This window comes from Pseudomonas deceptionensis (genome assembly GCF_900106095.1).
In the GTDB taxonomy this organism is placed as follows: Bacteria; Pseudomonadota; Gammaproteobacteria; order Pseudomonadales; family Pseudomonadaceae; genus Aquipseudomonas; species Aquipseudomonas deceptionensis.
In genome coordinates this window covers 4,436,348-4,492,850 of sequence record NZ_FNUD01000002.1, presented here as the reverse complement: position 1 = coordinate 4,492,850, position 56,503 = coordinate 4,436,348, and the positions used below count along the sequence as shown (strand labels likewise).

The following is a 56,503-nucleotide window of genomic DNA, read 5'->3' as shown; positions in this document are numbered from 1 at the left end:
CCCATCCGGTGAATGCGCAAACCTTCACCGACAATCTCGCTGACGCTCATGCGTGGGCTGAGACTGCCATACGGGTCCTGGAACACCACCTGCATTTGCCGTCGCAGCGGTCTGACTTCTTGTCGCGACAGACAGTCTAGTCGTTTGTCTTCAAAACGGATTAAACCCCGGCTGGCAATCAGACGCAAAATTGCCAGGCCCAGTGTCGACTTACCCGATCCGCTTTCTCCCACAATGCCCAGGGTTTGTCCCTGTGGCAGGCTGAAGTTGATTCCGTCAACCGCCTTCACGTAGTCGACCGTCTTGCGCAACAGCCCTTTTTTGATCGGGAACCAGACTTTCAGGTCCTCGACTTCCAGCAATGGCGGCCCTGCAACGGTGCTGGCCGGGCCTCCGCTGGGCTCTGCGCTGAGCAGTTCCCGGGTGTAAGGATGCTGCGGCGAACGGAACAGCTGCTCGCACGATGCTTGTTCGACGATGCAACCGCGCTGCATGACACATACTCGGTGAGCAATTCTTCGAACCAGGTTCAAATCGTGACTGATCAGTAACAGCGACATGCCCAGGCGGGCTTGCAGATCCTTGAGCAAATCAAGAATCTTCAACTGCACCGTGACGTCCAGGGCGGTGGTGGGTTCGTCGGCAATCAGCAGCTCAGGTTCGTTCGCCAGGGCCATGGCGATCATGACGCGCTGCCTCTGGCCGCCTGAGAGCTCGTGTGGCAGCGCCTTGAGGCGTTTGTAAGGCTCAGGGATGCCTACCAGCTCAAGAAGCTCCAGTGTGCGCTGTGTGGCGGCCTTGCCCGTGATCCCTTTGTGAATGCCCAGCACTTCATTGATTTGTTTTTCAATGTTGTGCAGCGGGTTAAGCGAGGTCATGGGCTCCTGAAAAATCATCGCAATGCGGTTGCCACGTATATGCCGCAGTTTTTTCTCGTCCAGGCTCAGCAAGTCTTGCCCTGAATACGCGATGCTGCCGCTTGGATGGCGCGCGGTCGGGTAGGGCAGCAGCCGCAGGATCGAGTGTGCAGTGACCGACTTGCCCGAGCCGCTTTCGCCGACCAGTGCCAGCGTTTCACCGCGCCGTATATCAAAACTGATGCCTTGCACCACACGCTGCGGCTGTTCACCGGCGACGAACTCGACGGAGAGATCGCGCACTTCGATCAGATTGTCCTGCGTCATCTCATTTCCTCGGGTCGAAGGCATCGCGAGCGGACTCACCGATAAACACCAGCAGGCTGAGCATGATTGCCAGCACCGCGAATGCACTGATACCCAGCCACGGGGCCTGGAGGTTGGACTTGCCCTGGGCGACCAGTTCACCCAGTGATGGCGCACCCGGTGGCAGGCCGAACCCCAAAAAATCCAGCGCGGTGAGGGTGCCAATGGCGCCAGTCAGGATAAACGGCATAAACGTCATGGTGGAGACCATGGCGTTGGGAAGAATGTGGCGGTACATGATGGCCATGTCCTGCATGCCCAGGGCGCGGGCAGCACGCACATACTCCAGGTTTCGTCCTCGCAGGAACTCTGCGCGCACCACATCCACCAGGCTCATCCACGAGAACAGCAGCATGATCCCCAGCAGCCACCAGAAGTTGGGCTGCACAAAGCTGGCGAGAATGATCAGCAGGTACAACACGGGCAAACCGGACCAGATTTCCAGAAACCGCTGACCGGCCAGGTCGACCCAGCCGCCATAAAAGCCCTGAAGTGCCCCGGCGATAACGCCAATGATTGAACTCAAGATGGTCAGCGTGAGTGCAAATAGCACCGATATCCGAAAGCCGTATATCACCCGCGACAGGACATCACGCCCCTGGTCATCCGTGCCCAGCCAGTTCTCGGCGGAAGGCGGTGCGGGTGCGGGGACTTTCAGGTCGTAGTTGATGCTCTGATAGCTGTAAGGGATGGGTGGCCACACGACCCAGGCATCTTTCTTGGCCAGCAGTTCGCGGATGTACGGGCTCTTGTAGTTGGCTTCGAGCGGGAATTCGCCGCCAAAGTCGGTCTCCGGGTAGCGTTTGAGTGCCGGGAAATACCATTGGCCGTCGTAATTGATCACCAGCGGCTTGTCGTTGGCGATCAATTCGGCGTTCAGGCTTAGCCCAAACAGCACCAGAAAAATCCACAGTGACCACCAGCCACGCTTGTTGGCTTTGAAGCGTTCGTAACGTCGTCGATTGAGGGGCGATAATTTCATCTCAATGCTCCCTGCTTTCAAAGTCGATACGCGGATCAACCAGGGTGTATGAGAGGTCTCCGATCAGTTTCACCACCAGCCCGACCAGCGTAAAAATGAACAGGGTGCCGAACACTACGGGATAGTCGCGGTTGATTGCGGCCTCGAAGCTCATCAGGCCCAGACCGTCCAGGGAGAAGATCACTTCAACCAGCAATGAGCCGGTGAAGAAGATCCCGATAAAGGCTGAGGGGAAGCCGGCAATCACCAGCAGCATTGCATTGCGAAAAACATGGCCGTAGAGCACGCGGTGGTTGGTCAGCCCCTTGGCCTTGGCGGTCACTACATACTGCTTGTTGATCTCATCCAGAAAGCTGTTTTTGGTCAGCAAGGTCATGGTCGCGAAGTTGCCGATCACCAGCGCGGTGACCGGTAACGCCAGGTGCCAGAAGTAATCGAGGATCTTGCCGCCCACACTCAGTTCATTGAAGTTGTTGGAGGTCAGGCCGCGTAACGGGAACCAGTCAAAATAGCTGCCCCCGGCAAACAGTACGATCAACAGGATGGCAAACAGGAAGGCCGGGATCGCGTAGCCCACGATGATCAACGAGCTGGTCCAGACGTCAAAGTGGCTGCCGTGCCGCGTGGCCTTGGCGATCCCCAGCGGGATTGACACCAGGTACATGATCAGGGTGCTCCACAATCCCAGAGAGATGGAGACCGGCATCTTCTCCTTGATCAGGTCTATGACTTTGGCGTCACGAAAGAAGCTCTCGCCGAAATCTAGCCGGGCGTAGTTCTTGATCATGATCCACAAGCGTTCCGGCGCCGATTTGTCGAAGCCGTACATCTTTTCGATTTCCTTGATCAGCTCCGGGTCCAACCCCTGTGCGCCGCGATAGTTGGAGCCCGCCACCGAGACCTCGGAACCCCCGCCCGCGATACGGCTGGTGGCGCCATCAAAGCCTTCGAGCTTGGCGATCATCTGTTCCACCGGGCCACCGGGGGCGGCCTGGATGATGATGAAGTTGATCAGCAAAATCCCGAATAGCGTCGGAATAATCAGCAGCAGTCGCCTGAATATATAAGCCAGCATTTAAGGCTCCAGGCTCGCGCTTGTAGGTTTAGTCGGGGTGGCAGGTTTGGCGTCAGGCTTTGCCCACCATGTAGCGGTACCAATGTCGTACTTTGGGGTCACTTCGGGATGGCCGATATGACTCGAGTAGGCCACGCGCCAGGTTTTGATGTGCCAGTTGGGGATCACGTAGAAGCCCCACTGCAATACACGGTCCAGCGCCCTGGCATGGTTGATCAGGCTTTGCCTTGACTCGGCGTTGATCAGGCCTTCAGTCAACTGGTCGATAGCCGGGTCCTTGAGGCCGATAAAGTTGCGGCTGCCGGGCTTGTCGATGCTCTGCGATTCCCAGTACTCGCGCTGTTCACTGCCGGGTGAACTCGATTGCGGGAAGCTGCCGACGATCATGTCGTAATCCCGTGAGCGCAGACGGTTCAGGTACTGGGAGGTGTCGACCCGGCGAATCTGCAAGTCGATGCCCAGGTCGCTGAGGTTGCGTTTGTAGGGCAGCAGGATTCGCTCAAAGTCGGTTTGTGCCAGCAGAAACTCGATTGTTACCGGCTTGCCCTGTGCGTCGACCATTTTGTCGTCGACGATGCGCCAGCCGGCGTCTTGCAGCAATTGGTAGGCGCGGCGCTGTTGGTCGCGAATCATGCCGCTGGCGTCGGTGACATTCGGTTTGAAGACTTCTGTGAATACCTGATCGGGGATCTGGCCGCGCAAGGGCTCCAAAATGGCCAGTTCTTCTTCGGTCGGCGGCGCTTTGGCGGCCATTTCCGAGTTTTCGAAATAGCTGCCGGTACGGGCGTAGGCGCCGCTGAACAGCTGCTTGTTGGCCCATTCAAAGTCGAACAGCAGGCTTAGAGCCTCGCGCACACGCACGTCCTGGAACATGGGTTTGCGCAGGTTGAAGACGAAACCTTGCATGCCTGTCGGGTTGTGGTTGCGGATTTCTTCTTTTATCAAACGGCCCTGGGTGAATGCCGGGGCGTTGTAGGCGCCGGCCCAGTTCTTGGCGCTGATTTCCAGCCAGTAATCAAACTGCCCGGCCTTGAGGGCTTCGAACGCGACGCTGTTGTCGCGAAAGTAATCGACGGTAACCGCGTCAAAGTTGTACAGCCCCTTGTTGATCGGCAGGTCCTTGCCCCAGTAGTCCTTGTTGCGCTCGTAACGGATTGAACGTCCGGGCTTGATCTCTTTGATGGTGTAAGGCCCGCTGCCTGGCGGTACTTCAAGATTGCCTTTGCCGAACTCCCGTGTTTCCCACCAGTGCTTTGGCAGAACCGGGAGCTGGCCAAGAATCATCGGTAATTCGCGATTCTTGTTGTGCTTGAAGGTGAATTTCACCTGCAACGGGTTTTCCGCGATGGCCTGGTCGACATCGCTGTAGTAGCCCTTGTACAGCGGTGAGCCGTTTTTCATCAGGGTATCGAAGCTGAACACGACGTCTTCGGCACGAATCGGATGACCGTCACTGAACTTTGCCTGGGGGCGCAGGTAAAAACGCACCCAGCTGTTATCGGGGGCCTTTTCGATTTTTTCGGCGATCAGGCCGTAGGACGTGAAAGGTTCATCGAGGGTCTGCCGGGCCAGGGTGTCGTAGGTCAGATCAATGTCGTCGGCCGGTACGCCTTTGTTGATAAAGGGGTTGAGGCTGTCAAAGCTGCCCAGCGCGGATTTGCGAAACGTCCCGCCCTTGGGGGCGTCCGGGTTCACGTAATCGACATGCTTGAAGTCGGCCGGGTATTTCGGCGGCTCGTCATAGAGGGTCAAGGCATGTTGAGGGGCGGCCAGCGCCGCGCTGGCAAAACCGGCCAACAGCAAGCCGGCAAGGGGCTTGAGCAACGTACGCAAAGGCATCATTGTTTTTTCTCCGTAGGCTTAAGCCACCACGCGCTAAGGCCCAGGGTGTAGGGCGGCGTAGTCACAAAGGCGAACCGGTTGCGGTACGCCAGGCGGTGATAATTCAGATACCAGTTAGGAATGATGTAGTACTGCCACAACAGCACGCGGTCCAGGGCTCGTCCGGCCGACAATTGTTCGTCACGGGTCTGGGCTGCCAGCAATCGCTCCAACAAGTGGTCGACAACCGGGTTGGACACGCCTGCATAGTTTTTGCTGCCCTTGACCCCGGCCTGGCTGGAGTGGAAGTACTGCCACTGCTCAAGACCGGGGCTCAGGGTCTGGTCGAGGGTCATCAGGATCATGTCGAAATCGAATTGATCCAGTCGCTGCTTGTATTGGGCGCGGTCTACGGTACGCAAGCGGGCGTCGATGCCGATACTCGCCAGGTTTTCCACATAGGGTTGCAGGATGCGCTCAAGGTTCGGGTTTACCAGCAATATTTCGAAACGAAGCGGTTTACCGTCGCTGTTTAGCAGGCGTTGCCCCGACAGCGTCCATCCGCCCTCAGCCAAAAGGCCCAGCGCCTGACGCAGGGTTTGCCGAGGAATTCCCTCGCCCTTGGTTTGCGACAGGGCGAAGGGCTGGCTGAACATCTCGGGCGGCAGCTGGTTGCGGTAAGGCGACAGCATCAGCCATTCATGCCCCTGGGGAATGCCTGTGGCCGAGAACTCACTATTGGGGTAATAGCTTGCAGCGCGCTGGTAGGCGCTGTTGAACAGGGCGCGATTGGTCCATTCAAAGTCGAACATCAAACCCAGAGCCTCGCGGACTTTGGTTTGCTCAAAGGTCGGGCGGCGGCTGTTCATGAACAGCCCTTGGGTTTGAGTCGGGATCTGGTGGGTGATTTCGGCTTTGATCACGTCACCACGGCGTACTGCGGGGAAGTTATAGCCATTGGCCCAGTTCTTGGCCTGGTGTTCGATATAGATATCGAACTCGCCGGCTTTAAAGGCTTCGAACGCGACATCGCTGTCGCGGTAGAACTCCACTTCCACGCGGTCGAAGTTGTATTTGCCACGGTTGACCGGCAGGTTGGCGCCCCACCAGTTTTTGACATGCTCAAAAATCACTTGTCGACCGGGGGTGACCTTGGTGATGCGGTACGGGCCGCTGCCCAGTGGGGGTTCAAAGGTGGTGGCCTTAAAGTCGCGTTTTGCCCAGTAGTGCTGGGGCAGCACGGGCAATTCGCCCAGGCGCAGAATCAGCAAGGGGTTGCCCGCGCGCTTGAATACAAAACGGATGCGCTTGGGCCCCAGAACATCTACCCGCAGGACCTCCTGGAGGTTGGTCCTGTATTGCGGATGACCTTCTTTGAGCAGCAGGTTGTATGAGAACGCTACGTCGTAGGCCGTAATCGGGGCGCCGTCGTGAAATCGGGCTTCGGGGCGCAGGTTAAAGACCACCCAGCTACGGTCTTCGTTGTACTCCACCGACTGTGCGATCAACCCATAGCTGGAGGTGGGCTCGTCGCCGGAGGGGGCGTATTGGCCAGTCCCGGCCATCAGCGTTTCGTTTAGCTCATTGACCCCGTATTGCAGGAAGTTGGGGGTCGATACCGGGCTGGTGCCTTTGAAGGTGTAAGGGTTGAGCGTGTCGAAGGTGCCGAACGCCATGACCTTCAAGGTCCCGCCTTTGGGCGCGTCCGGGTTGACCCAGTCGAAATGGGTGAACGTGGCCGGGTATTTGAGTGTGCCGAACTGCGCATAACCGTGGCTTTCGCTCAGGGTTGCGCCTGCAGGGGAGCTCAAGGCCAGGCTGATAAATAGCGTAAGGAGGGGACGCATCAAGTCAGAGATCCGATCCAGGCATTGGGCTTAGGGTTTCCGTACAGTAACAGCTTGTATCTGTAGGAAAAAGGCCACTCTGGAAAGCACTGCGGGCAAGTTGTTTCCTACTCAGACGTAGGAAACAACTTGCCCGCAAATGTATCGGTGTTGTGTTTAGCGTGGACTGGAGACAGTCAGCATCTGCCCGGGTTTAAGGGCTTTGGCGCTGCTCGGGTTCCAGCGCTTGAGATGTTGCATCTCAACGTTGAACCGCTTGGCCACGATGTACAGCGAATCGCCTTTCTTGACCTTGTACTGCGTCGGCTTTTTGGCTGTTGGCTTGCGCGTGTCCTGCATGACCAGGATTTGACCTGCCTTGAGGTTGTTGCCGCTGAGCTTGTTCCAGTGCTGCAGGTCTTTGACATCGACCTTGTTCGCCTTGGCGATCAGGGTCAGGTTGTCGCCACTTTTAACCCGGTACTTGCGGTTGAGGCGGGCAGGCTGAGTGCTTGCGATGTTGTCAAACACCGGCTTTTTAGGGCGCAGGCTAACCAGCTCTTCCGGCTTCAGGTTGGACAGGCTGGCGGTCAGCAGTTGCGCTTTGGAGGTGGGCACCAGCAAGTGCTGCGGGCCATCAATGGTGGCGCGCTGTTTGTAGGCGGGGTTGAGCTGGAACATCTCGTCTTCGTCGATCTCGGCCAGCGCTGCCACGCGAGACAAGTCCATGGACTGCTTGATCTCGACCATTTCGAAGTAGGGTTCGTTGGCGATCGGGTTCAGGTTGATGCCGTAGGCCTCAGGGGCCAGAACCACTTGTGACAGGGCCAGGAGTTTCGGAACGTAGTCTTTGGTTTCCTGCGGCAGTGGCAGGTTCCAGTAGTCGGTCGGCAGGCCGAGCTTTTCATTGCGCTCGATGGCCCGGCTTACGGTGCCTTCGCCAGCGTTGTAAGCGGCCAGGGCCAGCAGCCAGTCACCGTTGAACATGTCGTGCAGACGGTTCAGGTAATTGAGGGCTGCAAGGGTTGAGGCCGTAATGTCACGACGACCGTCGTAGGCCCGGGTTTGACGCAAATTGAAGTAGCGACCCGTCGAAGGGATGAACTGCCAGAGCCCGACCGCATTGGCGTGGGAATACGCCATTGGGTTGTAGGCGCTTTCGATGGCTGGCAGCAGGGCCAGTTCCAGCGGCATGTTGCGCTCTTCGAGGCGTTCCACAATGTAGTGGATGTAAAGGCTGCCGCGCTCGCCGGCGTTTTCGAGAAACGACGGGTTGCTGGCAAACCACAGGCGCTGTTGTTCAATGCGGGGGTTTACGTTCTGACCGTCTTGCAGCTTGAAACCCTGGCGCATCCGTTCCCACACATCTTGCGGGGCGACGGGGCTAGGCTTTTCACTGAGCCACAAAGGCTGCTGCGGAGTACGTTTGGCTACTTTAAGGCTGGGTCTTTCGGCGGTTTGTGCCGAATGATCCATGGATTGGCAGCCCGCGAGAGTGGCGGACACAGCCACCGCGATGGCTTTAACCAAGCGCGTCAATGCGTCTGAGTTGATGGAGTTACCTTTAAATGACGACATTGTCTGGAGGGTATGTTCAGGCAAAAATGTCGGGGGATTCTAGAAAGCAGGTGGGGCGCGGTCAACTGTTCAGAATTTTTGTGCCAACCGCAACCCGGTTTAGAACTTATCTTTCCAGCTGCGCAAGCTGGCAAAGACAGCACTGGGCGAGGCATTGTCGAGGCTGTTCCACTCGTCAGCTTTTTCTTTAACAGATGTTTCATTGACCCGTAGAAAGGGATTTGTGCGTAATTCGAGGGCAATGGTCGAGGGCAAACTGATGCGACCTTCGGCGCGCCATTGCGTCACCTGATCGACCCGCGCTGCAATATCCGGGTTGTTGGGCTCTACCGCCCGGGCAAAGCGCAAGTTGCTCAAGGTGTATTCGTGGGTGCAATACACGCCGGTGTGGGCGGGCAGGGCAGCGAGCCGGCTCAGCGAGTGGTGCATCTGTTCGGGAGTGCCCTCGAACAACCGGCCACACCCTGCGGCGAACAGGGTATCGCCACAAAACAGCAAAGGGGCCGCTGGATCGTCGTGATAGTAGGCAATGTGCCCCAGGGTGTGGCCCGGGACGAGAATGACCTTGAACTCAAGGCCCATAACTTCGATCCGGTCGCCGTCGTTGAGTGCCACTTGTCGGGCCGGGATGGTCTCCAGCGCCGGGCCCCAGACCTTCGCGCTAGTGTGTTCGTGGAGCTGTGCAACACCGCCCACATGGTCGAAGTGGTGATGGGTGATCAGAATGTCACTCAGTGCCCAGTCCGGGTGCAGGGCCAGCCAGGCCAGCACAGGTGCGGCGTCCCCCGGGTCGACCACGGCGCAGCGCTTGTGGGTCGTGTCCTGTAACAACCAGATGTAGTTGTCATTAAAGGCGGGCAGGGCGTCGATCTGTAACATGGTGCAATTCCCAAGTGCGAAACAATGGCGCATCTTAGGGCTTGTGATAGGTAGATGGCGAGTTGGAGGAGCAATGACCGATAAAGCATTGGCTCAGGCGGACCCTGAGTGGCTGGCACTGATCAGTTCGGCGCGGGAATGGCTGTCCGGCCCACATGGGCAGTTGCTGCTTGAAGAGGAGCAGCGGGTGCTCGAGGACGAGTTGGGGCGCTTTTTCGGCGGCTACCTGGTGCATTACGGGCCGGGTGCCGAGCCTCCTCCGAAGGCGCCTCAAGTGCGGCGCAATGTGCGCCTTGGCGCACCTCTGCCGGGTGTCGAGATCATTTGTGAAGAGCAGGCCTGGCCGCTGTGCGAGCACGCAGCCGATGTGGTGGTGTTGCAGCATGGCCTGGATTTTTGCCTGTCACCCCATGGCTTGCTGCGCGAAGCGGCCAGCAGCGTGCGCCCCGGCGGGCACTTGCTGATTGTAGGGATCAACCCGTGGAGCAGCTGGGGGTTGCGCCATGTGTTCACCAATGATGCCCTGCGCAAGGCCCGTTGCATTTCACCTTCACGGGTGGCCGACTGGCTGAACCTGCTGGGCTTTGCGCTGGAGAAACGCCGCTTCGGGTGCTATCGTCCGCCGCTTGCATCCAAGGCGTGGCAAAGCCGTTTGGCAGGCTGGGAGCGCAAGGCAGGCAACTGGCAATTGGCCGGTGGCGGCTTCTATGTGTTGGTCGCGCGCAAAATGGTGGTGGGCTTGCGGCCCGTCAATCCGTTACGCCGGGAACCGATGGGCAAGCTGATCCCCTTGCAGATGGCCAAGGTCAATCGGCGTCACACTGAATCTTAATTCCATGTTGGGCCGGGGTGACCCGGCTCAGGCGCTGTCCATTCTTGTTGGGCAGGCCATAAGCAGCCTTTTCTGGATAGTTTGTAATGAGCGATAGCGTTGAAATGTTCACCGATGGTGCCTGCAAGGGCAATCCTGGCCCAGGTGGCTGGGGTGCTTTGCTGGTTTGCCAGGGCGTTGAAAAGGAACTTTGGGGTGGCGAGCCCAATACCACCAACAACCGCATGGAGCTGATGGCAGCCATTCGCGGGCTTGAAGAGCTCAAGCGTCCTTGTGAGGTGTTGCTGGTGACTGACTCCCAGTACGTGATGAAAGGCATCACCGAGTGGATGGTCAACTGGAAAAAACGCGGCTGGAAAACGGCTGCCAAAGAGCCGGTGAAAAATGCCGACCTGTGGAAGCTGCTCGATGAGCAGGTCAGTCGTCACACCGTGAAATGGCAGTGGGTACGCGGGCACATTGGTCACTACGGTAACGAGCGTGCGGACCAGCTGGCTAACCGCGGCGTGGATGAAATGAGGGGCATCAAGCATGCGTAGTGTTGTACTCGATACTGAAACCACCGGTATGCCGGTCACCGATGGCCACCGGGTGATCGAGATCGGTTGCGTCGAGTTGATGGGCCGTCGTTTGACGGGCCGGCATTTTCACGTGTACCTGCAACCCGACCGTGAAAGTGACGAAGGCGCCATTGGCGTCCACGGCATTACCAACGAATTTCTGGTGGGCAAGCCCCGCTTTGCTGAAGTGGCCGATGAGTTCTTTGACTTCATCAAGGGCGCTCAGCTGATCATTCATAACGCCGCGTTCGACGTGGGCTTCCTGAATAACGAATTTGCCCTGATCGGGCAGATGGACCGGGCTGACCTCACTGCGCACTGCACCATCCTCGATACCCTGGCGATGGCGCGCGCGCGTCACCCGGGGCAGCGCAACAGCCTCGATGCCTTGTGCAAACGTTATGGCGTCGACAACTCGGGCCGTGAACTTCACGGCGCATTGCTTGACTCCGAGATCCTGGCAGACGTTTACCTGACCATGACGGGCGGGCAGACCAGCCTGTCGTTGGCCGGTAATGCTTCTGACGGTAATGGGTCAGGCGAAGGTTCGGGCAATCAGGCCAGCGAAATTCGCCGCCTGTCGGCCGACCGCCAGCCGGGTCGGATTATTCGTGCAAGTGAAAGCGACTTGGCTGAGCATGCCGCACGGCTTGAAGCTATTGCCAAATCGGCGGGTGGTCCGTCGCTCTGGGCTCAGCTTCTCGATGCGAAGGGGCAGGCCTTGTAGTCGTTGCGAGGTCTGCGATGGGCTGTGCAGCAGCCCGTTGCCCGCATTGACGAAAGGAAAGAAGGATTTTTCATGCACCTGGTTATGAACCCCAAAGACCCTCAAGTCTCGGTACGTCTGGCTGACGAAGGTTTTGCCCCGTATGTGTGGTGCAACGATTTCAGCTTTGAAGTGCGCGCCTATGCCCGTGCCGATCGTCATAAAAAGGTTGAGCACTGGCCGCTGGATCTGATCACGCCTTACCGCAAATGCTACGGCATCGACCCGGATGAATTTGCCAGCTATCGCGGTGGCAAGGACAGTGACATTTTCATGGCCTATCTGGACAACCAGCCGGTCGGGCATGTGGTGGTGAGCACCAACTGGAATGGGTTTGCCCATGTTGACGAGCTGGCGGTGGTGGCCAGTGCCCGTCGCCATGGTGTCGCAAGGTCGTTGCTGGAAGTGGTCAAGTTCTGGAGCCACAAGAAGAACCTGCCAGGGATCATGCTTGAAACCCAGAACAACAATCTCGGCGCCTGCCGCTTGTACGAACGTTGCGGGTATCAGGTAGGCGGGATCGATTATTTGCGCTATCGCGGTATTGATCCGCAGACCAGCGAGGTAGCGATTTTCTGGTATCTGATTTTCGAGAGCCGGATTCAGCCTGTGTAGTCGCTGTGACGGCTGCGAAGCGGGCGTGGCCCCGCGTTTCAACTCCCCATCACAGCCTTCGGCAGCGACTACAGTTTGCCGGTGTTAAAGCACCACCAACCCCTGATCAGCCAGCAATGCCTCGGCTTTCCGGTGCACGATCTCGAGCAATGCAGCAAGCGCCAGCCCGGGCTCACAGCCTTTGCGTGTCAGTGCATACAGTGTCACGGGAATGGCAGGCGACAGGGGGCACACATCCAGCCCCCCGGCTTTGGCGCCCACTGCCGTAAACGGGTCGACCAGTGCCAGCCCTTCGCCCGCCTCCACCATGCTGCGCATCATCTGATAACTCTGAACCTGAATGTGCACGACAGGCATGGGGCGCAAGGCTTGCAGCTTGCCGTCCAGTACGCGGCTCAGTGGGTCGTGCTGCTGCAGGCCGATCATTGCCTGGCCAGCCAGCTCTTGCAGCGCGATGTATTTGTGCTTGGGGGATAACCAGCCGTGGGGGGCCAGAAGCTGCACTTTGCCCTGGATCAGGGGTCGGCAGTCGATCCCCGATTGTTCGGACGGTTGCAGGCTCAGGCCGATATCGCATTCGTCCATTAACAGACGGCGCACGATTTCAGCGCAAGGCTGGCTGCTCAAGGTGGTCGGGGTGTCGGGAAAGCGGCGGCGCAGTGCGCCTATGCAGTGGGGCAGAAGTGGCTGTGCCAGTGTCTCGCTGCACACCACGCGCAAGGCCGGCTCTTGATGCTGACGCAAGTCGTTGCCAAGCTGGCGCAGCGGCTCAAGTGCCTGGTACAGCTGGTTGATCAGGGGTTGCAGCAAAAGCGTGTCGCGGGTGGCCTGGAGCCGCCCGCGAACACTGGAAAACAGCATAAAGCCCAATTGTTGTTCGGCCTCCTGCAGCGTGGCGCTGAGGGTGGTCGTTGGCAATTGCAGCAACTCGGCAGCATGGCCGAGGTTGCCGGTTTGCAATATGGCCTGAATCACTTCGATGTGGCGTAAACGCATGCGTGAAGTCCATGTTCAGCAGATGAGGTTTCAGCGTTGCGAAGCCTGATCCAGGTCTCATCCTTTGACTTCAGCGATATGCCGGGGAAGCAGGTCAGGCTGTGACAATCGGAGAAGGATCACGAACCAGAATGACGCCCGACTGCACCAGCTCGAAATTATTGTCGTCGTTCTTTTTGACTCGGTCGCCAATGGCCAGTTTGTACGTTGTTACGAGTTGGTCGCCTGTTGCTTCTGTATTTTCAAACTCATGCACGGAATAGACACGGCCTTCCGCATCTCTTGCATGAAATTGCCCAACGAGAACTGCCGCCATTTGTAGAGAACCTCTGGAGATAAACACCCAATTTGCGGTTCTGTAGACCGTTGTTCAGTAGGGGAAGTTTAGCAATGTGAAAAAAATAGTCGGCCTACTTTACAGGCTTGCAGGCCGATAGGGTGAACTGGGGTGCAAGAAAGGCGTCCGATCATCTATAACTACTCTTCCTACAGCCACAGACTCGGGGTTTTCCATGAGCAAGGTCTACAGCGTTGCAGTGTTGGTTGGCAGTTTGAGGAAGGACTCCCTCAATCGAAAAGTGGCCCATGCGCTTGCCGAACTGGCTCCGGCCAGCCTGAAGCTGAACATTGTCGAAATCGGTGAGCTGGCGCTTTACAACGAAGACATTGATGTCACGCCGCCCCCTGCACCTTACACCGCCTTCCGTGACAAGGTCCGCCCGGCCGATGCGGTGCTGTTTGTTACCCCTGAATACAACCGCTCGGTGCCCGGTGTGCTGAAAAACGCCATCGATGTTGGCTCGCGCCCCTATGGTCAAAGCGTATTCAGCGGCAAACCAGGTGCGGTGATCAGCGTGTCCCCGGGAGCCATTGGCGGCTTTGGGGCCAATCATCATTTGCGCCAGTCTCTGGTGTTTCTCAATGTGCCGTGCATGCAGCAGCCTGAGGCCTACCTGAGCGGTGCGGGGGATGCATTTGATGCGTCTGGCAAGCTGTCAGACAAAACCCGGCCGTTCTTGCAAAAGTTCATCGACGAATTTGCCGGGTGGGTTGAGCGTCAGCACAAGGAATGAAGCATAAAGCCGCAAGCTACAGGCTTGCGGCTTGACGCTGCGTCTTAGCTGCTTTGCGGCATCTCGCCTTTGGCCAGGCGGCGGTTGATGTCAGTGATCACGTCCGGCAGGTCGCTGATGGTGTCGATCAGATAGTGGGGGCGTGAGCCGGCGAACAGGGCGTGGATACGCGTGCGTTCGCTGGCCAGTGTTGCAGCGTCCAGCGCTTTGTATTGCTCATGGGTCAGCCCCAGGGCATTGCCGGAGCACACCAGCGCAACGGTCCACATGCCGGCACGGCGACCTTCCAGGATGCCCGGAACGGTGTCGTCGATCTTCACGCAGGCGCCCACATCGTCGATGCCCAGCGCGATGACGTTGGCCAGTGCCTGAGCTGGCCACGGGCGGCCGTTGGGAACTTCGTCGGTGGCCACTACGTGGTCGGCAACGTAGCCGTTGGTGGCGGCCAGCTCAACCACTTTGGCCATCACTTGTGCCGGGTAGCCCGAGCACGAACCGATTTTGATGCCTTGCTCGCGCAGCGTGGCGATGGTTTCCAGTGCGCCCGGGATCAATGCCGAATGCTCGGCGATTTTTTCGATTTGCAGTGGCATGAAACGTTCGTAGATGGCGGTCACGTCGTCGTCAGTCGGGGCGCGGCCAAATGCTTTTTTATAGCGTTCGGTGATTTGCGGCTGGTCACACAGGGTGCGGATGTGGTCCCACTTGCCCATGCCCATCGGGCCGCGTGCTTCTTCAATGGACACTTGCACATCGAACTCGCCAAAGGCTTCGACAAAAATCTGCGTGGGGGCGAACGAGCCGAAGTCGACCACGGTGCCGGCCCAATCGAGAATGGCGGCCTGAAGCTTGCTTGGGTTGGTGTAGTTCATGTCGGTAAATCCTGTGTGAGCGACTCTTGGTCGCACGGAGTAATTTGGGGTGTTGTTGAGCAACAGTGCCGTCAGATTTCCAGTACTTCCATTTCCTGCAGCACCTGCGCCACGGCGTTTACAGCAGCCTGCATCTCAGCCTGATTGACGTGGCCGATGCAGCCCACACGGAAGGTCTCGACCTGGGTCAGTTTGCCCGGGTACAGGATGAAACCTTTGGCCTTGACGCGTTCGTAGAACTCCTTGAACTGGTAGCGCGGGTCTTTCGGCGCATGGAAGGTGACGATGATCGGCGCTTGAATGGCCTCGGGCAGAAAACTGCGAATGCCCAGTGCTGCCATGCCGTCGAGCAGTGCCCGGCAGTTGTTGGCGTAGCGCTGGTGGCGTGCTGGCAGGCCGCCTTCTTCGTTGTATTGCAGCAGTGCCTCGTGCAGCGCGGCGACCACGTGGGTGGGCGGGGTGAAGCGCCATTGCCCGGTCTTGGCCATGTAGGTGTGCTGGTCGTGCAGGTCCATCGACAGTGAGTGGCTGTTGCCGGCGGCGTTGGCCAGTGCCTCTTTGCGGGCGAAGACAAACCCCATGCCCGGTACACCTTCCAGGCATTTGCCGGAGGCTGCGATCAGTGCGTCAAACGGCACTTGCTGTGCGTCAACAGGCAAGGCGCCGAAGGAACTCATGGCGTCGATGATCAGACGCTTGCCGTGCCGGGCGATGACCGCAGCAATTTCGGGCAGCGGGTTCAGGATGCCGGTGCTGGTTTCGCAATGAATCAGCGCCACATGGGTGATGCTCGGGTCAGCTTGCAGCAGACGGTCAACGTCGGCGGCAGTGGTGGGCTCGTCTTCGGCGGTTTCAAAGGTGCTGAAACGGCGGCCCAGTACCTCACAAATCCTGGCCAGGCGTTTGCCGTACGCGCCGTTGATCAGCACCAGCACATTGCCGTCCCGTGGCACCAGGGTGCCAATGGCCGCTTCGACGGCGAAGGTGCCGCTGCCTTGCAGTGGCACGCAGTGATGGCTGGCACCGCCATTGATAATGGCCAGCAGTTGCTCGCACAGGCTGGCAGTCAACTGGTTGAAGCTGTCATCCCATGAGCCCCAGTCGACCATCATCGCCTGTCGGGTACGCTGCGAGGTGGTCAGTGGGCCAGGGGTCAGCAGGATCGGTGCGGCAGTACTCATTCTGGTTTCCTCACAAGCGTTGGGATGTACTGGATACACGGCATAAATTGCAGTTTGAGTTGCTATCAATCAAATTGTTTGTTGTTATGCCAGCCATCAGTGAGGCTTATAGATGAATTTATTCCAGCTCCGCGCCTTCGATGCCGTGGCCCGCGAAGGCAGTTTTACCCGGGCGGCGGCTCGCCTGTTTATCAGCCAGCCGGCGGTCACCGGGCATATCAAGACCCTTGAAGAGCACTACCAGATCACCTTGCTGCGGCGTACGGCCCGGCGTGTGGAGTTGACGCAGGAGGGGATCAAGCTGGCGGCCATTACCCGCGCCATGTTTGGCCTGGTCGATGAGGCGCAGGTCCTGCTGGAGGCCCATCGGCAGTTGCTGACCGGGCGCCTGGAAGTGGCGGCCGATGGCCCGCATCAGGTCATGCCGATGCTGGCCAGCCTGCGGGCGCGCTACCCGGGGATTACCGTAAATTTGCGGTTGGGCAATGCCCAGGAAACCCTGGCGGCATTGGTGTCAGAGCATGTGGATGTGGCCGTGCTGACCGAAATTGAACCGCGCAAAGGTCTGACCTTGCGGCCTCTCAACGAGTCGCGGATTTGCGCCCTGGTGCCGGCCAATCATCCGTGGCTGGGCCTGGCGGGCGGCATTGCCATCGAGCAGCTGGATCAGGTGATCATGGTGTTGCGTGAGCCGACGTCGATTACCCGCCGTACCTTCGATGCCGCGTGCGGGCAGGCCGGGGTCACCCCGCGCGTGCTGCTGGAGCTGGACAGTCGTGAAGCCGTTACCGAGGCGGTCGCCGCACAGCTGGGGGTGGGCGTCGTCTCGTCGGTAGAGGTCAGCCATGACTCCCGTGTTCGCGCGGTACCGATCAACGGCGCCGGGCTGGTCAACCGCCACATGCTCGGTTGTATGGAGCGCCGCGCCGAGTTGCGGCTGATCAAGGCGTTTATGGAGTTGGCGCCGTAGCCACGGCCGCGGCCTTCACAAATGCTCTTTTACGATGTCCAGAAACGTCGCCACCACCCGGCGTGAGCTTTGCTCGCGCAGGCACACGAGGGTTTCAGTCAGGCGTCTTTTGCAGTCGGTGATAGGCAGGGCAATCACCCGCGAGTCTGAGCCGAACTCTGCCGCCGACACCACGCCCACGCCAATCCCGACCACCACTGCTTCACGCGCCGCTTCGCGACCTTCAACCTGGATCGCGGCACGTATGCGCAAGCCGGCCTGGCTCATTTCTTCTTCAAGGGTTTGCCTGGTCACGGAGCCCACTTCGCGCAGCACCAGCGGTGTGTCATCCAGGTCGGCCAGGCAAATGGAACTGCGGCTGGCCCACGGGTGGGTTTGCGCGACAAACGCCACCATCGGATCGCTGCGCAAGGTCAGTGTCAGCAGTCGCTGATCACTGACGTCCCGCCCCAACAGCGCCAGATCCGCCTGATAGTTGAACAGTCGCGCCAGGGATTCGTCGGTGTTGCCGGTCTCGATGCGGACACGAATGCCAGGGTAGCGCTCACAGAAACGGGCGATCTGTGGCAGGACGTGAACGGGGGCATCCACGGCCAGCACCAGGCTGCCGGTTTGCAGGGCCTGGGAGTCTTGCAGCAGCTCTTGCGCCTCGGCCTGCACCACGAACAGGCGCTGGGTGATGCCCAGCAGGCGTTCGCCCAGGTCGGTCAGGCGCACCGAACGCTTATTGCGGTGGAACAGCAATACGCCAAACCGTTCTTCAAGTTTTCGGACCTGGTCGGAAATGGCCGGCTGGCTCAAAAACAATCGCTCGGCGGCGCGGGTGAAGCTGCCATGGACGGCAACCGCGTGGAAGGCTTTCAACTGCGCATGGGAAACCGACATCGGGCAACCTCTTACAAGCTGAGCTTATGAGTGAAATACGATAAATCGATTTTACCTATTAGTCAGTAATTGCTTTGATCGGCCTCAACCCGGCGTTATGTCCTCGATAGCGCCGGGTCGCGACACGGCCATGGGCGACCCTCATAACCAATAAAAACGGGTGCGTCATGGTGTGTCAGGTAAATGCCGGCCAGTTCTGAAGGACGGCATGAAGTGCTTAACACAATAAAAAAACAGGCGTTCTTTTCTGATTCTGCCGGCACATTCCATACCTGAGGTCAGACCCAACATGAACAAGTCCTTTGCCACCATCAAGCGTTGGCGCATGCAAGTATTTGCCATCACTTGGCTGGCCTACGCGGCCTTCTACTTCACTCGCAAAGCGTTTTCCGTCGCCAAACTGGGGATTGGCGAAGACCCCAGCTTCCATCTGGACAAGATGGCCATGGCCAATCTCGACGCCATCTACCTGGCTGCATACGCCGTCGGGCAATTCACCTGGGGCATCCTCGCCGATCGCTTCGGCCCGCGCGTTGTGGTGCTGGGCGGCCTGATCATCTCGGCGTTGGCGGCGCTGGCCATGGGCACTTTCGCCACGTTGCCGATCTTCGCCACCTGCATGCTGATTCAAGGGCTGGCGCAATCGACGGGCTGGTCGGCCCTGTGCAAAAACATCGGCAGCTTCTTCCCGGCCGAACAGCGTGGTCGGGTGCTGGGGCTGTGGAGTTCGTGCTACGCCTTTGGCGGTCTGGTGGCATCACCCTTTGCCGGGTGGTGGGCGTACACGGTGATGGGCACCTGGCACGCGGCGTTCATATCCAGTGCGGCTGTCGTGGCGGTAGCGGCGGTGCTGTTTTTTATTTTTCAGCGCAACAAGCCCGAGGACGTCGGCTTGCCGGCGGTAGAGCCGGAGCCTGAAATGAGCGCTGAGGAGATCGCTGCCGAAAAGTGCATCAGCATCTGGGCGCCGCTGCGCGAGATCATGCGCAACCGCACGGTGCTGACTCTGGGGCTGGCGTACTTCATGTTGAAACCGGCGCGTTACGCGATTCTGCTGTGGGGCCCGGTGATCGTTTTTGAACAGATGCCCCACGTGGGCAAGGTGGGCGCGGCGATCATTCCCACGGCATTTGAGCTGGCCGGCTTGCTGGGGCCGATCATGGTCGGCCTGGCATCCGACAAGCTCTTCGGTGCCCGGCGCATGCCCGCCTGTATTTTGAGTCTGCTGGCGCTGACCATTGCCCTGGCGTTCTTTATGGGGGCATTGCAGTCCGGCAGTGTGGTGCTGGTGGTGGCCCTGCTGTTTGTCATGGGGCTGACCCTGTACGGGCCGGACTCGATGATTTGTGGCGCGGCGGCGATTGATTTCGGCACCGCCAAAGCCGGCGCTACGGCCGCCGGCTTTGTGAACGGCTGCGGCTCGGTCGGGGCGGTTCTTGGCGGCTTGCTACCGGGTTACTTCGATACGGTCACGGTGTTTATCGTCTTTGCGGTCTGTGCCCTCTTTAGCGCGCTTGTGCTGATACCCCACTGGAACAGCCGCCCTCAGGGGCTCAAGCCCTACTGCGCGTTTGTGCCCAATCACCCGTTGTTGATCAAACCTTTGCGTACCTGAGCAGGAGAACTACCCATGCGACCTTTTTGGCTGGAACAGGCGCTTGCCCTGGAAAATGGTGAACCTTGTGCAGCGCTGGCGGGTGAGCGCCGGGCTCAAGTGTGCATTGTGGGCGGCGGTTACACCGGGCTGTGGACGGCGATCATGCTCAAGGAACAGAGCCCCGAGCTGGATGTGGTGCTGATCGAGGCGGATATCTGCGGCGCGGGTGCCAGCGGGCGCAATGGTGGCTGCGCCCTGTCGTGGTCGGCCAAATACTTCACCCTTGAGCGGCTGTTCGGGGTGGAAGAGGCGGTGCGGCTGGTGAACGCGTCAGAGCAAAGCATTTATGCCATCGGTGCGTTCTGTGACAAGTACGCAGTGGACGCCGATTACCGCCTGGATGGCACCTTGTACACCGCCACCAATCAGGCCCAGGTCGGTTCGACCGACGGCGTGATCGCGGCGCTGGAGCGCCAGTCCATCAACTCGTTCAGCAAGTTGCCGGTTGAAGAAGTGCAGCGCAGGGCCGGTTCGGCCCTGCATGTGGAGGGCTGGTTTTCACCGGCCGCCGCCAGCGTACAACCGGGCAAGCTGGTGCGCGGGCTGCGTCGGGTTGCGTTGCAGCTGGGCGTGAAGATTTACGAAAACTCCCCGATGACCGGGCTGGAGGAGGGCGCCACGGCGCTGATCCGCACACCTGCCGGGAGCATTCGCGCCGACCGCGTGGTGTTGGCGATGAATGCCTGGATGGCCCGAGCGTTCCCGCAGTTCGAGCGCAGTGTGGCGATTGTGTCCAGCGATATGCTGATTACCGAACCGCGCCCGGACCTGCTTGAAGAAATCGGCCTGACCAGCGGCGTCACCGTGCTCGATTCACGCATTTTTGTGCACTACTACCACAACACCCCGGACGGGCGAATCATGCTGGGCAAGGGCGGCAATACCTTTGCCTTTGGCGGTCGCATGTTGCCGGTATTCGATCAGCCTTCGCCCTATGCCGGGCTATTGCGCCAAAGCCTGGAGCAGTTTTTCCCGGCATTTGCCGGGGTTGCCGTGGAGGCTACCTGGAACGGGCCTTCCGATCGCTCGGTCACCGGCTTGCCGTTTTTCGGTCAGATGAGCAGCCACGGCAATGTGTTTTATGGCTTTGGCTATTCGGGCAGCGGGGTTGGACCGTGTCATATGGGAGGTCAGATCCTGGCATCGCTGGTACAGGGCCAAGCCAATGACTGGACACGCTCGCCGCTGGTCAACGGGCCGCTGGGGTATTTCCCGCCAGAACCCATTCGTTACCTGGGCTCGTTGATGGTGCGCAACGCAATTCGGCGCAAGGAGCGGGCCGAGGATCATGGTCGCCGGCCCCGGCATCTAGATGTGCGTCTGGCCAAATTCGCAGCGGCTGCGGGCAAGGCGGATAAGGGTTAAGCAGGCACGGATTGGATTTTTTGGTCGATTGCCGACTTCTTGCCGTATAAACTTGCGCCCATTCGACGGCCGACAGGCCGCGACACACCAGATTGAGAGAGCAAGCAATGGGCGCACAGTGGAAGGTTAAACATAAAGCGGACGCCGCCAACAGCCGCGGCAAGATTTTTGGCAAGCTGGCCAAGGAACTGACGGTTGCGGCCCGAAATGGCGCCGACCCGGACATGAACTCGCACTTGCGCCTGGTCTACGAGCAGGCCAAGAAAGCCTCGATGCCGGCTGACACCATCAAGCGCGCGATCAATAAAGGCGCCGGTATCGGTACCGAGGCCGTGCAATACCATCGTGTTACCTACGAAGGTTTTGCTCCCCATCAGGTGCCGCTGATCATTGAGTGCCTGACAGACAACATCAACCGCACGGTGGCTGAAATCCGCGTTGCCTTCCGCAAGGGCCAGTTGGGCGCTTCGGGTTCGGTGGCATGGGATTTCAACCACGTGGGCATGATCGAAGCCAAGCCGGACACCCCGGACGCTGATCCGGAAATGGCCGCGATTGAAGCCGGTGCCCAGGACTTCGAAGAAGGTGAAGAAGAAGGCACGACCTTGTTCATCACCGAGCCGACTGACCTGGACGCCGTGCAAAAAGCCCTGCCGGAGCAAGGCTTCACCGTGCTGTCGGCCAAGCTGGGCTACCAGCCGAAAAACCCGGTAAGTGGTTTGACTGACGAGCAGATGGCCGAGGTTCAGGAGTTTCTGGCGAAGCTGGAAGAGCAGGACGACGTGCAGGACATGTTTGTGGCGTTGGCGTAAGCCAGCACCGACCCTGTAGATACTCTGTTGTAGGTCAAGCCCTACTGTGGGAGCGAGCCTGCTCGCGAACGACCTTCGCGAGCAGGCTCGCTCCCACAGTTGCCGTTGTCCAAGCCGCTGACGATCGCAGCCTTCGTTCTTCGTCAGCGGCTACAAAGCGTCCAGCGTATTGGCCACCTCTGCAAACCCCGGCCGTGCCAACACGTCTGGCTGGGTACAGCGCTGTTGCAACCTTTGCAGCTCATTGCGCTGTTGATCACTCAAACCCGAGTCGATCCGCTCCAGCAACTCCCCCAATAAAATCCCGAACGCACGCACTTCGATGCGTTGCAGCGCACGGCTGTGCGGGCTGTCGTCGGTGGCGTGGAAGCACGCAGCGCCAAAATCCCCCAGCAGGCATTCGCCCTGTGCATTGAACAAAATATTGTGCCCGTACAAATCGCCATGACAGATGCCCTGCGCGTGCAGGTGGCCTGCCGCCGAGGCGATGCCCCGTGCGATGCGCAAGGCGCTGTCACCGGTGAAACGCGTGCTGTCGGCGTACACGTCGCGGCTGCAGGTGTCGAAGCTGGGCAGGGCGGCAAGGTTGATATACGACGGGTCGATGAGTTCCATGACCAGCGCGGCCTGGTTGTCAGGATGGCCCACTACGCGCCCCAGTACCTTGATCAGGTTGGGGTGCTGACCGGCAGCGATACAGGCGTTCATTTCATTGATCGGCGAGCCGTCGCTGGTAATGCTGCCCTTGTACAGTTTGACCGCCACCGATTGCACAGGCTGACCGGGGGCGTTCCAGCGCGCTTGATAAATGATCCCGGAGGCGCCTTCGCCCAACGTGTGTTCAAGCTCAAGCTGCGACCAGTCAATATTCGGTGTGTTGTCGGCTGCACGCTGAGCGCTGGCATCTTCACGCAGCGGGTTGCCGGCATAAGCCAGCCAGCTAAGGCCCGGCAATGCCAAGAGGGTGTCCGGCAGCTCGGTGAAACGGTTGGCGGCCAGCCGGATCAGCTCCAGGCGTTCGCAGTTTGCCAGACTGCGGGGCAGTTGCTGCAAGCGGTTCCCGGCCAGCATCAGCTTTTGCAGCAGGGGGCGCTGGCCCAGTTCTTCGGGCAACTGCTCGATGCAGTTGTCGGTCAGGATCAGCCAGCGCAGCAAAGGGGGTAGCGCCGCGCCGGGTACGCTCCCGATCCGGTTGGCCTTGAAGCCGATCATGCTGAGCTGCGCGCATTGGCCAAGGCATTGCGGCAGTTCGGTGAACTGGTTGTCCGAGCAAAACAGGATGCGCAAATGGGTCAGGCGATGCAGGTCGTCGGGCAGGCTGCTTAAGGCGTTACCGCTCAGGTTGAGGATTTGCAGCGAGTCGGCCAGCTGGAAAATCTCGGAGGGGAACTCGGTCAGCCCGCACGACAGATCAAGGCGTTTGAGGCCCGCCAATTGGCCGGCGCGCAGTTTAGCGAGGGTATCCATAAGCAGGGTCGGGTACTCGTGGTTGGGGCAAAAGTGCCGCGCATGATAACGATTAATCAGCGTGGGACCGAGTCTTTGCACGCTGGGGTCAGCAGGTTAAAAGTGATGAGCGGCACATCTATGTTTAATTTCGCACATAAGTGGACGTATTTTCCTTCAATGCTAGCCTTCATCCTATAAAAGCAAGCAGGGAAGAGTCGTGGAGCATCGTCTAGGGATAGTCATCATTGGCTCCTTGTTCAGTACATGTGTCTGGTCGGCGCAGTACGACGTTCAGGTACGAGTCATCGTCGAGCGGGGCTGCCAGCTGGTGGGCGTCACCCGTAACGCGGGCGTTGATTACCTGGGCATGCTTGATTTCGGTCGTGCCGCACGGCTCGACGGCCCCTCGTCACCCTTGAACGCAGCGCTGATAAACACTCGTTTACCCCGCCTTGAATGCAACCCGGATACCACCTATCAAATTCAGATCGACGGCGGCCAGCATGGTGGCACCGCCGATGTCCGCTATTTGGCCCTGGGGCCGGGTAGCCCGCCCATTCCTTATCGACTGTTCCGCGACCCGGGCCGCCAAATACCGTTGCAGGTCAATGTGCCGGTCAGTGGAACGGTGCCTGACAGCGGTTCTGTTGAGTTGCCGTTGTATGGCCGCATCGAGCCTTTGCAGCAGATTCCCCCTGTCGGGCTGTATGCCGACCTGTTGAAGGTCACCCTCACGTGGTAGTGCCAGGAGTACGGATATGGCCGCCCCTGTTCAATTGTCAGTCTTGCTTGCAGCCAGTGCGCTGTGGGTCACGGGTGCACAGGCGGCCATGCTTAACGGGCAGATTCAGGCGCGACTGGTGATTATGGCCAGCTGCCAGGTGAGCAGCGGGGCTGGTGCGGCCGATGAAAACCGCCTCGACCACCTTGGGACGCTCAGCTTTGGCTCACGGGGCCCGACCTGGGATACCCCGGTCGAGGCGTTGCTTGAGGGCAACGAAAGCAATTTGAAGGTGATCTGTAACCCTGCAGTGCGGGGTTTTTCAGTCTCCATAGATGGTGGCAATCACGGCAATGGCACGACCCGTCAGTTAAGTAATGGCCGGAAAATGATCCCTTACCGTTTGTATCTCGATGCCGCTGGCAGCAACAGCTACAGCATCGGGCAACAACACAATTTTGTGGTGGCAAGTGGTGGCCAGGTACCGATCCCGGTGTATGGCATGGTGATGGCGAATCCCGAAGCGCTTCCGGCGGGTATCTACCGCGACACGCTACGGGTCACGCTGGATTGGTAAACATGAGTGGGGTGCAAGATGCGCGTACTTAAATCAACGCTGGGTTTCTCATTGTTGGGCTTGATGTTGGCCGGTCAGGTGCAGGCGGTCACTACCGTGGGCGGCACCGTCAACGCCTCGTTGGTGTTGACGAGCAGTTGCCTGATCAACGGAGTGACAGGAGCTGAGGGGGCGGTCTTCGGAGCCCTGGACTTCGGTACCGAGACGACGATGTTTGGCACCGTGAACGGCCAAGTGCTGAGCGGCACCGGGGCCATGAAGGTCCTGTGTTCGGCCGGAACCACCCCCGCGATTACCCTCGGTGCCGGTAACCATGATGGACTGGCGCCCGCCCAAGGCACGCGGGCCTTGGCCAGTGGCAGTAATTACGTGGGGTATGACCTCTACAGTGATGTGGGCCGCACCACCCCGATAGCTATCGGCGGCAACGTTACGCTGCCACAGAGCACGGGTGTCGAACAAACGGTCAATATCTACGGCAAGGCTACCGGCAAAGTCGGGCTGCCGGCCGGGACCTATAGCGACACCATTACTGTTGTGCTGACCTTTTAATCCGTGTGGCGTGGTCGCGCGTTCTCTTGCTGGCGCTGCTTTTTTCAGGCAGCGGGGTTGCGCATGCCGCTACGACAGCAGCGGTGCAGGTCAGCGCCAGCATCGTGGCGGGTTGCGTTGTCACCAGTACGGGGGGGCTGTATGGCACCCTGAGTTTCGGGACTTATTCGGCATTAACGACCACCGCGGTGAGTGTGGCACTGGCAGGTGGCGTGACGCTGCAATGCACGCCGGGGGTGAGCGTGAGCATGGTGGTCGATGGCGGTTTGTACAACGCCAGCGGGCGTCATTTGAAAGTGGGCAGCGGCACTGCGCAGATTGCTTACCAGCTGTTTCAGGATGCAGCCCACAGCCAAAGCCTGGGTATCGCGCAGTCGGTCAACGTGCCTTACACCAACGCCAACGCCATCAGCCTGCCGATCTTTGGCTATGTGCTATTGCCGGGCAACCAGCCGGCGGGCACCTACAGCGATACGTTGCAAGTGCAATTATCTTATTGATGTCCAGGGATCAGGAGCTTGTTTATGCATTCATTCTTACGGCCAGTTCAGGGCCTGGCTTTTTGCTTGCTGGCAGTGGGCGTAGCCCCGTCGGCGCAGGCAGCCAGTTCGATTCTGATCTGGCCCATTGATCCGGTACTGGAGGCCGACCAGCAGGCCAGCGCCCTGTGGCTGGAAAACCGCGGTGACACGCCCGCGAACTTGCAGGTACGGGTATTTGCCTGGAACCAGGAGGGGTTTGACGACAAGTACGAGAACCAGCGTGACGTGGTCGGCAGCCCCCCTGTGGCCACCATCCAGCCCGGTCAAAAGCAGCTGATCCGCCTGACCCGCGCCAAGGCCTTCCCGGCTGGCGAGGAGCATGCATACCGCATCATCATTGATGAGATTCCTTTACCGCTGCCCCCTGCGGAGCCTGGCAGCAACAAGACGGCGGCCGCGATTCGCTTGCAGATGCGTTATTCGGTGCCGCTGTTCGCCTATGGCGCGGGACTGTGGAGCAAACCGGATGCAAGCCGCCCGCGTGACCCGACGGGTGCAGGTTTGCCGCAGTTGAGCGGGCGCACCCTCAAGGTCGATGGCAAGCCCTATGTCGAGGTGGTCAATCGCGGCGCGGTGCATGCGCGATTGACTGAGGCCTCGCTCAAGTCGGGTACTCAGTCCAAGCCGGTAGTGGAAGGGTTGCTCGGCTATGTGTTGCCGGGGGCAACGATGCGCTGGCCGGCGCCGGTAGCTCAGGGGGATGCGCTGCAAGTCCGGGTCAATGGGCAGACGCAGCTGCAGACGGTGCCATTAGCCCAGTAACCCTGGCAGGAGTCACACATCGCAAGTGATCTTCGATTAGTTCTCTTGGCATGTGCCCGTTTGGCACGCAGGGCAAAGGCGCCGGGGAGCGGTACCAGGGAGCGGTCACAGAAGGTCAGGGCATGGAAGTGAGCAAGGCACAAATGTTGGCCTTCCTCGGCGTGTGCAGTGTGCTTTGGGGGCCGTTGATCGAAGCTGGAGAGCTGCCGCCACCGCCTGCCAGCCTGGAGGCCGTTGCCGATGCCCAGCTGTACCTGGAACTGGTGATTAATCAAATGAACACGGGGCGACTGGTGCACGTTCAGCAACGTGCTGGCCAATTGTATCTGCAAGCGAACGTGCTGCAGGAAGCCGGAATTCACCTGCCCGTCACGCCACCTGAGGAGGTAGGCCTGGATAGCGTGCCGGGCTTGCACAGCGAGTACGACATTCAGGCCCAGCGCTTGTTGCTGGATGTGCCGCCCGACTGGTTGCCCGAGCAAGTGCTGGGCAGGCGCTCGGCTTACCCGCGCACCGACGCCATGAGCAGCTTCGGGGTCTTGTTCAACTACGACCTGTACCTCAACGACACCGATGACGCAGGCTCCTACCTGGCCGCCTGGAATGAAGTGCGGCTTTTCGACAGTTGGGGCACGCTGTCAAATACCGGGCAATACCGGCGCAGCATCGTCGCCGCCGGCGAAAACCAGATGAACAACGGCTACCTGCGCTATGACACCACCTGGCGTTTCTCCGACGATGAACGCATGCTCACCTACGAGGCGGGTGACCTGATCACCGTGGCCTTGCCCTGGACCAGCGCCATACGCATGGGCGGTGTGCAGGTATCACGGGACTTTGGTGTGCGTCCTGACCTTGTCACTTACCCGTTGCCGCAGTTTTCCGGGGAGGCGGCAGTTCCGTCCTCAGTGGATCTGTTTATCAACGGCTACAAGTCCTCCAGCGAAAACCTGCAGCCGGGGCCCTATACCCTGACCAATGTGCCTTACATCAATGGCGCCGGTGAAGCTGTGGTGGTGACCACCGATGCGCTGGGTCGGCAAGTGTCCACCAGCGTGCCGTTTTATGTGACCAGCAGCCTGTTGCAACAAGGTCTGAGTGATTTTTCCGTGTCGGCGGGCAGTGTGCGGCGCGGTTACGGGATCGACGATTTTGCCTACGGCCCCGGCGTATCTTCGGGCAGCCTGCGCTATGGCCTGACCAACAACCTGACCCTTGAAAGCCATCTTGAAGCCTCTGATTCACTGACGTTGGGCGGGGTAGGGGGCAACCTCAAGCTGGGCAATTTCGGGGTGCTCAACAGCGCAGTAAGCCAAAGCCAGTTCGATGGCCGCGGCGGCCGTCAGGTGAGCCTGGGCTACCAGTACAGCACGCCAGGCCTGAGCCTTGCCTATCAACGCTTGCAACGGTTTGACGACTACGCCGACCTGACGGTCATCGATACCGACTACATCAGCCTCAGCCGGCGCAGCGAGCAAGTGACCCTGGCCCTGGATCTGGACCGCTTCGGCAGCATGGGGGCCGGGTATTTCGACGTGGTGGCTGCCGATGCGACACGCACCCGCTTGCTCAACCTGAGCTGGAGCAAACCGCTGTGGTTCAACAGCAGCCTGTATGTCTCGGCCAACCGTGAACTGGGGGACAGCAACTGGGCGATGCAGGCGCAGATCGTGGTGCCGTTTGATGTGCGCGGCAACTTCAGCTTTGGTACCGAGCGCAGCAGCTCGGGGGTCACCCAGCAGCGGGTCAATTACAGTCGCAGTGTGCCGACCCAGGGCGGTGTTGGTTTCAACCTGGGTTATGCCACTGGCGATCCGCCGGACTACCGGCAGGCCGACCTGACCTGGCGCCTGCAATCGGTACAGTTGCAGGCCGGTGTGTATGGCACCTCGCAGCAGCAGACACGCTGGGCAGACGCCAGCGGTTCACTGGTGTGGATGGACGGGCAAACATTCGCCGCCAACCGCATCGACGATGCTTTTGTGGTCGTCAGCACCTCGGGTTTTCCCGATGTGGGCGTGCGCTACGAGAACCAGTGGATCGGCAATACCGACAAGAACGGTCACCTGCTGGTGCCCTGGAGCAGCGCTTACTATCGCGGCAAATACGAGATCGACCCGCTGAACCTGGCAGCCAATATCCTCAGCCCCAATGTGGAGCAACGAGTGGCTGTACGCCGGGGTAGCGGTTATCTGCTGGAGTTCCAATTAAGCCGGGTGGCGGCTGCCAGCGTGCACCTGGTCGACGCCAGGCAGCAGGATCTTGCATTGGGCAGCGCGGTGTTGAATGAGCAGAACGGTGCGCGTTCTGTCGTGGGTTGGGACGGGTTGGTGTACCTGGAAAACCTGGCCGAACAGAACTCGCTGCAGGTGATCATGCCCGATGGCCAGCAGTGCAAAGCGAAGTTTGGATTGCCGCCCGAGACGGATCAGGTGCCCCTGGTCGATCCGGTGGTGTGCCAGTGAAGTGGTCAGCCGGGGTGTTGCTGGTGTGCTGTCTGGCGGCATTTGAGGCCGAGGCTGGCTGTACGGCTGCGGCTACAGCCAGCCCCGCCAGTTTTGGCTCGATCAGCTCCAGCCTCGTGTACAGCGCTGCCCAGAACACGTCCTCAACAAATTCGGGCCTGACCTGCACCCCAGGCGGGATTTCACTGTTGGGTACCGCGTACTTCAAGGCCAAGATCACATCCGCCCAAACCGGCATGCTCGGGCCTACCGGGGATGTGATTGCCTACAACATCAGTGCAGGCAGCAATGGCACTCACCCCATCACCCGTGGCACTGCGTTTGACTTTGCCAGCAACGGGCTTCTGGGTACTCAGGCCCCCAGCAGCATCCCCTTGTACTTCACCACCGTCACCAACAACGTGGCCGCAGGCGTGTATACCGAAACCCTGAACGTTCAATGGGACTGGTATTACTGTACCGGGTTGGGGATCGGGAACGTTTGCCTTGGCTCGGATTCGGGAGTTGCCAAGATCAGCCATCTGACGGTGAGCGTGACTGTGGCCAACGACTGCACCATCACCGCCGCCAATATCAGCCTGGGCAGCGCACCAGTGGTCAGCGCATTTACCCCGGTCAGTCAGACCGTCAGCGTTGCCTGTACCAAAGGCAGTGCCTATACAGTGGGTTTCAGTGACGGCCTGCATCCGGTCAGTACCGGGGGGCGGCGTCAGATGATCTCGGGTAGCAACTACCTGGCCTACGATATTTTCAAAAGCGCCGGAACCACCCGCTGGGGAAGCGTAGGCACTGCCCGCCGGGCCAGTTCGACTGCTGAGGTCAACCCCGGTAATGGCCTGGGTCACATACCGAGCAGTGGCAGTCAGATTTTCAACTACAACGCCAAAATCTATACCGACCAGACCACGCCGCCAGCCGGAACCTATACCGACAGCGTGGTGCTGGACGTGGGTTTTTAGCGCAGTTCTCTGACCATGGCCGAGAGGGTGGTCAGCACATCCTTGGCCAGTTGTTTGGAGCGCTTGCCATCCCAGCCTGTGAGGGGGGCTGGCGCATCGTTGTTGTCCTTGAACGGCATTTCAAGGGTCAGTGACAGGCAGTCAAAGCGCTGGCCGACGCTGTTGCAGGCCAGGGTCATATTGGCTTGCCCGGGTTCGTCGCGGGTATAGCCGTGCTCGGTCTGGAAGTCCTTGGTCAGGCCGCTGAGGTGGGTGCGAAAGCGCTCCTCAAGGGTGGCCAGACGCGGGGTGTAGCCCGGGTTGCCTTCGCAGCCTGCGGTGAACACGTAGGGGATTTCTTCGTCGCCGTGAATGTCCAGAAACAGGTCGACGCCGTACTGGCTCATCTGCTCCAGGGCGAAGAACACTTCGGGGCTGACCTGCGGGCTGGTGTTTTGCCAGGCCCGGTTCAGATCCTGACCGTTGGCATTGGTGCGCAAGTGCCCGTGAAAGGCGCCATCGGGGTTCATGTTGGGGATCAGGTACAGGTCGGCGAAGTCCAGCAGCTTGCGCATTTGCGGGTCGCTGCCTTGTTCGAGGCGCTCGAAGATCCCTTCCATAAACCATTCGGCCATGTGTTCGCCGGGGTGCTGCTGGGCGATGATCCAGATCTTGCGCTTGTGGCTGGCGCCATTGCCTTTGCGCAACAATTGAATGTCGCGGCCTTCGGCACTTTTGCCCGTGGCCAGCAGCTCGCAACCTGACCACTGCAGGGCGTTCTTGATCAACTGATCATGGCGCTCACGGCTGTAGGGCTCGAAGTAGGCAAACCAGGCCTGGGGCTGTTCGGCATCAAGGTGAATGTTCAGTGAGGAGCCGTCGAAATCACTCGGTACCCGGAACCAGTTTTCCTGATCGTAAGACGCTACCGCCTGATAGCCATCCCAGGCTTTGTTGTAGGAAGACTGGCTGGCGTTGCTCAGCTGGAAATGGTGGGTATGCCCCGGCGTCAGGCCATCAACCTTGAAGTGGAACCACTGAAAATGCGGGCTCTTGGTGTCCGGCTTGATTGCCAGTTGAACCTGCAGCGGGTTACTGGCGTCCAGCACCTGGATATTGCCGCTGTCGAAGTCGCTGCTGATGTGAAGTGAGGAGGGCGCCACGGTCATCGTCAAATTCCGAAATCTGATAATTGTGGGCGTTACTGTACATCGCTATGGCGATAGGCCAATACGGAATTTTGAGCAAAAATATGAAGGAAAAAGCGAAGGGGGGCGTCATCCTTGACGCCGCGCAATTGTAGGGTTTTTGCGAGTGATTCTCAAGTGCTAAATTGCCATTACGGCCATAGTCCAGGACTTCAGGCTTCCGTTTGCCGATGTTCTTTTGCTATCATCGTCGGCATCGTAGCGGTCACCGAAAAAAACCGACCGCACACCAGACTTCATTAGCCTGAAGCACGCAGAGCCAGATAACTGGCCGCAAAAAAAAGACCCGGCCATAAGCCGGGTCAAATAACCGTGATTAGCCTGATGAGGAGCTAATTCAAAAGACCGACCTAAGGTCCCTTGAATTATCGACTGATCTCGCGACCAGCTGCATGCAATAGTAATCATTATCATTTGCAAAGCAAGTGTTTTCCCGCGCTTTTTGGAAATTTATTTTCCTTTTCCTGGCCCAGTGCTCTATCCCGCGGCCTGCAGAACTAGTCCAACAACAGCTCAGTGGTGCGTTTGACCTCACTCATGGCGATATTTGAGTGGGCTTCCTGGACGTGTGGCTTCTGCAACAAGTGATCGCGTAAAAAACGCTCATAACTGTCGATGTCATGGGTGACCACTTTCAGCAGGTAATCCATATCGCCCGCCATCGTGTAGCACTCGATCACTTCGGGGTAATCGGTGATGGCCTCTTCAAACTCCGTCAAATGACGTCGCCCGTGGCCCGACAGCCGCACATTGACGAAGACCACCACATTGAGCCCGAGCTTTTTGGGATTGAGCAGGGCGACCTTGCGTTCGATCAGGCCTTCCTCTTGCAGGCGATGGATGCGCCGCCAACAGGGGGATTGCGACAACTCCACATGTTCCGCCACCTCGGCGGCAGACAGGTCGGCATTGTGTTGCAACAGGCGAAGAATCTTGCGGTCGATAGCGCTTAATTTAATCTGCATGAACAGGTCTGATTTCTTATTTTTTTTGAATGATCCATGCAGGTTAGCAGATCATTTCCTGCAATTTAGAAAGAAAATTCCCAAGCAAAACCTTCACTCTTTTGCTGCGTACCGGGCGTTGGGTCAGATACTGACTTTTCGGTCTGGTGTGCTTCCAGGGCTAAAACAAGAGAGAGAACGAAATGCCGATTTTTGCTCACCCAGAATTCGATCACCACGAACAAGTCCAGTTCTGCCACGACAAAGCCACGGGCCTCAAGGCCATCATCGCGGTGCACAACACGCGCCTGGGCCCGGCTCTGGGCGGCTGCCGCATGTGGCCGTATGCCGACGAACAGCAAGCCTTGAACGATGTACTGCGCCTGTCCCGTGGCATGACCTACAAGTCGGCGCTGGCCGGGTTGCCGTTGGGCGGGGGCAAGGCGGTGATCATTGGTGACCCTCGCAAGGACAAGAGCGAAGCGTTGTTCCAGGCCATGGGCGAATTTGTGGAGAGCATGGGCGGGCGTTACATCACGGCGGCGGATTCTGGCACCGGTGTTGCCGAAATGGCCCTGATGGGTCAGCGCACCCGTCATGTGGTCGGTGCGGGCACGCGTGAGCAGTTGGGTGGCGGCACGCGCAGTGGCGATCCTTCTCCTGCAACGGCCCTGGGCGTGTTTATCGGCCTGCGCGAAGCCGTCTTGCAGCGACTGGGTCGCAGCGACCTCACGGGCTTGCGTGTGGCCATTCAGGGCCTTGGGCAAGTGGGTTTCGACCTGGCCCGGCAGCTCAAGGAGGCGGGGGCTGAACTGTGGGTCCACGACATTCAGGAGGCGAACGTGCGCCGTGCAGTCGACGAGCTGGGCGCCCACACGGTGAGTGCGCAAGACATCTACGGGCTGGAGGTTGACGTGTTCTCGCCGTGTGCGATGGGCGCCATCATCAACGATGAAACCTTGCAGCTGCTGCGGGCACCGGTGATTGCCGGTGCGGCCAATAATCAGCTTGCCAAAGCCAGCCATGCCGATGAGCTATGGCGTCGTGGCTGCCTGCATGCACCGGATTACGCGATCAATGCCGGCGGCATTATTGATGTGTCCTACGAGTACAACGGCGGTACACCCGAACAGGTCCGTCAGCATGTCGAAGGCATTGGTGAGACCTTGCGTCAGATATTTCTAAGGGCCAAAGCCCAGGATCGCAATACCACGAGCATTGCCGACAGCCTCGCGCAGGAACGTCTGAACGCTTGATGGAAAAGGCGTTGGTGTTCTTGTCGGGCAACCAGCGCCTTTTTTGCATCAGCTGGCAGGGAGCTGCTGTGCATCAATTGCCTTGTCGACCAACTGCTTGGAAGATTCCATGAAAAACAGGATGCCCATCAAAAAGTCACGCTGAGCACTCTGCTGATACTCGGCAGCACCCAGGGTGCTGGCAATTGCGCATTGCAAATATTCTGACGCGTGCACCAGCGCTTCTTCCTGGCTCAGGCCATCGCAGACCTGAAACACTTTCTTTTCAGAAACGTGCTGAGAAACAGATGGTTTCAAATAATAGTCCAGCGCACGTTGGGTTGCGGCGCAGTCCTTCAAGGAAACAAGCTCGGTTTCGGGCTCGTCCTCTAGCGGGATTTTTAGTATTGGGGCCATGGTTTACCTGCGTTTGAGGGATGAATCGAAACAGCAGTACAGTAATAGTACAAAAAGTATTTTATGGTTTGATTTAAATAATACAATATGTGTATTGTTGCGGCGTTCTCAATCCGTATTGTTCGGCAGATGGATAAATGGATCGCTTTAGTCAGAACGAAATTGCGCGAGCTAAAACTCACGCAAGAAAAACTCGCCGAACGCGTCGGGGCTTCCCAGGGCGGAGTCGGTCATTGGCTCAATAAACGCCGTCAGCCCGACTTGCAAACGATGAACAACGTGCTGCATGCCCTTGGGCTTGAGCACCTTGAAGTCGCCCTGGTCGTTCGGGAGCGCAGAGGCACAGGCGATACGTCCGGCCCGGACGAATACACCTATGACATCACTTCGGCTTTCCGTTATCCGGTCAGGGACTGGGTGACTGCAGGGCAGGTTCACGAGAAAGCTCAGGTCGGTTATGCGCCGCCCGGTACGATCTTCGAAGTCAGCGATCACTACGCCAAAGGAGCGGCGTTCTGGCTGCAAGTGACGGGTGATGCCATGACGTCCCAGGTGGGGCTGAGCATCGGCCAGGGGATGATGATTCTGGTTGATCCGGATATCGAGGCCGTACCGGGCAAGATGGTCATTGCCTTGACGCCGGAGTCCGAGACCACGACCTTCCGGCAGTTGATCGAAGAAAGCGGTCAACGCTACCTCAAGCCACTCAATCCGACCTATCCAAAGACCTTGCTGGATGAGCGCTGCCAGATTATCGGGGTGGTGGTGCAAGCCACGGCCAAGTTCTAGCTACAGCGGTCAACGGTTGCAAAAAAAGGCGGATACCGATCACGGTATCCGCCTTTTTTCATTCCAGTTCGACCAGGGCGGAGCCCTCGCTGACCATCTCGCCTTCCAGGCAGAACAAGGCTTTGATCACGCCACCGTGGGGCGCCCGCAGGCTGTGTTCCATTTTCATGGCTTCGAGGACCACCAGTTGCGCGCCAGCCTCAACGGTCTGGCCCACTTCGACCAGTACCCGCACGATGCTGCCGTTCATTGGGGCTGTGAGGCCGCCTTGGGCAACGTGGCTGGCGCCGACGGCAGCAATCTGGTCGTGCAGGCGCACGCCGTGCAGCTCGGCATCCCAGCGCAGGTACAGGGTGTCAGCCCGGCGAATGGCCAAATGCTGACGCCGTACGCCGTCCTGCTCGATGACTAAGTGTTCATCGCGCAAAGTGGCCGTGTTGCCACTGAGGTGGATGACCTGTTGTTCGCCATTACAGTTCAGGGCCAGCAAGGTGCGAGCCGGCAAGCCACTGCGAAAGCCGTTGTTGGCTGACCAGGGCGAGGCCGTGTCATCGCCGCGTACCTGTGGTGGCTGGCTTTGATGGAAGGCCTGCGCCGCAGCAGACCAAAAAGCTGTGGGCAGAGGCTGAGCAGCAGGTAGCAGTTCTTCTTGGTAGCGCGGGATAAATCCGGTATCGAGTTCGGCAGCGGCGAAGGCCGGGTGTCCGATGATTCGGCGCAAAAAGCTCAGGTTGGTTTTCAACCCGCCAATGGCGAACTCGTCGAGCATCGCCAGCAGCCGCAAGCGCGCCTGTTCGCGGTCTTCCCCCCAGGCAATCAGCTTGCCCAGCATCGGGTCGTAGAAAGGTGAAACCTCATCGCCCTCGCTGACGCCGCTGTCCACCCGTCTGCCAGGGCCTGCGGCGGATTCGCGATACACCTCGAGGCGCCCGGTTTGGGGCAGAAAATCATGGCTCGGGTCTTCAGCGTACAAACGCACTTCGATGGCGTGGCCACGTAACGGCACTTGCGCCTGGGTGATGGGCAAGGCTTCACCCCGTGCCACGCGGATTTGCCAGGCCACCAGGTCCAGCCCGGTTATGGCTTCGGTGACCGGGTGCTCAACCTGCAAGCGCGTGTTCATCTCCATAAAGAAGAACTCGCCCCGCGCATCCAGTAAAAATTCCACGGTACCGGCACCCACATAGCCGATAGTCTGCGCGGCCTTTACGGCAGCTTCGCCCATGGCCTGGCGCTGCTCGGCACTGAGGCCCGGTGCTGGTGCTTCTTCTACCACTTTCTGGTGACGGCGCTGAATCGAGCAGTCGCGTTCATTGAGGTAGAGGCAGTTGCCGTGTTGATCGGCAAAGATCTGGATTTCCACATGGCGCGGTTTGAGCACGTACTTCTCGACCAGCATCCGCGCATCGCCAAAGGATGACAGGGCCTCACGCTGGGCCGAGGCCAGCGCCTCGGCCAGTTGGCTGACGTCTTCGACCACTTTCATGCCCTTGCCGCCGCCACCTGCCGTGGCTTTGAGCAACACCGGGTAGCCGATGCGGTCTGCGGCGAGGCGGAAGGTTTCCAGGTCCTGGGCTTCGCCGTGATAGCCAGGGACCAGGGGGACGCCTGCAACTTCCATCAAGGCTTTGGCTGCCGACTTGCTGCCCATGGCATCGATGGCACTGGCGGGCGGCCCGAGGAAGATCAGCCCGGCGGCTTCAATGGCGCGAGCAAAGTCAGCGTTCTCCGACAGGAAGCCGTAGCCGGGATGGATGGCCTGAGCACCGCTGGCCTTGGCCGCGCTGATGATTTTGTCGATTCGCAGGTAGCTGTCGGCAGCCTTGCTGCCCCCCAGGTCCACGCAGATATCGGCTTCGCGGCAATGGCGCGCATCACGATCGGTAGCGCTGTGGACCGCGACGGTCGAGAGGCCCAGTGCTTTGGCTGTGCGCATCACCCGGCAGGCGATTTCGCCACGGTTGGCGACCAACACGCAAGTAAGAAGAGGGGCGGTCATGAGCGCGGGTCCTGAGTCGATGGATCGGGTTGCCAGCTGGGAGCACGTTTTTGCAGAAAGGCACGCAAACCTTCCTGGCCTTCAGGGCTGACCCGAATCCGCGCAATGGCGTTTTCGCAGTAGCGGCGAATGGCCGGGGTTGGCGCGCCATGGCTGACTTCGCGCAGCAGGTCCTTGCACGAGCGCATGGCTTGCGGGCTGTTGAGCAGCAGGTTGTCGACCCAGTGGGCGATATGTTGTTCAAGTTCGCCGAGGGGGTAGCACTCGGACAGCAACCCCAGTTCGCGGGCACGCTCGCCGCTGAAACGTTCCGCGGTCAGGGCGTAGCGCCGCGCCGCGCGCTCACCGATGGCCTGCACCACGAAGGGGCTGATCACGGCTGGCGCCAGGCCAATGCGCACTTCAGACAAACAGAACTGGGCATCGTCTGCGCCGATGGCCATATCGCAGGCGCTAATCAGGCCCAGCGCGCCACCATAGGCTGCGCCTTGCACTACGGCCAGGGTCGGCATTTTCAGCTTGGCCAGGTTGTACATCAATTCGGCCAGGTGGCGGGCGTCGTCGAGATTGGTGTTGTAGTCCAGCTCGGCCGATTGCTGCATCCAGGCCAGATCGGCACCGGCGCTGAAATGTTTGCCGCGCCCGCGCAGGACCAGAAAGCGCAGGCTGGCGTCGGCTTGCACCAAGTCCAGAGCAAGGATCAGCTCGCGGATCATCTCGGCATTGAAGGCATTGTTCTTTTGCTCGCGACTCAACCACAGGGTGGCAAAGCCCCGGGGGTCGGTGTGCAGTTCGAGGGTGTTGAAATCAATCATGTCCGTCAGTCCTTAAAGTGGCTGGGGGAGCGGGCTTACATCCGGAACACGCCAAAGCGCGTGGCGTCGATCGGGGCATTGAGTGCCGCCGACAGGCCCAGCGCCAGCACGTCGCGGGTTTGTGCAGGGTCGATCACGCCGTCATCCCACAGGCGGGCACTGGAGTAGTAGGGGTGGCCCTGGTGTTCGTACTGGTCAAGGATCGGCTGTTTGATGTCGGCCTCTTCCTGGGCCGAGAACGCAACGCCATTGCGTTCGGCCTGCTCACGCTTGACCTGCACCAGCACGCCAGCGGCCTGTTCGGCGCCCATCACGCCGATCCGTGCGTTGGGCCACATCCACAGAAAACGCGGGTCGTATGCACGGCCGCACATACCGTAGTTGCCGGCGCCAAAACTGCCGCCGATGATCACGGTAAATTTCGGAACTTTTGCGCACGCCACGGCGGTTACCAGTTTGGCCCCGTGCTTGGCGATGCCACCGGCTTCGTATTTTTGCCCGACCATAAAACCGGTGATGTTTTGCAGGAACACCAATGGGATGCCGCGCTGGCACGCCAACTCAATGAAATGCGCGCCTTTTTGTGCGGCCTCGGCAAACAGGATCCCGTTGTTGGCCAGGATCGCTACCGGATAGCCGTGCAAATAGGCGAAGCCGCACACCAGCGTGGTACCGAACAGAGCTTTGAATTCATCGAATACCGAGCCATCCACCAGCCGTGCAATCACTTCGCGCACATCGAAGGGTTGCTTGGCATCGGCAGGGACGATGCCGTACAGCTCGTCACGGCCATACAGCGGTGCCAGCGGGGTGCGTTGTTGCAGTTGGCCCAACTTGCGCCAGTTGAGGTTGGCGACGCTGCGTCGGGCCAGTGCCAGTGCGTGCTCGTCGCTGTCGGCGTAGTGGTCGGCCACTCCCGAAATCTTGCAATGCACATCGGCACCGCCCAGGTCCTCAGCACTCACCACTTCGCCCGTGGCCGCTTTTACCAGCGGCGGGCCGGCCAGAAAGATGGTCGCTTGCTGACGCACCATAATGGCTTCGTCGGCCATGGCCGGCACATAGGCACCGCCTGCTGTGCATGAGCCCATGACCACGGCAATTTGCGGGATGCCCGCCGCGCTCATGTTGGCCTGGTTGAAGAAAATCCGCCCAAAGTGCTCGCGGTCCGGGAACACCTCATCCTGGCGCGGCAGATTGGCCCCGCCCGAGTCCACCAGGTAGATGCACGGCAAGCGGTTTTGCTCGGCGATGGTTTGCGCCCGCAGGTGTTTTTTGACGGTTAGCGGGTAGTACGAGCCGCCTTTGACCGTGGCGTCGTTGGCCACAATCATGCACTCCACGCCTTCGACCCGGCCAATACCGGCGATTATTCCTGCAGCAGGAACGTCTTCGCCGTATACGTCGTAGGCCGCCAGCTGACTCAGCTCCAGGAAGGGGGAGCCGCTGTCCAGCAGGCGGTCAATGCGTTCGCGGGGCAGCAACTTGCCACGTGAGGTGTGGCGCTCCTGGGCCTTGGCCCCGCCGCCCTGTTGCACCTGATCGAGCAGGGCGCGCAAGGCTTCAACCTGTTTGAGCATGGCGTCGCGGTTGGTGGCGAACTCAGCCGAGCGCGGGTTGATCGTCGTATGCAAGATGGACATGCGCAGGCTCCTTAGCGAGTTTCGTTGAAGAGTTCACGACCAATCAGCATGCGTCGGATTTCGCTGGTGCCAGCGCCGATTTCATACAGCTTGGCGTCACGCAGCAGGCGTCCGGCAGGGAATTCGTTGATGTAGCCGTTGCCCCCCAGAATCTGGATCGCGTCGAGGGCCATTTGGGTGGCGCGTTCAGCGCTGTACAAAATCACTCCGGCGGCATCCTTGCGGGTGGTTTCGCCACGCTCGCACGCGGCGGCCACGGCATACAGGTAGGCACGGCTGGCATTGAGCTGGGTGTACATGTCCGCGACCTTGCCCTGGATCAGCTGGAATTCGCCGATGCTCTGGCCGAACTGCTTGCGGTCGTGGATGTAAGGCACCACCAGGTCCATGCACGCCTGCATGATCCCGGTCGGGCCGCCGGACAGCACCACGCGTTCGTAATCAAGGCCGCTCATCAGCACTTTGACCCCGGCGTTGAGGGTGCCCAGCAGGTTCTCTTCAGGGACTTCAACGTCGTCGAAAAACAGTTCGCTGGTGTTCGAGCCACGCATGCCGAGCTTGTCGAAATGCTTGCTGCGGCTGAAGCCTTTCCAGTCGCGCTCCACGATAAACGCACTGATGCCGTGGGCGTTCTTCTCAATGTCGGTTTTGGCGTAGATCACGTAGGTGCTGGCGTCGGGGCCGTTGGTGATCCAGGTTTTGCTGCCGTTGAGTACGTAGTGATCGCCGCGCTTGTCGGCACGCAGTTTCATGGAGACCACGTCGGAACCGGCATTTGGCTCGCTCATGGCCAGTGCGCCCACGTGTTCGCCGCTGATCAGCTTGGGCAGGTACTTGAGTTTTTGTTCATGGGTGCCGTTGCGGTTGATCTGGTTGACGCAGAGGTTGGAGTGCGCGCCGTAGGAGAGGGCGACGGACGCTGAACCGCGGCTGATTTCTTCCATCGCCACCACGTGGGCCAGGTAGCTCAGGCCGGTGCCGCCGTATTCTTCAGGGACGGTGATGCCGAGCAAGCCCATGTCACCGAACTTGCGCCACATGTCGGCCGGGAACAGGTTGTCCTTGTCGATCTGCGCCGCCCGCGGCGCCAGTTCGGCGGCAACGAAGGCCTGGACCTGATCGCGCAGCATGTCGATGGTTTCGCCCAGGGCGAAGTTCAAAGTCGGGTAGCTCATGGGGCACCTTGATCGTTGTTCTTATGGGGGCGTGTACTGCGTCGCCATTGATAACCTTTACGTTAACGTAAACTTGGCGGTCACGACTGTCAACGACCTTTACGTTAACGTCAACTTCAGCCAGAGTGCTTGCTATTCTTCAATTGAGACGGCGCCGGACTGGCGCCGTACTTATGCTCCCAAAAAAATCACAAAAGGAGTTGTCATGAAGCCGCAATCTGTCCCCAGTTACAGCCAGGGCGCGCAAGACAAAGCGCTGCTGGCGATGACCATCGGTCAGGCTTTCGATCGGACAGCCGCGCGTTACCCTGACGGGGAAGCGTTGGTGGTGTGCCATCAGCAACAACGCTACACCTGGGCGCAATTGGCCCGGGCGGTGGATCTGCATGCCAGGGCGTTGATGGCTTTGGGCTTGCAGGTTGGTGACCGGCTCGGGGTGTGGGCGCCGAACTGTGCCCAGTGGTTTATCAGCCAGTTTGCCAGTGCCAAAATCGGCGTGGTCCTGGTCAATATCAACCCTGCATACCGGCTCTCGGAGCTGGAATACGTGCTCAAACAATCGGGGTGCCAGTGGCTGGTCAGCGCGGGGTCCTTCAAGACCTCCAACTACCACGCCATGCTTCAGGAGCTGGTGCCGGAACTGGCCGGGCAGCCGGCGGGGGCCCTGGATTGCGCGCGCTTTGCCGAATTGCGTGGCGTTATCAGCCTCGACCCTGAGCCGCCTGCGGGCTTCCTGCCCTGGGCGCAACTTGCCACGTTGGGCGGCGAGGTGACCGATGAGCAGCTCCAGGTCCGCGAAGCCTGCGTGCAGTTCGATCAAGCGGTGAATATTCAATACACCTCGGGCACCACCGGCTTCCCCAAAGGCGCGACCCTGAGCCATCACAATATTCTCAACAATGGCTATATGGTCGGTGAAAGCCTGGGGCTGACGGCCAGCGACCGACTGGTGATTCCGGTGCCGCTCTATCACTGTTTTGGCATGGTGATGGGCAACCTGGGCTGTGTGACGCACGGCACCACGATGATTTATCCCGGTGAGGCATTCGACCCGGGCCTGACCCTGCAAGCCGTTGCGCAAGAGCGGGCCACAGGGCTGTATGGCGTGCCGACCATGTTTATTGCCATGCTCGATCACCCCCGGCGCGCCGAGTTTGATCTGTCGAGTTTGCGTACCGGGATCATGGCCGGGGCGACGTGCCCGATCGAGGTGATGCGGCGCGTGATCAGTGAGATGCACATGGGTGAAGTGCAAATTGCTTATGGCATGACCGAAACCAGCCCTGTGTCGATCCAGACCGGTCCTGCGGACGACCTGGAATTGCGTGTTACCACGGTGGGTCGCACCCAGCCGCAACTGGAGAACAAGCTGATTGATGCCGAGGGCAATGTCGTTGCGCGAGGTGAGATTGGCGAGCTGTGCACCCGGGGCTACAGCGTGATGCTCGGGTACTGGAACAATTCGCAGGCCACCGCTGATGCCATTGATGGCGAAGGTTGGATGCATACCGGCGACCTGGCGCAGATGGATGAGCAGGGGTATGTGCGCATCGTAGGGCGCAACAAGGACATGATCATTCGAGGTGGCGAGAATATTTACCCGCGGGAGCTGGAAGAGTTCTTTTTCACCCACCCGGCGGTGGCAGACGTGCAGATTGTGGGCGTGCCTGACGCCAAGTACGGTGAGGAAATCGTGGCGTGGATCAAGTTCCACCCCGGCCATGCCGCCAACGAGCTGGAGTTGCAAACCTGGTGCAAGTCGCGCATTGCGCACTTTAAAACGCCGCGCTACTTCAAGTTTGTGGACGCATTCCCGATGACAGTGACTGGCAAGATCCAGAAATTCAAAATGCGCGAGATCAGTATTCAGGAGCTGGAGGCGCGCGAGCCGAAAGCCATGCCGTCCACTTAAGCGAAGGTTGTCTCTGTGAGAATGAGCCCGCTCACGAAGGGCGTTAATGATGGCGCGTGTTAACTGGATAAGCGCGTTGTTCTTGCGGCCTTCGCGAGCAGGCTCGCTCCCACAGTGAGCTGCTACCGTACGGCGCAATCAGCAAATCCCAGACAGCACAAAGGGGAGCCTAAGCTCCCCTTTAATGTGTCGTGCATGCTCTTTTTTTATTATTGAAGGGCTGTCTATTGTTGTTTTTGGAACTCACCCTTTGCTGCGTTTTGTGCGACCCCCATACGGGGTCAAGAGCAAACGTATTTTTTTGAGCGCTGATCCACTTTCATCACGGGCTATCAAACCTGTGATCCAACCTGTGCATGTGCTACCTGAAGGTAGTTTTATTATTCTCTGCCCGGTTGCGAGGTGGCTTTTAGGCGCCTCGGAAAAGTAAACCTTCTCCAAAAAAATCTGTTAGCTGCGTCTCTGTCGTGTTGTTTTTGTTATGTCAGAGTCGTTTCGTATTGTTTTTATTATGTTGCTGCGGTTTTTATTCTTGTTATGCAATAGAGATAGCAGGAGCCGTGCCAACTTTTAAAAAACCTTATAAATCAATAGCTTGTGTTTTTAGGCAATAAAAAACCGGCCGTTGGAGCGGCCGGTTTGTTTCCGTGTTACTCGTTTGGTTTCGTTGCGGTAACACCACGGCACACTTTTTAGCCCTGACGTGCCCTGGCGACTCGCGACCCGGTAACACGGCCCAGAACACTGCAGATGTGTTCGCCGGCCAGTAGCAACTTGTCCATGTCGATCCCGGTTTCGATGCCCATGCCGTTGAGCATGTACAGCACGTCTTCAGTGGCCACGTTACCGCTGGCGCCCTTGGCATAGGGGCAGCCGCCAAGCCCGGCAATCGAGCTGTCGAACACCGCGATGCCTTCTTGCAGGCTGGCGTAGATGTTCACCAGTGCCTGGCCGTAGGTGTCGTGGAAGTGCCCGGCGAGTTTTTCCCGGGGGACGTCTGCGGTGACGGCTTCAAACATTGCCCGGGTAGCGGTCGGCGTGCCGGTGCCGATGGTGTCGCCCAGCGAAACCTCGTAACAACCCATGGCGTACAGCTCTTTCGCCACGGCAGCGACCTGGTGCGCGCTGACGTTGCCTTCATACGGGCAGCCGAGCACGCAGGACACATAACCGCGCACGGTGATGCCATGCAGTTTGGCGGCCTCGATGATGGGGACAAACCGCGCCAGGCTCTCGCTGATCGAGCAATTGATATTGCGTTGCGAGAAGGCCTCGGACGCGGCGGCAAACACTGCGACTTCTTTTACCCCGGCCGCCACGGCATCTTCAAACCCGCGCAGGTTGGGTGCCAGCGCACCGTAGACCACACCCGGCTTGCGCCGTATTTGCGCGAAAACCTCGGCCGAGCCGGCCATTTGCGGTACCCACTTGGGTGACACAAAACTGCCGACTTCTATATAGCCGAGCCCGGCGTCGGTCAGGGCGTCAACCAGTTGCACCTTGTCGGCAACGCTGATGGGCGTGGCTTCATTTTGCAGGCCGTCGCGCGGGCCGACTTCGATCAGCCGCACATGGGTGGGAAGATTCATGGAGTTCACCGTATTTGTGAGGGGTGCCTTTGTGGGAGCCGCAGCCCCCACGGGTATCAAGCCTGGCTTTTAATGGTTTGTTCCAGCGCCTGGATACAGCGCTCTTCGGCAGTGTCCAGTTCCAGCTGCATTTGCTGGATATCCAGTAGCTGCTGCTCCAACTGCTCGCGGCGCTCGGCGATCTTGACCAGCATGCTGTTGAGTTGCTTTTGATTACCGCTGCTGGGGTCGTAAAGCTCGATCAGTTCGCGGCATTCGGCCAGGGAAAAACCAATGCGCTTGCCACGCAGGATCAATTTCAGGCTGACCTTGTCCCGTGCTGAATACACTCGCTCCTGGCCGCGTCGCTCGGGGGCGAGCAAGCCTTGCTCTTCATAAAAACGAATGGCGCGGGTGGTGATGTCGAGCTCGCGGGCAAGGTCGGAAATACTGTACGTCTGGCTGCTCATGGGCGGGCTCTGGAGGAATCGTGTTCTTAAACTAATGGTTGGTTGACGTTTACGTCAAGCAAGCTGGCGCTCCCGTGTTTCTTTTCCTGTGACACTTGCTGTTGGCACAGCTCAATCAGTTGTTCGCGCATCCAGCGATTGGCCGGGTCTTGCTCGGTACTTTCGTGCCAGTACAAATGGGTTTCCACGTTGGGCAACTCATTGAGCGGCAACGGCACAAAGTGCAGGGCATGGCGCCGGGCGAAGCGCTCGGGCACGGTCATCACCATGTCGGTTTGCTGTAATACATTGGAGGCCATCAGGTAATGCTGCGAGCGCAGGGTGATCTTGCGTTGCAGGCCCATTTTGCCCAGCGCCAGGTCCACTTCACCCAGGCCATTGCGCCGGGTCGAGATATGAATATGGGTCAATGCCAGGTAGTCATCGAGTTGCAGAGCGGCTTTGCCGGCCAAGGGGTGACCCTGACGCATGGCGCACACATAGCGGTCCTCCATCAGCTTGACGTGGCGCACTTGCGGGTCGGTATTGAGCGGCGCATCCACAGCAAAATCCAGACGCCCGGCCGCCAGATCGCTGGTGGTCTCACGCCGATGGGATAGAAAACTTTCCACCACCACCGATGGGGCCTGACGCCGCAAGCGCTGGAACAGCGGCGGCAAGATCACCGCTTCGCTCAGGTCCGTCATGCTGATGCGGTAGGTCTTGTTGGCTTGCAACGGGTTGAAGGTGCGGCTTTCCTGCACTGACACGCGCAACAGCGCCAGGGCACTGCGCACCGGGCTGATGATGTTCTGCGCCATGGGGGTAGGCACCATGCCCTGGGCGGTACGGACAAACAGCGGGTCGTTGAAGCTTTCGCGCAATCGCGCCAGCGCATTGGACACCGCCGGCTGGGTGATGCCGATAATCTGCCCGGCGCGGGTCAGGTTGGCTTCGGTGTAGATGGCGTCGAAGACAATAAACAGATTGAGATCGACCTTGTTCAGGTTCATGGCGCGTGTCTCTTGTTGTTAGGGGAGGGGCACGGGTGAATCATATATTGCTTATGAATGGTAATACACGCCGTTAATAGACGGCGCAAATGAAGGGTGGCTGCTCTAGCATCGTGTATCACTTTTCGACATTCCCGGTAGAAGGTAGCCATCCATGGATTTCGCTTATTCCCCGAAAGTTCAGGCACTGCGTGAGCGTGTGACCGCGTTTATGGACGCCCATGTGTACCCGGCGGAGGCGATATTCGAGCAGCAGGTGGCTGAAGGTGACCGTTGGCAGCCGACCGCGATCATGGAAGAACTCAAGCGCAAGGCCAGGGCTGAAGGCCTGTGGAACCTGTTTTTGCCGGAGTCCGCACTGGGTGCCGGGTTGACCAACCTGGAGTACGCCCCCCTGGCTGAAATCATGGGGCGTTCAATGCTGGGGTCGGAGCCGTTCAATTGCTCGGCCCCTGATACTGGCAATATGGAAGTGCTGGTGCGCTACGCCAGCGAGGCGCAAAAACAGCAGTGGCTTGAGCCGCTGTTGCGCGGCGAAATCCGCTCGGCCTTTGCCATGACCGAACCGGACGTGGCCTCCTCGGACGCGACCAACATGGACGCCCGAGCGGTGCGTGACGGCAACGAATGGGTGATCAATGGTCGCAAGTGGTGGACCTCCGGCGCCTGCGATCCGCGCTGCAAGATCCTGATCTTTATGGGCCTGAGCAACCCCGAAGGCCCGCGCCATCAACAGCACTCAATGATCCTGGTGCCCGTCGACACACCGGGGGTAAAAATCGTGCGTCCGTTACCGGTGTTTGGCTACGACGATGCGCCCCACGGGCACGCCGAAGTGCTGTTCGAAAACGTGCGGGTACCGTACGAAAGTGTCTTGCTCGGTGAAGGACGCGGTTTTGAAATTGCCCAGGGCCGCCTCGGGCCGGGTCGCATTCACCACTGCATGCGTTCAATCGGCATGGCCGAGCGGGCGTTGGAGCTGATGTGCAAGCGCGCCCTTGAACGTACTGCCTTCGGTAAACCGCTGGCCCGGCTGGGCGGCAATATCGACAAGATTGCCGACTCACGCATGGAGATCGACATGGCTCGGCTGTTGACCCTCAAAGCAGCGTACATGATGGACACGGTGGGCAATAAAGTGGCGAAAAGCGAAATCGCACAAATCAAAGTCATCGCCCCGAACGTAGCGCTGAAGGTGATTGACCGGGCGATCCAGATCCATGGTGGGGCAGGGGTCTCGGGTGATTTTCCGCTGGCTTACATGTATGCGATGCAACGCACCCTGCGCCTGGCCGATGGCCCCGACGAAGTGCATCGGGAGGCCGTGGGCAAATTCGAGCTGGGCAAGTACACCCGGGCTTGACTCAATACACCCACACCTCAACCCGACGATTCTTCAGGCGGCCTTCATCTTCGGTGTTGGCTGCCACTGGCATCTGGGCGCCATAGCCGCGTATTTCGCGCAGCACCACGCCACTTTTAACCAGCTCGCGACGCACCGCCATGGCGCGCAACTTTGACAGCAGTTGCGCACGCTCCGGGTCATCCTTGGCATCGCCAAACCCTACCAGCGTGACCTGATTAATCAGTTTGCCGTTGGCCTTCAAATAGTCGACTACCCGCAGCAAATCCTGACGCGCCTTGTTGTCCAGCGACGCGCTGCCTTCTTCAAAGCGAAAGTTGACCGACAGGCGCTGGGCCTGGCGGGTCAGCGTCTGGTACTGCGCGGGCATGTGCGATCCGGGCAGCACGCTGCCGGCCTGTACGCTTTGGGCGACAAAGCCGTTTTGCGCGACGATGGCCTGGCCCTGAGGGCTTTGGGTGAAGGTCACCAGCGCCCTGGCCCAGGGATTATTCGTAGCGGGCGGCAGGTAAAAGAACAGCCGCCGCGACAAGGGGTAGTCCTCGCTGGCGATCAGGCTGGTAAGTGGCAACATCGGCTGCGATGCGCCGTCGACAATAGCCACGGCTTTGGCCTCGCGGATATAAGGCAGGCCAATAAAGCCGATGGCTTGCGGGTCGTTGCTGACGGCATCCGACAGCTGCTCGCTGGATTCGAAGCGTTGCGCGGTGCTGCTCAAGGGGTGCCCGCTGCGGTTCAGGACCAGTTCCCTGAAGGTGTCCCAGGTGCCGGACTGGTCATCGCGGGCATACAAATGGATCGTGCCGCCGATACCGCCCAGTTGTTCCCATCGGCTGATCTGGCCGCTGAAAATCTGTGCCAGTTGTTCAGTGTTGAGCTGGTTCAGCGGGTTGTGCGGGTGAAGAATGATCGCCAGGCCGTCGATGGCGATGACCTGCTCGGCGTCAGGGCTTTTCAGGTCGCCGAGGCGTTCGAGGTCGACCAGTTCGCGGTCCTTGATCGGCCGCGATGAGGCCACCAGATCGGCTTGCCCGGCGGCAAGTGCCGTGAAACCGGTGCCCGAGCCGTGGGCTGCGACATCCACACGGATCTGCTGGCCCTGGGCGTTGGTGCCGACAATGCTGTGCTCGTTGGGAGGGATGACCGGGACGCTGTGGATATCGTGCAGGCCTTGCTCGGCCAGCATGGCCGTCACCAGTGCCGGGCCGAGGTTGGCACCGATGGTGTTCGAACCCTGTATCCGCAAGTCGGCAGCCATGGCCAGACTGGCCATGGTGCAGAACAGGGTCAACGACATAAAGCGCAGCATCAGCGGGCACCTTCCTGGGGCCATAGAAATGTCTGCAATTTAAGTCAGAAAGGTTTCAAGCCGATGACACACTCATCCAAGGGGCCGCTTCGCAGCCCATCGCAGCCTTGTTCCTTGTCAGCGGCTACAGGTGTCAGCTCAACTCCAGCCAGATCGGTGCATGGTCTGAAGGTTTTTCCATGCCGCGCAGGTCGTAGTCGACGCCTGCCGCCTTGATGCGTGGCACCAGCCCCTGAGAGGCGAGGATCACGTCAATGCGCAGGCCGCGCTTGGGCTCGTCTTCAAAACCACGGCTGCGGTAGTCGAACCAGCTGAAACGATCGGCCACGTCCGGGTGCAGGTAGCGGAAGCTGTCAACCAGCCCCCAGCCCTTAAGGCGCTCCAGCCACTCACGCTCTTCGGGCAAGAAGCTGCACTTGCCGGTTTTCAGCCAGCGCTTGGCGTTGTCCGGGCCAATGCCGATGTCGCAGTCCTGCGGGGAGATATTGATGTCGCCCATCACCACCAGCGGTTGTTCGTTGCTGAACTGGCCTTCCAGCAGCTGCTGCAGGTCGCTGTAGAAGCGCTGCTTGGCCGGGAACTTGGTAGGGTGGTCGCGGCTTTCGCCCTGTGGGAAGTAACCATTCATGATGGTCACGGGCTGGCCATTTTCGTCAGCGAATGTGCCCCAGATAAAACGCCGCTGGGCGTCTTCTTCGTCGGTGGCAAAACCCTTGTGCAGCTCCAGCGGTGCCTGGCGCGAGAGCAGGGCAACACCGTAATGGCCTTTTTGGCCATGAAAGTGCACGTGATAGCCCAGTGCTTCAATGTCGGCGAGGGGGAACTGGTCGTCATGGACCTTGGTTTCCTGCAAGCCAATCACGTCAGGCTGGTGTTTTTCGATCAGCGCTGCCAGCTGATGCGGCCGTGCGCGCAGGCCGTTGATGTTGAATGAAACAATTTTCATGGGCGGGCAGTCCTGAGCAAAACTGTGATGCTAGCGGACTGACGCGCCAGCGGCCAGCGTGCAGTGGGACAAATGCACTGCTAACGTAGGATGCACTTGGCCACGATTGAACTGTTGTGGCACTCGGGGGTTCGTACCCACTACAAGCGCCGCTATCCAGGCCGCGCCCGGGAGGTTGACCGCATGACGCAAACGTCGAACGCCACCAGTCAGATCCAGTTGCTCGACAGTGGCTATTCAAGAGAAGCACGTTCGTTGCTGTATCACGCTTATCGCCATGAGCCGACGTATCGCTTTTTGTTTGACGCCGACCGCAGCGGCTACGAGCAACGGGTTCGGGCCACTGTGCGGGAACTGGTCAAACAGCACTTTTTGCAGGACTTGCCCGCGTTGGGGTTGCTGGTCAATGACCGGCTATTGGGCATTGCCCTGATCGCGCCGCCACAACGGCGCCTGGGGATTACCGAAAGCTGGGCATGGCAATTGCGCATGCTGCTGAGCACCGGTCTGAGCTGTACGCGGCGCTACCTGGACTATCACCAGGCGGTATTGGCGTGTGTGCCTGGTGATGCGGTGCATATGCTGCCGCTGCTGGGGATTCATCCCGAGTTCCAGGGGTTGCACTATGGTGAGCAGTTGCTTGAAGCGGTGCATAACTGGTGCGCCGAGGACGCGCATTCCGAAGGCGTGGTACTCGACACCGGTAACCCGCGTTACCTGGAATTTTACAAACGCCAGGGCTATGTGGAAATCGGTGAGGTCGCCGTCGGGCCAGTCGTAGAGCATGTGTTCTTCCATGCCAATCCGCAGGCGGTGGATGCCGCTACGGCCTGAAGACTGATTTTTTTGCCCATTGGCGCGCTCTATGAGTACCCCAGCCCGTGATAGCATCCGCGCCTATGAAGTTTCCAGGAAGATTTACCAGTGGTGTTGTCCTGCTGCTCAGCAGTTTTGCGGCGTTTGCCCAAAGCGAGCTGGTGGTCAAGGTCAAACCGGCAAACAACGCCCTCAAGGCCAATGTGGAAGGCTATATCGGCAGCCTCGGCGATCGCGACGAGAAAGCGTTGTTGCGCTTTCAGCGTGGCGCGCAAGAGCAGGCCCTTAAAGCATCCCAAGCCTTGGGCTACTACCAGCCCATCATAGAATCCGAGGTTAAGCCCGGCGATCCGCCGCGCCTGGTGTTGAGCATCGATCCCGGAGAACCGGTGCATCTGCGCAACGTCAATGTGCGTGTCGAAGGCCCGGCTGCCTCGCTCAAGGCTTTTCAAATCCCCGCCAGTGATGATCTGAAACCCGGCGCGGTGCTCAATCAGGGCAACTACGAAGATGCCAAGCGCATGATCCAGAACCGTGCCCTGCGCTACGGTTTTTTCAACGGCAAATTTACGCAGCACGAACTTTTGGTGGACCCTAAAGGCGGGTTTGCGGATATCAATCTGGTCTACGAAAGCGGGCCGCGTTACTTGCTTGGCAAGGTCAATTTTGCCGGTGACGCCCCCTTTGACCAAACCCTGCTGCAACGCATGGTGCCCTTTACACCCGACACCCCATACGATTCGGAACTGGTCGCCGAGCTCAATCAAAACCTGCAAAGCAGTGGCTACTTTGAAATCGTGCGGGTTGATGCCGCGCCAAGTACTGCCGTGGGGCAGGTGATCCCGGTCGATGTTGACCTGGAAACCCGCAAGCCGCGCACCATGACCCTGGGTCTGGGCTATTCGACCGACACCGGTGCCCGTGGCAAAGCCAGCTGGACGCGACACTGGGAGAACCCGCGCGGTGACAGCTATGGCTTCGAATCTGAAATTTCCCAGCCCAAGCAAAACGTCGGCGCATGGTATGACATCCCGCTGGACCCGCCGCTGACCGACAAGCTGCGTATTGCTGCCGGCTATCAGAACGAAGAAATTGCCAACACCGATACCCTGAGCAAGTTGCTCACGGTTGGCCCCGAGTGGCACAGCAAGCTGGATAACGGCTGGACGCGAATTGTGTCGCTTAAATGGCAGCATGAAGAATATCGCCTGGGCGATGACTCGGGCCTCAGTACTTTGCTGATGCCGGGTGTCAGCTATTCGGTGTTGCGCAGCGATAACCGTATCGACCCCAGCCACGGCTACAGCGTGACCACGGACATGCAAGTGGCCAAGGAAGGGTTGTTGTCTGATACCAACCTGTTTCACGGCGATGTGAAGTTCAAGGCCTTGACCACCTTGTGGGACAAGCACCGTTTCCTGGGCCGGATCCAGTTTGGCGGCAGCGCCACCAACGGCTACAAGTCGATCCCGCCGTCCTTGCGCTTTTTCGCCGGTGGCGACCAGAGCGTGCGCGGTTATGACTACCAGAGCCTGTCACCGAAAAACTCGGAAGGTGACCGTATCGGTGGGCGGTACATGCTGGCCGGCAGTCTCGAATATCAATATCAGTTTGCTGAAAAATGGCGCTGGGCGACCTTTGTCGACCAGGGCAATGCATTCAACACGCTGGACTTTCCAAGCCTGAAAACCGGGGTCGGCGTGGGTATCCGCTGGGTCTCGCCGGTCGGCCCGATACGTCTCGATCTGGCCCATGCGCTGGACGATGACGGCGGCGTTCGTTTGCACTTTTCCATGGGGCCAGAACTGTGATTCGTGGTTTGAAAATAGCGGGCCTGGTGGTGTTGACGTTAGTGCTGCTGGTGGTTGTCAGTGTGGGCATTATTCTGGGTACACAAGCGGGCAGCCGCTGGGTACTGGGGCAGGTGCCGGGCTTGCAGGTCGATAACTTTGCCGGACGCCTGGGCGGCCAGTGGGGTGCCGATCACCTGTTGTGGGAGCAGGGCACCAGCCGGGTGGAGGTGAGCAAGCCGATCTTTGCCTGGTCACCCGGCTGCCTGACGCGCATGACCCTGTGCATCGATCAGTTGCAGGCCGATAAAATCAGCCTGCAATTGCCCCCGAGTGAAGACAGCAGCAGTGGTCCGATCAGCCTGCCGGACCTGAAGTTGCCGCTGGCGATTGAAGTCGGGGTGGTGAAGGTCGGCAATGTGCTGTTCAACGGCATCGAGCAGCTCAAGGGGCTGCAAATGTCGGCGCAGTGGACCGCCAAGGGCTTGCAGATCGACTCGGTGAATGTCGAGCGCGAAGACCTGAGCGTGGAGTTGTCCGGGCTGCTACAACCCAATGGCGACTGGCCGCTGACCTTGCAGGGCAACATCAGCCTGCCAGCACCGGGAGACAAACCCTTGGCGCTGGCCCTCAAGGTCGATGGCAATGTGCGTACCACGCTGAACCTCACGGCTGACAGCAGCGGTTACCTCAACGCACACCTGGCGGGTGAGTTGCAGCCCTTGGCGGACAACCTTCCGGCACAGCTGAAGATCACCTCGGAGCAGTTCAAGGCTACCCCGGACCTGCCGGATACCTTGCAGCTCAACCAGGTGGTGCTCACGGCCAAAGGCGACCTCAAAAACGGCTACGAGTTGAACGGCAGCGCCACATTGCCGGCCGAAAACGCCCCCGTGAGCCTGTTGCTCAAAGGGCGAGTGGATGCCAAGGGCGCGCAAGTCTCGGCGCTGGATCTGACGGCGAGCCCGCAGCAGCACTTGAAGCTGTCCGGCCAGGTGGACTGGCACGAAGGCTTGAGTGCCGAGGCCAAAATCGATTGGCTGGCGTTCCCCTGGCACAACCTCTATCCGCTGATTGCCAAACCTGATGTGGACCTGCGCACGTTCGCCGGTGAAGTGTCTTATCGCGATGGCAATTACCTGGGCAACTTCAAGGCTGACCTGGATGGTCCAGCAGGGGCGTTCAGTCTCAGCAGCCCGTTCAGTGGCGACCTGGGCAAGATTTTCCTGCCGGAACTCAAACTGGTTGCCGGGCAGGGCAAGGCCGAGGGTCATGCCAATGTGCAGTTCGCCGATGGCGTGGCCTGGGACACGGCGCTGGATTTGAGTGCGATTGATCCTGCGTATTGGGTCGCCGAATTGCCGGGTACGCTGGCGGGGCCGTTGCGCAGCAAAGGCTCATTCAAAAATGAACGCCTTGAACTCAATGCCAACCTCGATCTGAAAGGCCGTTTGCGCGGCCTGCCGGCGGTGCTGCAAGCAAAGGCCGAAGGTGCGGGTGAGGCCTGGACGGTCAGTGCGCTGGACATTCGCCTGGGGGATAACCGAATCAACGGTACCGCCAGCTTGCAGCAGCAACTTAAGGCCCAGCTTGATCTGAACATGCCGCGTCTGGGGCAACTGTGGCCAGAACTGCGTGGCCAGCTCAAGGGCCGAGTCGACCTGGGCGGGACGCTCAAGGCGCCGCAAGGCAAGGTCGTGCTCAATGGTCAACAGTTGGCGTTTGCCGACAATCACCTGCAAAGCCTGACGCTGGATGCCAGCCTGGATCGCAATCAGCGTGGCCAGTTGGACCTCAAAGGCAGCGGGATTCGAGTCGGTGATACTCAGTTGGGTGTATTGACCGCCAACGGCAGCGGCGATATCAAACGCCAACAGCTCAAATTGGCGTTGCAGGGGCCAATGCTGAACCTGGGCCTGGCGCTGGATGGCGGCCTGGATAAAGACAATTGGCGCGGGCGGCTGGTCAGTGGTGACATCAAGGCCGGCGGTCAGGACTGGGTGCTGCAAAACCCGGCGCGGCTGGAACGGCTGGCCGATGGTCGGCTCAATCTTGGGGCGCAGTGCTGGATCTCCGGCCCGGCCAGTCTGTGCAGCGAAGAGCAGCGTCTGGTGCCCGATCCGAAACTGCGTTTGCACCTCAAGCAATTCCCCCTCGACAGCCTGGCTCAGTGGTTGCCCAAGGACTTCCAGTGGCAAGGCCAGCTCAATGCCGACCTGATGCTGGACCTGCCGGCCAGCGGGCCAAAAGGCCAGGTGGTGGTGGATGCCAGCGGTGGTACGTTGCGCATCAAAGACAAAGGCCAGTGGCTGGACTTCCCGTACAAGGCGTTCAAGTTGACCAGCAACCTGACGCCTAACCGGGTCGAATCCCGGCTCGATTTCGATGGCGGAAGGCTGGGGCAACTGATGCTCGCGGCACGCATCAACCCGTTGCCCAAAAACAAACCGATTACCGGCGAGTTCCGCCTGGTGGGGCTGGATGTGTCGGTTATCCGGCCGTTTGCACCGATGGTGGAAAAACTCACTGGCCTGTTGAACGGCTCGGGCACGATCTCGGGCAGTTTGCTGGCGCCCCATGTCATGGGTAACGTGGCGCTGACCGGTGGCGAAATTTCCGGGCCGCAACTGCCGACCAACTTCGAGAACCTGCAACTGACAGCGCGCATCAACGGTGAGACGGCGCAACTTGCCGGTGGCTGGACCAGCGGCCCGCAAGGGCAGGGCAGTATCTCCGGCGATGTGGCCTGGGGCCAGGCGATGGCGGTCAACGTGCTGGTCAAGGGTAACAACCTGCCGGTCACGGTCGAGCCTTACGCCAAGCTTGAAGTTGCCCCTGACTTGAAAATATCCCTTAATCCGGGCAGCAACTTGTTGATCTCAGGTCGAGTGAACGTCCCCAAGGGTGAAATCGTGGTTCGCGAGTTGCCGCCCTCGACGGTCAAGGTGTCAGATGACACCGTGATCGTTGGGCAGCAAGCGGCGGATCAGGCGCCACCGATGGTCGTCGACATGGACATCACGGTGGCGGTGGGGCAAGAGCTGCTGACGTTTTCGGGCTTTGGCCTGAACGCCGATCTGGCGGGGCAGGTGCATATTGGCAACAACATGGACACCCGTGGCGAGTTGCGCCTGAACAATGGTCGTTACCGTGCTTATGGCCAAAAGTTGACCATTCGCCGGGCGCGGCTGTTGTTTGCGGGGCCGATTGCCCAGCCGTATCTGGACATTGAAGCGATCCGCCAGACCGACGATGTTATCGCCGGGATTCGTCTGACTGGCAGTGCCGAACAACCCACCACCCAAATCTTCTCGGAACCGGCCATGAGCCAGGAGCAGGCGCTGTCGTACCTGATTCTGGGGCGTCCGCTGACGGGGACCGGCGAAGATGAAAACCTGCTGGCGCAAGCTGCGTTGGGCCTCGGGTTGATGGGCAGTTCGGGGGTTACCACCGGCTTGGCGAATCACTTGGGGATCAAGGATTTTGAACTCGACACCGAAGGCAGCGGCAATGACACCGCAGTGGTGGCCAGTGGCAAGATCAACGAGCGCTTGAGCGTGCGTTACGGGGTTGGCGTGTTTGAACCTGCCAGCACCATTGCGCTGCGTTACAAGCTGAGCAAGCGGGTGTATGTCGAGGTGGCCAGTGGTGTGGCCAGCTCGCTGGATATCTTCTATAAGCGGGATTTCTAGAGATACCACCAGCAATCGCGTAGTCGCGGCCTCCGGCAGCGGCTTTGGACGTTAACCCGAGCCTGTGGGGCAGGCTCGGGCTGTTTTGTCAGCGGTGGTAATAACCTGGGCCACCATCATGGTAACGGTGGCCGTCGTGCCATCCATGACCTGGAAAAAACACGCATCCGCTCATGGCCAGGATGAGCAATAACGGAACCAGCCTGGTGATTCGACGCAGCATGTGCAGATCCTCATGGTTAGAACCGGCGGCAGCTAAAAAGCTTCCCCGGCTGTAAGATGAGACCCCGGATGTTTCAAATCATCTGTGCAAACCAAACATATTTGTTAAATTTCCGGTTTGCGTTTTCAGACTTACTTTCAGGAACAGGCTATGACCTCTTCGCAACGCTTGAAATACTCGATTTTAATTTCACTGGTCGTTCTGGGGATCATGTTCGGTCTTTCGTACATGCAAAACGCCGGCATGATCACCGAGAAAATGTTCCAGTACATCGCCATCGGCGTGGCAGTGGTCGTGGTGGTGATCAACGGTGTGATGCGCCGCAAGACCAAGATTTAAGCTTCGATCCTGCCTGTCAAAACGGCTTCAGCCTGCGGGTGCAGGCTGTAGCTTTTGTCGCTGTTGAGCACCACCACCCCCTCGCTGCACAAACGTTTGAGCACCTCGCGCACACTCAGGAATGACAGTGGGATATCCAGTGCCTGCAAATGGCTGTGCATACCGCGCACCCCGAGCCGGCGCTCATTCCCGGCCGCGGTCAGCAACGCGTCAATGACCTTGAGTCGCACCAGGCTGGTACGCAGCCCGAAGCATTTGAGCAGGTGACGGATCCGTTCGTTGCCGTGCAAGGGCGCCAGTACTTCCAGCAACCCTGGATCGGGTTGGAAATTTGCGTCGCGATGCTGCTGGCTACCATCCGTTGGTATATGCGAGTTGTGCATGTAAAAAACTCCTTTTCAGAGCCCGATCAGGAAAAGAAAAAAATGCTCTTAGTTAACTAGACGAATGAGCGACTTAAATCATGAACATTGGAATGTAGAAAATTTGTCGTAATTTCGTCTCGATTGCGTACGCACCCAGTGCAGGCGGGGGTTTTGACCGTTTATGAAGTTTTTTTAATCGACGCGGATTTCAACTGCCCGGGTGTGTTTCTGGCCGATGGCGGCGCCTGGCGGCTTGTCGTGAAGGGCGGGGCGGTTAGAGGGTTGATCGCGGGTTCAATACGGGTTTGCCGTCATGGCTGACGCTCAGGTAAACCGGCAACACTTTGGGCAGGGTGGTCACCAGGTGGCTGATTTCCCGTGTGTTGAACACACCACCGATCCGCAGCCGGCCGGTGGCGCTGTCGGCCAGGGAGAGGGGGGTGTCGAGGTAGCGGTTGATCAGGGGCAAGGCGTCGGCCAGTGACAGGTTGTCCAGCACCAGCTTGCCGTTGCGCCAGG

Annotated in this window: 51 protein-coding genes (2 of these 51 cut by a window edge); 24 read left to right on the top strand and 27 right to left on the bottom strand. The window is 59.3% G+C overall.

The window, feature by feature from the left end; genetic code table 11:
- The 7 genes from BLW11_RS20770 to gloB form a co-directional block, all read right to left on the bottom strand.
- Positions 1-1,184, bottom strand: partial view of an ABC transporter ATP-binding protein gene (locus BLW11_RS20770; protein ID WP_048359629.1) — the 5' portion only. It extends 427 nt beyond the left edge of the window; only the first 1,184 of its 1,611 coding nucleotides appear in the window; its start codon is at positions 1,182-1,184; its stop codon lies off the left edge, out of view.
- Position 1,185: 1 nt separating this feature from the next.
- Positions 1,186-2,205 (bottom strand): ABC transporter permease, encoded by a 1,020-nt coding sequence (locus BLW11_RS20765; protein ID WP_048359628.1) that lies wholly within the window; start codon positions 2,203-2,205, stop codon positions 1,186-1,188.
- A gap of 1 nt (position 2,206) precedes the next feature.
- On the bottom strand, positions 2,207-3,280 hold the full coding sequence (locus tag BLW11_RS20760) for a microcin C ABC transporter permease YejB (RefSeq protein ID WP_048359627.1): 1,074 nt from the start codon (positions 3,278-3,280) through the stop codon (positions 2,207-2,209).
- Positions 3,281-5,122: an extracellular solute-binding protein gene (locus BLW11_RS20755; RefSeq protein ID WP_048359626.1), complete on the bottom strand. Its 1,842-nt coding sequence runs from the start codon at positions 5,120-5,122 to the stop codon at positions 3,281-3,283.
- Complete coding sequence (locus BLW11_RS20750; protein WP_048359625.1) at positions 5,119-6,948, bottom strand: extracellular solute-binding protein; 1,830 nt, start codon at positions 6,946-6,948, stop codon at positions 5,119-5,121. The genes BLW11_RS20755 and BLW11_RS20750 overlap by 4 nt, the downstream gene beginning before the upstream one ends.
- A 156-nt stretch (positions 6,949-7,104) precedes the next feature.
- Complete coding sequence (locus BLW11_RS20745; RefSeq protein ID WP_048359624.1) at positions 7,105-8,505, bottom strand: lytic transglycosylase domain-containing protein; 1,401 nt, start codon at positions 8,503-8,505, stop codon at positions 7,105-7,107.
- A 99-nt stretch (positions 8,506-8,604) separates the two neighbouring features.
- Positions 8,605-9,384, bottom strand: coding sequence for a hydroxyacylglutathione hydrolase (gloB, locus tag BLW11_RS20740; protein WP_048359623.1), 780 nt, complete (start codon positions 9,382-9,384; stop codon positions 8,605-8,607).
- A 73-nt stretch (positions 9,385-9,457) separates the two neighbouring features.
- Here gloB and BLW11_RS20735 point away from each other — a divergent pair, with 73 nt between their 5' ends.
- The 4 genes from BLW11_RS20735 (at position 9,458) to BLW11_RS20720 (ending at position 12,157) form a co-directional block, all read left to right on the top strand.
- On the top strand, positions 9,458-10,216 hold the full coding sequence (locus BLW11_RS20735) for a methyltransferase domain-containing protein (RefSeq protein WP_048359622.1): 759 nt from the start codon (positions 9,458-9,460) through the stop codon (positions 10,214-10,216).
- 86 nt (positions 10,217-10,302) lie between these two features.
- Positions 10,303-10,755, top strand: coding sequence for a ribonuclease HI (gene rnhA, locus BLW11_RS20730; protein ID WP_048359621.1), 453 nt, complete (start codon positions 10,303-10,305; stop codon positions 10,753-10,755).
- The gene (gene dnaQ, locus BLW11_RS20725; protein WP_048359620.1) at positions 10,748-11,503 is read left to right on the top strand and encodes a DNA polymerase III subunit epsilon; all 756 of its coding nucleotides are present in this window, start codon (positions 10,748-10,750) and stop codon (positions 11,501-11,503) included. Before rnhA ends, dnaQ begins: the two co-directional genes overlap by 8 nt.
- Before the next feature lie 72 nt (positions 11,504-11,575).
- Complete coding sequence (locus tag BLW11_RS20720; RefSeq protein ID WP_048359619.1) at positions 11,576-12,157, top strand: GNAT family N-acetyltransferase; 582 nt, start codon at positions 11,576-11,578, stop codon at positions 12,155-12,157.
- 84 nt (positions 12,158-12,241) lie between these two features.
- On the opposite strand, the gene BLW11_RS20715 is transcribed toward BLW11_RS20720, so the two are convergent.
- Complete coding sequence (locus BLW11_RS20715; RefSeq protein WP_048359618.1) at positions 12,242-13,153, bottom strand: LysR family transcriptional regulator; 912 nt, start codon at positions 13,151-13,153, stop codon at positions 12,242-12,244.
- Positions 13,154-13,247: 94 nt separating this feature from the next.
- The gene (locus BLW11_RS20710) at positions 13,248-13,469 is read right to left on the bottom strand and encodes a hypothetical protein (RefSeq protein WP_048359617.1); all 222 of its coding nucleotides are present in this window, start codon (positions 13,467-13,469) and stop codon (positions 13,248-13,250) included.
- Positions 13,470-13,665: 196 nt separating this feature from the next.
- On the opposite strand from BLW11_RS20710, the gene BLW11_RS20705 reads away from it, so the two are divergent.
- Positions 13,666-14,226, top strand: a complete 561-nt coding sequence (locus BLW11_RS20705) for an NADPH-dependent FMN reductase (RefSeq protein ID WP_048359616.1) — start codon at positions 13,666-13,668, stop codon at positions 14,224-14,226.
- Between the two features lie 44 nt (positions 14,227-14,270).
- On the opposite strand, the gene phnX is transcribed toward BLW11_RS20705, so the two are convergent.
- Positions 14,271-15,098 carry a phosphonoacetaldehyde hydrolase gene (gene phnX, locus BLW11_RS20700; RefSeq protein WP_048359615.1) on the bottom strand — a complete coding sequence of 276 codons (828 nt, stop codon included), beginning with the start codon at positions 15,096-15,098 and terminating at the stop codon, positions 14,271-14,273.
- A 71-nt stretch (positions 15,099-15,169) separates the two neighbouring features.
- The gene (locus BLW11_RS20695) at positions 15,170-16,279 is read right to left on the bottom strand and encodes a 2-aminoethylphosphonate--pyruvate transaminase (RefSeq protein WP_048359614.1); all 1,110 of its coding nucleotides are present in this window, start codon (positions 16,277-16,279) and stop codon (positions 15,170-15,172) included.
- A 112-nt stretch (positions 16,280-16,391) separates the two neighbouring features.
- Between BLW11_RS20695 and BLW11_RS20690 the strand changes: the two genes are divergently transcribed.
- On the top strand, positions 16,392-17,249 hold the full coding sequence (locus BLW11_RS20690) for a LysR substrate-binding domain-containing protein (RefSeq protein WP_048359613.1): 858 nt from the start codon (positions 16,392-16,394) through the stop codon (positions 17,247-17,249).
- Positions 17,250-17,264: 15 nt separating this feature from the next.
- Here the strand turns inward: BLW11_RS20690 and BLW11_RS20685 are convergent, their stop codons facing one another.
- On the bottom strand, positions 17,265-18,134 hold the full coding sequence (locus BLW11_RS20685) for a LysR substrate-binding domain-containing protein (protein WP_048359612.1): 870 nt from the start codon (positions 18,132-18,134) through the stop codon (positions 17,265-17,267).
- 289 nt (positions 18,135-18,423) lie between these two features.
- Here BLW11_RS20685 and BLW11_RS20680 point away from each other — a divergent pair, with 289 nt between their 5' ends.
- The 3 genes from BLW11_RS20680 to BLW11_RS20670 all read left to right on the top strand — a co-directional run bounded on the left by BLW11_RS20680 (position 18,424) and on the right by BLW11_RS20670 (position 21,968).
- Positions 18,424-19,749 carry an MFS transporter gene (locus tag BLW11_RS20680; RefSeq protein WP_048359611.1) on the top strand — a complete coding sequence of 442 codons (1,326 nt, stop codon included), beginning with the start codon at positions 18,424-18,426 and terminating at the stop codon, positions 19,747-19,749.
- 15 nt (positions 19,750-19,764) lie between these two features.
- Positions 19,765-21,156 carry an FAD-dependent oxidoreductase gene (locus BLW11_RS20675; protein WP_048359610.1) on the top strand — a complete coding sequence of 464 codons (1,392 nt, stop codon included), beginning with the start codon at positions 19,765-19,767 and terminating at the stop codon, positions 21,154-21,156.
- Positions 21,157-21,263: 107 nt separating this feature from the next.
- Complete coding sequence (locus BLW11_RS20670) at positions 21,264-21,968, top strand: YebC/PmpR family DNA-binding transcriptional regulator (RefSeq protein ID WP_048359609.1); 705 nt, start codon at positions 21,264-21,266, stop codon at positions 21,966-21,968.
- Positions 21,969-22,118: 150 nt separating this feature from the next.
- On the opposite strand, the gene BLW11_RS20665 is transcribed toward BLW11_RS20670, so the two are convergent.
- Entirely contained in the window at positions 22,119-23,435 is a 1,317-nt protein-coding gene (locus tag BLW11_RS20665; protein ID WP_048359608.1) for a protein kinase, read from the bottom strand.
- 217 nt (positions 23,436-23,652) lie between these two features.
- Here BLW11_RS20665 and BLW11_RS20660 point away from each other — a divergent pair, with 217 nt between their 5' ends.
- From BLW11_RS20660 to BLW11_RS20630, 7 genes are all read left to right on the top strand, one after another.
- On the top strand, positions 23,653-24,159 hold the full coding sequence (locus tag BLW11_RS20660) for a Csu type fimbrial protein (RefSeq protein ID WP_425272783.1): 507 nt from the start codon (positions 23,653-23,655) through the stop codon (positions 24,157-24,159).
- Between the two features lie 16 nt (positions 24,160-24,175).
- Complete coding sequence (locus tag BLW11_RS20655) at positions 24,176-24,715, top strand: Csu type fimbrial protein (protein ID WP_048359606.1); 540 nt, start codon at positions 24,176-24,178, stop codon at positions 24,713-24,715.
- 18 nt (positions 24,716-24,733) lie between these two features.
- Positions 24,734-25,267 carry a Csu type fimbrial protein gene (locus tag BLW11_RS20650; protein WP_048359605.1) on the top strand — a complete coding sequence of 178 codons (534 nt, stop codon included), beginning with the start codon at positions 24,734-24,736 and terminating at the stop codon, positions 25,265-25,267.
- A 5-nt stretch (positions 25,268-25,272) separates the two neighbouring features.
- The gene (locus BLW11_RS20645) at positions 25,273-25,767 is read left to right on the top strand and encodes a Csu type fimbrial protein (protein ID WP_048359604.1); all 495 of its coding nucleotides are present in this window, start codon (positions 25,273-25,275) and stop codon (positions 25,765-25,767) included.
- Positions 25,768-25,791: 24 nt separating this feature from the next.
- Entirely contained in the window at positions 25,792-26,571 is a 780-nt protein-coding gene (locus BLW11_RS20640; RefSeq protein ID WP_048359603.1) for a fimbrial biogenesis chaperone, read from the top strand.
- Positions 26,572-26,714: 143 nt separating this feature from the next.
- Positions 26,715-29,036 carry a fimbria/pilus outer membrane usher protein gene (locus BLW11_RS20635; RefSeq protein ID WP_048360178.1) on the top strand — a complete coding sequence of 774 codons (2,322 nt, stop codon included), beginning with the start codon at positions 26,715-26,717 and terminating at the stop codon, positions 29,034-29,036.
- Entirely contained in the window at positions 29,033-29,995 is a 963-nt protein-coding gene (locus tag BLW11_RS20630; RefSeq protein WP_048359602.1) for a Csu type fimbrial protein, read from the top strand. The genes BLW11_RS20635 and BLW11_RS20630 overlap by 4 nt, the downstream gene beginning before the upstream one ends.
- Here BLW11_RS20630 and BLW11_RS20625 read toward each other — a convergent pair.
- On the bottom strand, positions 29,992-31,143 hold the full coding sequence (locus BLW11_RS20625) for a M14 family metallopeptidase (RefSeq protein ID WP_048359601.1): 1,152 nt from the start codon (positions 31,141-31,143) through the stop codon (positions 29,992-29,994). The two genes, BLW11_RS20630 and BLW11_RS20625, sit on opposite strands and share 4 nt — an antisense overlap.
- A 536-nt stretch (positions 31,144-31,679) precedes the next feature.
- Positions 31,680-32,147: an Lrp/AsnC family transcriptional regulator gene (locus tag BLW11_RS20620; RefSeq protein ID WP_016782348.1), complete on the bottom strand. Its 468-nt coding sequence runs from the start codon at positions 32,145-32,147 to the stop codon at positions 31,680-31,682.
- Positions 32,148-32,329: 182 nt separating this feature from the next.
- Here BLW11_RS20620 and BLW11_RS20615 point away from each other — a divergent pair, with 182 nt between their 5' ends.
- On the top strand, positions 32,330-33,382 hold the full coding sequence (locus tag BLW11_RS20615; protein ID WP_048359600.1) for a Glu/Leu/Phe/Val dehydrogenase dimerization domain-containing protein: 1,053 nt from the start codon (positions 32,330-32,332) through the stop codon (positions 33,380-33,382).
- Between the two features lie 48 nt (positions 33,383-33,430).
- On the opposite strand, the gene BLW11_RS20610 is transcribed toward BLW11_RS20615, so the two are convergent.
- Positions 33,431-33,778, bottom strand: a complete 348-nt coding sequence (locus BLW11_RS20610) for a DUF6124 family protein (RefSeq protein ID WP_048359599.1) — start codon at positions 33,776-33,778, stop codon at positions 33,431-33,433.
- 129 nt (positions 33,779-33,907) lie between these two features.
- Between BLW11_RS20610 and BLW11_RS20605 the strand changes: the two genes are divergently transcribed.
- Positions 33,908-34,567, top strand: a complete 660-nt coding sequence (locus BLW11_RS20605) for a LexA family protein (RefSeq protein ID WP_048359598.1) — start codon at positions 33,908-33,910, stop codon at positions 34,565-34,567.
- Between the two features lie 58 nt (positions 34,568-34,625).
- Here BLW11_RS20605 and BLW11_RS20600 read toward each other — a convergent pair whose 3' ends face one another.
- The 4 genes from BLW11_RS20600 to BLW11_RS20585 are packed head-to-tail and all read right to left on the bottom strand — an operon-like array spanning position 34,626 to position 40,199.
- Entirely contained in the window at positions 34,626-36,566 is a 1,941-nt protein-coding gene (locus tag BLW11_RS20600) for an acetyl/propionyl/methylcrotonyl-CoA carboxylase subunit alpha (RefSeq protein WP_048359597.1), read from the bottom strand.
- Positions 36,563-37,381, bottom strand: a complete 819-nt coding sequence (locus BLW11_RS20595; RefSeq protein ID WP_048359596.1) for a gamma-carboxygeranoyl-CoA hydratase — start codon at positions 37,379-37,381, stop codon at positions 36,563-36,565. The genes BLW11_RS20600 and BLW11_RS20595 overlap by 4 nt, the downstream gene beginning before the upstream one ends.
- A gap of 35 nt (positions 37,382-37,416) precedes the next feature.
- The gene (locus tag BLW11_RS20590; protein WP_048359595.1) at positions 37,417-39,024 is read right to left on the bottom strand and encodes a carboxyl transferase domain-containing protein; all 1,608 of its coding nucleotides are present in this window, start codon (positions 39,022-39,024) and stop codon (positions 37,417-37,419) included.
- Positions 39,025-39,035: 11 nt separating this feature from the next.
- Positions 39,036-40,199, bottom strand: coding sequence for an isovaleryl-CoA dehydrogenase (locus BLW11_RS20585; protein ID WP_048359594.1), 1,164 nt, complete (start codon positions 40,197-40,199; stop codon positions 39,036-39,038).
- 205 nt (positions 40,200-40,404) lie between these two features.
- Between BLW11_RS20585 and BLW11_RS20580 the strand changes: the two genes are divergently transcribed.
- Positions 40,405-42,111 carry an AMP-binding protein gene (locus BLW11_RS20580; protein ID WP_048359593.1) on the top strand — a complete coding sequence of 569 codons (1,707 nt, stop codon included), beginning with the start codon at positions 40,405-40,407 and terminating at the stop codon, positions 42,109-42,111.
- A gap of 692 nt (positions 42,112-42,803) precedes the next feature.
- On the opposite strand, the gene BLW11_RS20570 is transcribed toward BLW11_RS20580, so the two are convergent.
- The 3 genes from BLW11_RS20570 to BLW11_RS20560 are packed head-to-tail and all read right to left on the bottom strand — an operon-like array spanning position 42,804 to position 45,141.
- Positions 42,804-43,700: a hydroxymethylglutaryl-CoA lyase gene (locus BLW11_RS20570; RefSeq protein WP_048359592.1), complete on the bottom strand. Its 897-nt coding sequence runs from the start codon at positions 43,698-43,700 to the stop codon at positions 42,804-42,806.
- Between the two features lie 56 nt (positions 43,701-43,756).
- Positions 43,757-44,149, bottom strand: a complete 393-nt coding sequence (locus BLW11_RS20565; protein WP_048359591.1) for a MerR family transcriptional regulator — start codon at positions 44,147-44,149, stop codon at positions 43,757-43,759.
- A gap of 26 nt (positions 44,150-44,175) precedes the next feature.
- Complete coding sequence (locus tag BLW11_RS20560) at positions 44,176-45,141, bottom strand: LysR family transcriptional regulator (RefSeq protein ID WP_048359590.1); 966 nt, start codon at positions 45,139-45,141, stop codon at positions 44,176-44,178.
- A 154-nt stretch (positions 45,142-45,295) separates the two neighbouring features.
- Between BLW11_RS20560 and BLW11_RS20555 the strand changes: the two genes are divergently transcribed.
- Positions 45,296-46,504, top strand: a complete 1,209-nt coding sequence (locus BLW11_RS20555; RefSeq protein WP_048359589.1) for an acyl-CoA dehydrogenase — start codon at positions 45,296-45,298, stop codon at positions 46,502-46,504.
- 1 nt (position 46,505) lies between these two features.
- Here the strand turns inward: BLW11_RS20555 and BLW11_RS20550 are convergent, their stop codons facing one another.
- Together BLW11_RS20550 and xthA are read right to left on the bottom strand one after the other, a co-directional pair.
- Entirely contained in the window at positions 46,506-47,813 is a 1,308-nt protein-coding gene (locus BLW11_RS20550; RefSeq protein ID WP_048359588.1) for a substrate-binding domain-containing protein, read from the bottom strand.
- A gap of 133 nt (positions 47,814-47,946) precedes the next feature.
- Positions 47,947-48,759, bottom strand: a complete 813-nt coding sequence (xthA, locus tag BLW11_RS20545) for an exodeoxyribonuclease III (RefSeq protein ID WP_048359587.1) — start codon at positions 48,757-48,759, stop codon at positions 47,947-47,949.
- 183 nt (positions 48,760-48,942) lie between these two features.
- On the opposite strand from xthA, the gene BLW11_RS20540 reads away from it, so the two are divergent.
- From BLW11_RS20540 to BLW11_RS20525, 4 genes are all read left to right on the top strand, one after another.
- Positions 48,943-49,593, top strand: coding sequence for a GNAT family N-acetyltransferase (locus BLW11_RS20540; RefSeq protein WP_048360177.1), 651 nt, complete (start codon positions 48,943-48,945; stop codon positions 49,591-49,593).
- A 65-nt stretch (positions 49,594-49,658) separates the two neighbouring features.
- Entirely contained in the window at positions 49,659-51,386 is a 1,728-nt protein-coding gene (locus BLW11_RS20535; protein WP_048359586.1) for an autotransporter assembly complex protein TamA, read from the top strand.
- Positions 51,383-55,057 carry a translocation/assembly module TamB domain-containing protein gene (locus BLW11_RS20530; RefSeq protein ID WP_048359585.1) on the top strand — a complete coding sequence of 1,225 codons (3,675 nt, stop codon included), beginning with the start codon at positions 51,383-51,385 and terminating at the stop codon, positions 55,055-55,057. Before BLW11_RS20535 ends, BLW11_RS20530 begins: the two co-directional genes overlap by 4 nt.
- A gap of 373 nt (positions 55,058-55,430) precedes the next feature.
- A complete protein-coding gene (locus BLW11_RS20525) occupies positions 55,431-55,619 on the top strand; it encodes a hypothetical protein (protein ID WP_048359584.1) in 189 nt (62 codons plus the stop codon).
- On the opposite strand, the gene BLW11_RS20520 is transcribed toward BLW11_RS20525, so the two are convergent.
- Both BLW11_RS20520 and BLW11_RS20515 read right to left on the bottom strand, forming a co-directional pair.
- The gene (locus BLW11_RS20520) at positions 55,616-56,002 is read right to left on the bottom strand and encodes a hypothetical protein (protein ID WP_048359583.1); all 387 of its coding nucleotides are present in this window, start codon (positions 56,000-56,002) and stop codon (positions 55,616-55,618) included. The genes BLW11_RS20525 and BLW11_RS20520 overlap by 4 nt on opposite strands.
- A 256-nt stretch (positions 56,003-56,258) precedes the next feature.
- A protein-coding gene (locus BLW11_RS20515) for a FecR family protein (RefSeq protein ID WP_048359582.1) crosses the window boundary here: on the bottom strand, positions 56,259-56,503 show its 3' portion. The gene runs 745 nt beyond the window's last position; only the last 245 of its 990 coding nucleotides appear in the window; its start codon lies beyond the right edge, outside the window; the stop codon is at positions 56,259-56,261.

What these genes read in the sequence shown, in the direction of transcription:
- BLW11_RS20765 (WP_048359628.1), bottom strand. Translation starts at nt 2,205, where the DNA reads ATGAAATTATCGCCCCTCAATCGACGACGTTACGAACGCTTCAAAGCC.
- BLW11_RS20760 (WP_048359627.1), bottom strand. Translation starts at nt 3,280, where the DNA reads ATGCTGGCTTATATATTCAGGCGACTGCTGCTGATTATTCCGACGCTA.
- BLW11_RS20755 (WP_048359626.1), bottom strand. Translation starts at nt 5,122, where the DNA reads ATGATGCCTTTGCGTACGTTGCTCAAGCCCCTTGCCGGCTTGCTGTTG.
- BLW11_RS20750 (WP_048359625.1), bottom strand. Translation starts at nt 6,948, where the DNA reads ATGCGTCCCCTCCTTACGCTATTTATCAGCCTGGCCTTGAGCTCCCCT.
- BLW11_RS20745 (WP_048359624.1), bottom strand. Translation starts at nt 8,505, where the DNA reads ATGTCGTCATTTAAAGGTAACTCCATCAACTCAGACGCATTGACGCGC.
- gloB (WP_048359623.1), bottom strand. Translation starts at nt 9,384, where the DNA reads ATGTTACAGATCGACGCCCTGCCCGCCTTTAATGACAACTACATCTGG.
- BLW11_RS20735 (WP_048359622.1), top strand. Translation starts at nt 9,458, where the DNA reads ATGACCGATAAAGCATTGGCTCAGGCGGACCCTGAGTGGCTGGCACTG.
- rnhA (WP_048359621.1), top strand. Translation starts at nt 10,303, where the DNA reads ATGAGCGATAGCGTTGAAATGTTCACCGATGGTGCCTGCAAGGGCAAT.
- dnaQ (WP_048359620.1), top strand. Translation starts at nt 10,748, where the DNA reads ATGCGTAGTGTTGTACTCGATACTGAAACCACCGGTATGCCGGTCACC.
- BLW11_RS20720 (WP_048359619.1), top strand. Translation starts at nt 11,576, where the DNA reads ATGCACCTGGTTATGAACCCCAAAGACCCTCAAGTCTCGGTACGTCTG.
- BLW11_RS20715 (WP_048359618.1), bottom strand. Translation starts at nt 13,153, where the DNA reads ATGCGTTTACGCCACATCGAAGTGATTCAGGCCATATTGCAAACCGGC.
- BLW11_RS20710 (WP_048359617.1), bottom strand. Translation starts at nt 13,469, where the DNA reads ATGGCGGCAGTTCTCGTTGGGCAATTTCATGCAAGAGATGCGGAAGGC.
- BLW11_RS20705 (WP_048359616.1), top strand. Translation starts at nt 13,666, where the DNA reads ATGAGCAAGGTCTACAGCGTTGCAGTGTTGGTTGGCAGTTTGAGGAAG.
- phnX (WP_048359615.1), bottom strand. Translation starts at nt 15,098, where the DNA reads ATGAACTACACCAACCCAAGCAAGCTTCAGGCCGCCATTCTCGATTGG.
- BLW11_RS20695 (WP_048359614.1), bottom strand. Translation starts at nt 16,279, where the DNA reads ATGAGTACTGCCGCACCGATCCTGCTGACCCCTGGCCCACTGACCACC.
- BLW11_RS20690 (WP_048359613.1), top strand. Translation starts at nt 16,392, where the DNA reads ATGAATTTATTCCAGCTCCGCGCCTTCGATGCCGTGGCCCGCGAAGGC.
- BLW11_RS20685 (WP_048359612.1), bottom strand. Translation starts at nt 18,134, where the DNA reads ATGTCGGTTTCCCATGCGCAGTTGAAAGCCTTCCACGCGGTTGCCGTC.
- BLW11_RS20680 (WP_048359611.1), top strand. Translation starts at nt 18,424, where the DNA reads ATGAACAAGTCCTTTGCCACCATCAAGCGTTGGCGCATGCAAGTATTT.
- BLW11_RS20675 (WP_048359610.1), top strand. Translation starts at nt 19,765, where the DNA reads ATGCGACCTTTTTGGCTGGAACAGGCGCTTGCCCTGGAAAATGGTGAA.
- BLW11_RS20670 (WP_048359609.1), top strand. Translation starts at nt 21,264, where the DNA reads ATGGGCGCACAGTGGAAGGTTAAACATAAAGCGGACGCCGCCAACAGC.
- BLW11_RS20665 (WP_048359608.1), bottom strand. Translation starts at nt 23,435, where the DNA reads ATGGATACCCTCGCTAAACTGCGCGCCGGCCAATTGGCGGGCCTCAAA.
- BLW11_RS20655 (WP_048359606.1), top strand. Translation starts at nt 24,176, where the DNA reads ATGGCCGCCCCTGTTCAATTGTCAGTCTTGCTTGCAGCCAGTGCGCTG.
- BLW11_RS20650 (WP_048359605.1), top strand. Translation starts at nt 24,734, where the DNA reads ATGCGCGTACTTAAATCAACGCTGGGTTTCTCATTGTTGGGCTTGATG.
- BLW11_RS20640 (WP_048359603.1), top strand. Translation starts at nt 25,792, where the DNA reads ATGCATTCATTCTTACGGCCAGTTCAGGGCCTGGCTTTTTGCTTGCTG.
- BLW11_RS20635 (WP_048360178.1), top strand. Translation starts at nt 26,715, where the DNA reads ATGTTGGCCTTCCTCGGCGTGTGCAGTGTGCTTTGGGGGCCGTTGATC.
- BLW11_RS20625 (WP_048359601.1), bottom strand. Translation starts at nt 31,143, where the DNA reads ATGACCGTGGCGCCCTCCTCACTTCACATCAGCAGCGACTTCGACAGC.
- BLW11_RS20620 (WP_016782348.1), bottom strand. Translation starts at nt 32,147, where the DNA reads ATGCAGATTAAATTAAGCGCTATCGACCGCAAGATTCTTCGCCTGTTG.
- BLW11_RS20615 (WP_048359600.1), top strand. Translation starts at nt 32,330, where the DNA reads ATGCCGATTTTTGCTCACCCAGAATTCGATCACCACGAACAAGTCCAG.
- BLW11_RS20610 (WP_048359599.1), bottom strand. Translation starts at nt 33,778, where the DNA reads ATGGCCCCAATACTAAAAATCCCGCTAGAGGACGAGCCCGAAACCGAG.
- BLW11_RS20605 (WP_048359598.1), top strand. Translation starts at nt 33,908, where the DNA reads ATGGATAAATGGATCGCTTTAGTCAGAACGAAATTGCGCGAGCTAAAA.
- BLW11_RS20600 (WP_048359597.1), bottom strand. Translation starts at nt 36,566, where the DNA reads ATGACCGCCCCTCTTCTTACTTGCGTGTTGGTCGCCAACCGTGGCGAA.
- BLW11_RS20595 (WP_048359596.1), bottom strand. Translation starts at nt 37,381, where the DNA reads ATGATTGATTTCAACACCCTCGAACTGCACACCGACCCCCGGGGCTTT.
- BLW11_RS20590 (WP_048359595.1), bottom strand. Translation starts at nt 39,024, where the DNA reads ATGTCCATCTTGCATACGACGATCAACCCGCGCTCGGCTGAGTTCGCC.
- BLW11_RS20585 (WP_048359594.1), bottom strand. Translation starts at nt 40,199, where the DNA reads ATGAGCTACCCGACTTTGAACTTCGCCCTGGGCGAAACCATCGACATG.
- BLW11_RS20580 (WP_048359593.1), top strand. Translation starts at nt 40,405, where the DNA reads ATGAAGCCGCAATCTGTCCCCAGTTACAGCCAGGGCGCGCAAGACAAA.
- BLW11_RS20570 (WP_048359592.1), bottom strand. Translation starts at nt 43,700, where the DNA reads ATGAATCTTCCCACCCATGTGCGGCTGATCGAAGTCGGCCCGCGCGAC.
- BLW11_RS20565 (WP_048359591.1), bottom strand. Translation starts at nt 44,149, where the DNA reads ATGAGCAGCCAGACGTACAGTATTTCCGACCTTGCCCGCGAGCTCGAC.
- BLW11_RS20560 (WP_048359590.1), bottom strand. Translation starts at nt 45,141, where the DNA reads ATGAACCTGAACAAGGTCGATCTCAATCTGTTTATTGTCTTCGACGCC.
- BLW11_RS20555 (WP_048359589.1), top strand. Translation starts at nt 45,296, where the DNA reads ATGGATTTCGCTTATTCCCCGAAAGTTCAGGCACTGCGTGAGCGTGTG.
- BLW11_RS20550 (WP_048359588.1), bottom strand. Translation starts at nt 47,813, where the DNA reads ATGCTGCGCTTTATGTCGTTGACCCTGTTCTGCACCATGGCCAGTCTG.
- xthA (WP_048359587.1), bottom strand. Translation starts at nt 48,759, where the DNA reads ATGAAAATTGTTTCATTCAACATCAACGGCCTGCGCGCACGGCCGCAT.
- BLW11_RS20540 (WP_048360177.1), top strand. Translation starts at nt 48,943, where the DNA reads ATGACGCAAACGTCGAACGCCACCAGTCAGATCCAGTTGCTCGACAGT.
- BLW11_RS20535 (WP_048359586.1), top strand. Translation starts at nt 49,659, where the DNA reads ATGAAGTTTCCAGGAAGATTTACCAGTGGTGTTGTCCTGCTGCTCAGC.
- BLW11_RS20525 (WP_048359584.1), top strand. Translation starts at nt 55,431, where the DNA reads ATGACCTCTTCGCAACGCTTGAAATACTCGATTTTAATTTCACTGGTC.
- BLW11_RS20520 (WP_048359583.1), bottom strand. Translation starts at nt 56,002, where the DNA reads ATGCACAACTCGCATATACCAACGGATGGTAGCCAGCAGCATCGCGAC.